This window comes from Candidatus Izimaplasma bacterium HR1, from assembly GCA_000755705.1.
Classification (GTDB): domain Bacteria; phylum Bacillota_I; class Bacilli_A; order Izemoplasmatales; family Izemoplasmataceae; genus Xianfuyuplasma.
In genome coordinates this window covers 1,095,757-1,153,427 of record CP009415.1, presented here as the reverse complement: position 1 = coordinate 1,153,427, position 57,671 = coordinate 1,095,757, and the positions used below count along the sequence as shown (strand labels likewise).

Sequence of the window (57,671 nt, the reverse complement as noted above, 5' to 3'; positions counted from 1 at the left end):
GCCATAAGCACTCGGGCCTAGAGCTATCGTTGTGTAATTTGTCAGTTGACTTAAAAGATTCATCGCCTGTTTAATTGCTTCTTCACGTTTTATATTTGTATTATCAAATAACTCATCAATTGCATTAAAACTCTGAGTAAAACTTTCACCATCTTGAAGAATAGTCTCTATATAATAATGATAACCTTTATCACTAGGTACCCTTCCACTCGAAGTGTGTGTTTTTTCAATATAACCTAATTCCTCTAAATCAGCCATTTCATTTCTGATTGTAGCTGAAGAGATTTCTAAGATTTTAGATAACGTTCTCGAACCGATTGGTTCAGCTGTTTTAATGTATTCTTCGATAATAAGTCGTAGTATAACTTCTTGGCGTTTTGATAACATAAGTCACCTCCATTAGCACTCTAACTATTTGATTGCTAACAACATTATAATACATTCTTTTAGCAGTGTCAAGAAAAGAGTGCTAAATAGTAAAAAAGACCGTATCCGGTCTTTTATTTGAATTTTCAATAAAATTATTTCAATAATCTCAAGTACTGATTTTCGTGTTTCTCATTTAGAATTGTTGTAAAATTACCATGACCTGGATATACAACTGTATTATCTCTTGTTACTTTTAAAATGAGTTTTAAAGATTCCATTAATTGCTTTTTATTTGATGTCGGTAGATCAGTTCTTCCGATAGTTCCTTTAAATAAGGTATCTCCAGAAAATAAGAATCTTTTGTATTTATAACAAACACTACCTCTTGAATGTCCTGGCGTATGTATTAAAGTGATTTGCTCTTTCCCTAATGTGATTACACTATCTTTATCTAATGTAATTACTTTATCTTTGTTCTTAAAAATAATTGGTTTATTCAGTGAACTTGAAAGATTTAAATTAGGATTAAACAGAAAATCTCTTTCATCTATAAAAATATATACCGGACAATCATATGCCTTTTGTGTTTCTTCAAGTGTGTATAAATGATCAAAGTGTCCATGTGTTAACAAGATTCCTTTGACATCATACTCATTTTCCTTTATATATGCATCAATTTCTAAAAAATGTGCTCCAGGATCAATAATCAGAACTTCTTTTTTTTGATTTATAACATAGGTGTTTTCTGTATATTCATTTATAATTGCTTTAACCATTGATAACCATCCTTGCTGCACCATAAATTCCGGCGTCGTTACCCAAAGTTGCACCAACAATTTTGGTGTTTTCTACTGAGACAAACGTAAACTTCTTGAAATATCTTCGTACTTTTTCAAATAGGAATTCTCCAGATTTAGAAACACCACCACCAATTATGATTACCTCTGGGTTAGATGCAACACTTAGAATCGCACAAGCATACCCAATATTTTTCGAAGCTTCTTCAACTACTTTCGAAGCAAGTTCATCATTATGTTTAGCTGCGCTAAAAATTGCTTTTGCTGAAGGTAATTCTAGTTTTTCCAAAGTTGAATTACCTTGAAAAGATTCTTTCATTTTATAATAAAGGTTTCTAATTCCAGTTGCACTAGCTACTGTCTCTAAACAACCCTTTTTGCCACAATTACAAGCAAATTCGTACTCCTGAGAAACATATAAATGTCCTATTTCTCCAGCAGCACCATTATAACCTTCTACAACATTACCATCAACTACAATTCCGCCACCAACACCAGTACCTAGCGTTAACATTGCAACTTGTTTTTTTCCTTTGCCAGCACCATAGAAAGCCTCACCCAAAGTAGCAACATTCGCATCATTACCAACACATATATTGTCATTTTCTAATAAGTCTTTAAATTCGTTTTTCAGATTGACATCTTTCCAACCCAGATTAACTACAACACTAACATTGTTTTTTATAACTGGTCCAGGAACACCAAAACCGTATCCGATAACTTCCTGTAAATTAGGTGTTTTCTTAATAATACTCTGATAAATATCGTTAATAACATTACGTCCGTCGTTAGTTTTGCTTGTTTTAATCTCCCATTTTTCTAATAGGGAAGTGTCTTGATTGAATAGTCCCATTTTTATTGTCGTTCCGCCAATATCAATTCCATAAACGTATTTTTTCATATTTAACACCCCTTATTAAAAAAACTTCGGTATTAGACGAAGTTTTTATTTTTTCTCTTTATGTTGTGTACTTTTTCCACACTTAGGACAGAACTTATTTGTTTCTAGTCTTTCAGGATGAAGTTTTTTGTTTTTTGCCATACGATAGTTTTCGCTTTTACATACAGTACATCTCAATGTAAATCCACTTCTCATGATAATACCTCCTAACTAAAAGTCTTTTATAATATATCATTTATTCATTATAAAATCAACACATTTGTATATTTTTCGTCATACATATTGTATAATTAAATCGGTGATAATATGATGACGAGAAAAAATACAAAATTAATTAAAGTTAGAGATGTTTTAATTGGTAATAAAAATAAAATTGTGATTCAAACAATGACAACTACCAAAACTAGTAATATCGAAGAAACTATTAGACAAATTAATACATTAGCTACTGCTGGTGCTGATATTGTCAGGTTAGCCATCTTTGATGAGAGTGACGCAGATGCTATTAAGGAAATCAAAAGACAAACAAATGTTCCGCTAGTAGCTGATATTCATTTTAATTATCGCTTTGCGCTTACTTGTATTGCTAACGGGATTGATAAAATCAGAATTAATCCTGGCAATATCGGTAGTGAGGATAGAATTAAAAGAGTTGTTGATGCATGTAAGAAGAAACAAATACCGATTAGAATCGGAATCAATGGTGGTAGTTTAGAAAAACATATTATCGAAAAATATGGTGTTACTGCTGAAGGTATGTTAGAAAGTGCTAAATACCATGTTAGTTTATTAGAGAAATATAAGTTTTATGACATTGTACTATCTTTAAAAAGTAGTCATATCGATAAGACTGTTGAAGCATACAGACTAGCTAGTAAAGAATTTGACTATCCCCTTCATTTAGGAGTTACTGAAGCAGGAACTAAATTCGGCGGAACTATCAAAAGTTCAATTGGTTTAGGAATTCTTTTATACGAAGGTATCGGTGATACAATTCGTGTTAGTTTATCGGCTGATCCTATCGAAGAAGTTAAAGTCGCAAAAGAATTATTAAGTAGTCTAGGTTTATACACCAAAGCCCGATTGATTAGTTGTCCGACTTGTGGAAGACTTCAATATAAGATGTTTGATTTAGTTAACAAAGTAGAAGCTTATCTAGAGGACAAAGAATACGACCTCACTGTTGCGGTGATGGGTTGTGCTGTCAATGGTCCCGGAGAGGCAAAAGCTGCTGATATCGGAATTGCTGGTGGTAGAAACGGTGGGTTAATATTTGTTAACGGTGAGACGAAACGTAAAGTTAACGAGGAAGATATGTATGACGAATTGATTAAGGAAATTGAAAATTATCCAAAAAAATAGAGGAAAGCTTTTTAGCTTTCCTCTTCTAATTCTATATCATACATTGCTAGGAATGTTACAGTAATTCCTAGAAAGTCTTCATCTTCAGGAACTTGATAAGCTACATTCCTAATTACAAAGATTTGATCATTATCATTTAAAGCATCAATAAAATCAATTACTAATTGTGCTTCATCTGTTGTAAAGAATACTTCAACTTCAACAAATTTATAACTTTCAGCCAACTCATAGAAGATTGATTCTTGAGCAAATACAACGTTTTGATCTACTAAAACATTTCTTTGCATATCACTTTCTTCTGTGACTCCTAAACGTTCTAAAATTGAGATTGTTTTGTATGTTAATTCTGTTCCTGAATAAACACTTGGAACTTTATCATAAAGTTCAAATAAATGACTTGTTTGAACTTCACGGTTATCCTGAACAACTTCTTCTAAAGCCGTAATTTCTTTTGCTAAATTAATGTTTGATAAACTTGTATCTTCAATTTCACCGTTAATTCGACCCATTACAACTAAATTGATTAACAGAATGATAATTGTAATTAAAGCTAATGAACCATAGAATAAATACTCACTTAATCTTCTATTCAACATGGTAATCAACTCCAATCTTGTAGATATAAGTATTAGCATCTTCACCTGATTGTTCAGCTTCACTAGTTACAACCCAATCTAAACCAAGAATTTCTGTGTTTAGCGAATTGTAATAGTATTGCGATGGGAACGATACTTCTATTGTAAACTCTTTCGTTTCTGCTCGATAACTAACAGCTTCAATAGTACCTTTATATAAATCGGACTTAATTTCTAAATCATCTAATAAACCATTAAAATCAACACGAAGTAATAACAACTCAGAGATATCTTGATCAAACTGAATTGCTGAAAGATCAATTTCATATCCTTCAAACTCAGCTTGTGTTAAAGATAACTCATGACGATAATCATAGTTTTTACTATTTAAATCTTCTAATTCAAACATTGCTGAACTATATGGTCTATATATTAAGAAGAAAGCTAATACAATAGCATATAACAATGCGATAATTACATTCATATTAAATTGTCTTGAACGTTTTACTGTTGGTAATAAATCTACATAAACAAAGTCTCCAAACCCATGTGTATCTTTTGAATAAACGTGACGTTTAGGCATTTTTAGAAAATACCTTTCGTCTCTGGCAAACTAGCAGCAAGTGGAATGTAGCACTCACGATCTATTAGAGTATCTACTATTTTACTTACTGTTTTCATATCGAAGACTTCAGCTTTTAGGTTTGAACCTTCTTCATAGAAGTAATCATGGATTTGATCATTGGTTAATTTGGTTGACATATTGAACAAGACAAGGTTTTCAATAGTTCTGTCACCAGCGTTCAAGTTATATTTATAGTAATTGGAAATTTTAGCAACTTCTTGATCTAAAACACTTAAGTATTTTTCTCCTTGAAGCTGACTAACATTCAAGTTTTGTACTAAACTGAAGATTGGAATTTCCTGATCGAAGATATACATTGAATATGTATCATCAAAAATCGCTAGGAACATGATATCAGTATCGAACTGGATATCAGAATCTTCATATTTACGATAATAATATAAACGATGTAATGATAATGGTGGAATATCTGTTCTTACCACTTGCATATTCATTTCATAGAATAAATCAATATATGACTTAAGTTCATGCTTTGGAGCATAGAACATAATAACTTCATATGAATCCTCGTTTTTCTTATGAATAATATAATCCATTTTCATATCATTGAATGGGATCATAATTGTTTTACCAATTTGCGATTCAATATAGTCACCAATTTCACTTGGTTTGTAGATAATCGGCACTTCAATCTTTCTGAACGTAAAAAGTTCCTCGTGGACAATTAGATTCACACGACGCGCTTTAATCTTGAATAACTTAAATGTATCCTTCAAAAGTTTTAGTAAACGTTCTTCTTTATAGATTATCCCATTTTCAATTGTTCCAGGAGGCAATTTAACACTAGAATATTTTAACTTTTTCATGTTATAGCCGTCTGGTTTTTCAATAAAGTTGAACTCTTTATCAGTAAAGAAACAGTTAATTGTTAGTCTTGACATTCCAACACCTTCTTCCTTAGAATATTAACCCCATATACCAATCAAGAAACATTGGTCCGTAATAATAAGCAATCATACTACCAACCGCGATAAATGGTACAAAAGGTAAATAACCTGATTTTTTTCTAAAAACAACACTATAGATCAAACCTAGAATAGCTGCGAACAGTAATGAAAGAAAAACTGTTTCAACTCCTAAGAATAATCCGATTAAAAAATACAGTTTAATATCTCCGCCACCAAGTGCCTCACGTTTAAAACGTTTTTTACCATACCAGGCAAGGAAATACATAAAGCAAAAACCAAGTACTCCTCCTAAAATTGAATAATACCAAATGATTTCTGAAGAAAACATTCTTAATCCAAAAATGACCGGAAGAAATACAAGTAAAATTATGTTCGGTACAATTTGGTAATACATATCACTAACAGTCACAATAACCATTAAAGATATAAATACCACTACTAATATATATTCTACCACATTTTCATGTAAAATTACAAATGAAACCGAAAATAAAACACCGGTTATTAGTTCCATAATCGGATACTTGACCGAAATAGGTGTTTTACAGTTTTTACACTTACCTTTTAAAACAATATAACCAATTATAGGAAACAGTTCTAGCCATCCTAATGTTTTATTACAATTTGGACAATGGCTTCTTCCTAATAACGTTTCCTTTTGGGGAACTCTGATCCCGACAACGTTATAGAATGAACCAAAGAATAAACCGATAAAAAATAAATAAATCGCCCAAGCCATAATCATAAAATCACCACTTTACTATTCTCTAATTAAAAAAACTTCGGTACCTATAAAAAAAAGAGTCTAGACTCTTTTTTTAAGGTATAAATACTTGATCTTTTGTTGATGAACTTGGAACAGCTCCAGTACCAGCACTAGCACCGAATGAATATTCTCCACCAGTTGTTGTTCCTGCAGCATTTGCAGTTAAGATTACTGTCCATTCTCCACCTGAGTAAGACGCTACTAATGTATCAGCAGTTCCATCTCCGTCAGTTTCTTCATATAAATCAGCATCAAACACTTCAACACCAGAACTTAAATCAGACCAAGTTAACCCAGCTAATTCAGTTGATGTACAAGTTTTTTGCCCACAATATAGTCTAGCAGCAGATTCAATTGCTCTAGCATCTTGAAGAACAGCTTCTTTTTCAGTATTAGTAATAATATCTCCAACCGCTGGAATAGCGAATGCACTAATAATACCTAGTACTACAATTACGATTAATAATTCAATTAAAGTTACACCTTTATTATTCATTATAAATTCCTCCTTAAGATAATATATCAAATTACTTCTGTAATTAATATAACATTTTTGTGTACCTGATGTCAATAAAATATCTGTAATTTACTTAATTAGTCAATCGGACTTTTCCACAAATTTTAGATTTGTGCAGTAAACGATAAACTAGGCAACATAATAGCTAAAAGCATTACTACTACTATACTAAATATTACAATCAGTAATAATGGTTCTAACAATTTTCTAACGCGGTCGATTTTAACAGTACTATCTTCATCATAGAAAGTTGAAAGGTTTTTAAGCATTTTCCCTAAGTCCCCTGTTCTCTCTCCAACACTGATCATTCTAGTAAATACAACTTCAACTGCATAATGATGTTCAAAAGCTTGAGACATATAGTCCCCATTATTAACATTTTTTTGCGCTTCTATTATTAAATCTTTATAGATCTTATTAGTTAAAGTATCATAAGTCGCTACTAAACATTCTTGTAATGGTACATGATTATTTAACATTTGAGATAATGTAGCAGCAATTCTTGATAAATTGTTCAATTTAACAATTTGCCCGATAATTGGCATTTTGATTGATAACCATGATAAAAACGTTTGAAACGTTTTTGACTTTCTTTTTAAATAAGTAAAAGTCAAAATAGTTAATGCAAACACGCCTACAATCATTATTGCATTGCCTTTAACGAAGTTACCAAAATCAATAAAGAATTGGGTTATCGCAGGCATTTTGGCGCCTTCAATTGTACTAAACATGTCCTCATATCCTGGCATTACAAATACGAATATAAAGATTGCTACAAAGAATGCAACTATTAAATAAATAATTGGCATCATCAATGTTTGTCTGATTGAAGTTTTAATTCGAAACTGTGTTTCAAAATATAAAACAATCTCTTCTATTGCACTTTTTAAATCCCCTGTTTTTTCACCAACTCTAATCATTGAAACTAGAATTTCAGGAAAATCTTTAGGATATTCACTATATGCATCAGCTAAAGTTGTCCCACTATTAACTTCAAAGTAGATTCCATAAAAGATTCTTCTTATTTGTTTATTAGTTTGCTGAGTTGCTAATATTTCACTTGCCTCATTTAATTTAACACCTGCGTTTAGTAATGAACCAAGTTGTCTTAAGTAAAATATTAAATCTCTTTCTTTTAAAACTGCACCAAAACTAATACGACTCACATCACCAAGCCAAGACTTTTGCGTATAAATCTCAATTGGTTTTAATCCTTGCTCCTGTAAAAACTTACTCACCATGTTTTTATTAGGTGCTTCAGTTAAACCACGAACAATTTTTCCATCTTTTAGTCTTCTTGCACGATATTTATAATCAAAAATTTTCATAAGTACACCTCTAATCTAAGCTAATTCGCATTACTTCTTCTAGCGTGGTAATACCTTCTTTAACTTTTTCTAATCCTGCTTCAATTAGAAGTTTAGTCCCGTTTGAACGAGCCTTTTCTAATAACTCATATTCTTTTGCTTCATTAGAAACCATTCTAACAATTGATTCATTAACATCTAGTATTTCAAATATAGCATGACGGCCTTTATATCCTTTATTATTACAAAGTTCACAACCGACTGCTCTTTTAATCTTCGTTACTTTAACGTTATTCTTTTCAAATACTTCTAACTCTGATTTAGTTGGCTTGTCTTCTTTAGCACAATGAGGACATACAACTCTAACGAGTCTTTGAGCAACTACTCCACTTAATGAAGAAGCAACTAAGAATGAATCAATTCCCATATCAATTAATCGGGTAATAGTTTTAACCGAACTATTCGTATGAATAGTACTTAAAACTAAATGACCTGTTAATGATGCTTTAACTGCAATTTCAGCAGTTTCCCCATCACGAATCTCCCCAACCATTATAATGTTTGGATCTTGACGTAAGATAGAACGTAAAGCATTGGCAAATGTAAAGTTTATTTCAGGATTTACATTTACTTGGTTGATACCTTCTAGTTCAATCTCTACTGGATCTTCAACAGTAATGATATTCACATCATCAGCATTTAGTTGATCTAAAGATGCATATAATGTAGTAGTTTTCCCACTACCTGTAGGCCCACTTACTAAAACGATACCATTCGGTCTGTTTATCAATCTTTCAAATATTCGACGGTCTCTATCACTTAATCCCAAGCGATCTAAACCTTTATTATCACGTGATAAATCTAAAACCCTCATAACTGCTTTTTCCCCGCGTATTGTCGGTAAAGTAGAAATACGAAGATCGATAGGACGACCTTCAATAACAGTCTTAATACGACCATCTTGAGGAGTTCTTGTATCAGTAATATCCATATGAGACATTACTTTAATACGAGAAATAAGTTTAGGTAAAATAACTTTTGGTAAAGTTCTTTCAGTCCCTAAAACACCATCAATGCGGTAACGGATTCTAAATTCAATATCAGTTGGATCAATATGAATATCTGATGCTTCTGATTTTACTGCGGTTAATAAAATTTGATTTACTAACTGAATAATTGGTGATTCATTTGCATCAGCATCTGGATCTGATAATAATTCTTCATAGAATTTCTCATCTTCACGTTTTTGCTCTTTAACTTCGATACCCAGATTCTTTAACGTTTTACTGAATCCGTAATATCTAGCAATAGCTGTATCTATATCGTTTTGCGTAGCTAAAACTGTCTCAACATTCATCCCTGTACGTAATCGTACATTTTCAATTGTCGGGAAATCTAGAGGGTCATTTGTTGCAATAACAACACGACGACCATGGATATTGATAGGCATAATTTTAGCCTTAGTAACAAACTCTTCATCGAGTAACTTTAATACTGTTTCATCAATATATAATAACTGTAAATTCACTCTTCTTATTCCCAATGAAGCTTCCATTGCATCAACAATTTGAGAATCATTACAGTAATCAAAACGAATTAATGCTTCACCGATTTTTTCGCCTTTATCGCGTTTTCTCAGTGCTTCATTAATCTGTTTTTCTGTTACTACACCTTGCTCAAATAAAACATCTCCAAGACGTTTTTGGACATTTCTTGCCATGATACCACTCCCCCTAGCTTAATGGATCAAATACTATTTCTTTAACCGGTGGATAAAATTCAAATAAAATATTTGTTTCAGCTGAAACGATATCACCTGAAAGATTATAAATAGTTCTTGTTACTTCAATGATTACTCCTTCATGTCCGTTTCGTAGTGAATCAACATTTAGAGTTCCTTCAGTAATAAAAGGTAATTCTGTTCTATTTACTTCAACAACAATTTCATATTCAAATGGTAATCCTGATAATGATAACGTTGCAGTTAGTTCGTTTATTTTAAACATATAAGCACTCGCATTAGGATTATAGAATGTAAAACTTTCATTTATAACCTCAGCTGTACGGGCATTTCTTGCATAATATGGATAGTTTTCTAATGTAAACTGCTCAAACTCAATCGTTGGTTTGTAGTGAACCTCATTAACTATAAAGTTAGTTTCTAGTACAAGCGCCAACATCGCAGACGCCAAAACTGTCATTTCAGAGTCATTCATGTTATCTCCAAATACTTCTACTACATCAAATAAACTTTCCTTTTCCACAATGATATAACCATCTGGATATTTCTCTAAAACTAAGTCGATTAAGACGTCAAGTTCAACGCTTTCTGGGATAATTAAATCAATAGAACTTAGATCATCTTCAGACACAGCTGGTTGAAGTAAATAATCCTCAACATTCTTAATTGAAAATGACTTCATTAAAGATGCATCATATAGAACATCATTAATTAATCGATCTAAATCCACATTTTCAATCACATTATCTAAAAATTCTAAATTACTAATTTGGGTAACTACACCTTCGCGGTCAGTACCCTGATAATAAATTGATATTTCGTTAATTACTCCATCATTTATCAAATGAAGTGACTCGTCGATATCAAAGAAAAATAAATTACGATTAAAAGCGTAAGTATATCCTTGGTATTCCAATTCAAAAAGAATTGTTTCATCATTATACCAATAATTTATTTTCTCATCTAAACGAGGTGTAACCTCTTCTTCAGTAAGTCCAGCGATATAAACACTACCTAGCCTTGTATCAGCACCATAGGTCCCAAGCTTGTAACCAGCAGTCATATACCAAATCACAAAAATAGTAGCTGCAACGATCAATGTAATGATTGCAACATACAATACTCTTCCGAAATTACTATTTGAGAAATTTGAATTCATAAAATCACCCTACCTCTAGTATATTCAAAAATATTATACAACATATTGACTAGTTTTACAAAAGAAAACCAAGATTTTTGCCATTTATTTGATAAATTCACCCTTAACATACTCTAAATTGACTGTTTTTGTAAATATTTTCAATTTAAATTAATTAACCATCTCAATAATCAATCAAAAGGTTTTTTTTAATGAAATCTTTATTTTTACACAAGCATTAGCTAAGTAGCCTTCACTCTTAACTATATCAAACACGCAAAGCGAGTTTTCCACATTATCCTTATGGTCAAAATATCTTGTTGACTTTTATTTGATTTTCTTCTGCTTAAGATAACAATTTCACTTAATTTTCACATTTATTTTCTAATAATAAATTATAATGAAATTAAACTGACTATAACTTTACATTTTCTTAACAGGCAAAAAAAGAATCTACATTATACTATTTAGATACTTTTCAACTACGACAATAATTAGCATTGTTATTTTCCACCTAGTCAAAATGATTATTATGTCTAATTTAATTTACTTTCGTAGTTAAAAATGGTATAATTACAACTTGATAGGATAGGAGTGTGTGCAAATGGTCAAAAATGAAAAAGGATTCACAATAATCGAATTGTTAGCAGTTGTTGTTATTTCAAGTATAATAATTGTTCCTTTGATGTTCTCATTAGTAGGTAACATTAACACCAATAAACTGCTGCATACAAGACGAAGTTCTGTCAGTCTAGCAGAAGGTGCTGTTTATGGTTTTGATAAATTATCATATCCTGACATCAATTCTTTATTAACTGCTTCTACTGATAATTATATTGAATTTGATTCAACAACATGTACACAACTAAGCGCATCAGATGATCAAACAATTTGTGATGTTATCTTTGGTTCTGAGTTTAGTAATGTTAGTTTTGATGAAAATCATTTTAAGGTATATATATATGATTATAATATGACTTCGACAATTCAATCACAACTTGTCATTGATCCAAGTATCCCTGCTGAGGTTCAGGAGGTTATTGGCCTCTTAACACCTTCTACTGATCCTAATCCAGGATTAATAAGGTTAACAGTTTGGATAAATTATAGTGATGATCCCTATAACACCATTGTTGTAAGCGGATTACTACTTGAAGGGTGGTCGGACCCAATATATGAATAAACTAAATGAAAAAGGATTCACTTTATTAGAACTTATCGTTTCCATTGCGGTTAGTAGTATCGTACTAAGCATGTTAATCCAAATGCTTGTAATGTCTGTTGCTGCACGTAATGAAATCCAAATTAATAGTAGACTACAAGATGAAGCATATTTAATTGCTGAGCAGGTAAAATGGAATATATTTGAACATCAAACCCAAAGTGTTTCTATCACAGAAACAGCAAGTGCAATTACTGTAACATTCAATCATGACTGGGATATTACGATTGATCCGGTATCTTATGTTATTACATATGAACCTTCAACAGTCCCAGCACAAACATTAGTATTTGATAAAGATAACAATCAAATTACTTATGATGGAGCTGTCTTACATGGTCCATCAGTATATTATGATGATTTAACAACATTCACAGTTACACCAGTTGATTCAACTTGTGATCCAACTACCGAAGCTTGTGAAGATGTTGTACTAACATTAACATTATATATATCAGTATATTTAGAAAATGGTGTGCTGATTGAAGTAAAAACTTTTGAAACTACAATTATAATTTAAAATCACTCTGTAGAGGAGGGACAACTATGATTATGCAAATATTAAAACTATTTAAACCAAAGAAAGTTAATAATGAAAGAGGTAGCATTTTAGCAATCGCCTTAATTATTATTACTGTTTTGACGTTTAGTGTTTCAACAATTACAGCAATGAGTATTAACTTAGCATCAAGTACAACTGCCGAGATGCAGAACTTGAATGAGGAGAGTGAAGCCAAAGCTAAAATTAGATTAGCAATTATCCAGTTTGAAGAATGGACTGCTGCTAATGGTTTTAATTTTGATTCTTATACAGCATTGTATGAAAATAACCCTACTGCTACTTATGGAGTTACTGTAACTGAAGTAACTGATACCATCGAAGGTCTTAATAACCAAACAACTGTTTACGCTAGAGCTTACCGCTTTGCGGTTACTCTAACAGATGGTCGCGATGTTGTTATGTACGATTACGTTAGTAGTGTCGGTGTTGAAACAACTGCCTTTGCACCTTTTGAATACTCAATTGGTACAAGTGGTGATTTGATTTTCAACAGTGGTGTTTATAGTAGTGATGCTGGATGGGGTGGTACAACTACTCCTTTAAAAGCATTTGGAAATAATATACTATTAAGTAGATTAGCGCCATTTATTGAAAATGGTTCAACTGATCAAAACTTAACTTCATTTAGTATTTCACGTGATCCAGTACTTACAACAGAAACTGCTGCTGAACTTCATTACAATAGTTCAATTCAGTATTGTGGTGGTTCTAACTGTTATACAACAAATGCAACAAACGATCCATTCATTATTGAAAAAGATAATTTTGCAGATTTCACAGGTTCTATACCTTCAGATCAAGGTACAACTGGTTCGGTAGTTATTCAAGATTTCTTTGGAGATTTTGATTATAATGATTATATAATTGATTTCATTGAAAATGATGCCCCTACACTTTCTAGAACTATTAATGCAACATGGGACACATTAGATAATGACATCTACGATAACTCATCTGAGTTAGAAGTCGAAGCAAGATATCATCCTCGTTGGGGTTACTTAATGGGTTATAGATATACTTGGCCAACTGATGATTTTGTTGATATAACAGCTAATGTTGATGCTGTAGATTTTTCATCAGATCTATTCCAACAAAGAAAATCATTTGTGTATTTTGGAAATGATACAAATCCAAGCTACGATGTACCTACTGCTGTTGCTGCACCGTTGGTAATAAATGATGATTTATTAATTAGAACTTCAGAATCTTTAATCGTATTTGGAGATTTATATTTAAATAGTAGTAACACTCAAGATATACACGGTGAAGTTGTAGTTACGGGTAACTTATATATTACCGGTGGAAACAAAGACTGGGAAGGTTCTATTATGGTCTTTGGTGAAACATTCATTGAACTAGATGATTATCGTCAATTCTATACTCATGGATTTAATTCAGGAATCACCTTCATGTGTAAAGATAATATTCACTTTATCTCTCATGATGAGAGTCACAGTAGTTCAGCTCAATCTGATCGATTCTATATGTTTATTTATACTGATGAATCAATTATTATTGATGCTGTAAACTCAAGAATTAATATGAGTGGAGTAATATATGCAAGGGCACTCGGAGTGAGTGGAAATAATATCTTTATGGAAGACGGCACAGATCCAATTAGAGGAATTGTTGTTAATAGTTTCTATGGATATGTTAATAATTCTGGTAACTTTGTTGATGGAAATGGTGATGATTCATACCGCTTTGAAATTAATGTAATGTCTAGTAGCTGGTATGCAGATCGATTTGAAAACTTACCTACATTTAATAGTGTCGTAGTATCAACTTCAGAAGACCCTGAATTCTTAACTACAGAATTTATGATTGAATAAAAAATAAAAGGACCAAATTTGGTCCTTTTTTAATGAAATCCTTTAATACATTCTCCAACAACTTCACTGATAGTAGGATGAGCATGAATTATGTTCTTATAATCTTCAATTGATATTTTTGTATACATTACACTTGTAACTTCATGAATCAAATCACTAGCATGTGGTCCAATAATATGGCAACCAACTAAAATACCTTTCTCATCTACTAACATCTTAATAAAGCCATCAGTTTCATTTAAACACTGTGCTTTAGCATTAGTCTTAAACATAAATTTATTCTTTTGGTAATTGGTACCTTCGAGTTCTTCTTCAATAACTCCGACAGTAGCAATTTCCGGTAGTGTAAAGACAACACTAGGTACTTGATTGAAATTAATATTCATATCTTTACCCAATATGTGTGCGACTGTTTTATATCCATCGTATGTTGCTTTATGAGCAAGCATAAGAATCCCAGTTACATCACCTATTGCATAAACATTAGGAACATTAGTAGCGAAGTTTTCATCAACTTCAATCCCAAGGTCTGTATAATCAATCCCAAGTTTATCTAAATCAAGATTACCAAAATTAGGTTTTCGTCCAGTCGAAACTAAGACAAAATCAGTTTCAATTTCTATTTGCTTTCCTTTAGACTCAACAATGGCATAAAACTTATCATCTTTTTTGATAACTTCAATTAAACTACTATTTGTGTAAATATCTATCCCACTTCTTTTGTATAGATTACGAGCACGTTTTTTAATTTCTTTATCTAATGGTGGAAGGATCTCATCTTGATATTCAACAAGTGAGACTTCACAATCAAACTGATTAAAGATAGAAGCCATTTCAGAACCAATAACACCAGCTCCAATAACAACCATTTTTTTAGGAAATAATTCTAAGGCTAAAATATCTTTAGATTTTTTAACAACGTCTAAGTCATTACCAGGAAAGTTTAATTTCTTAGGAGATGATCCAGTCGCAATAATAATATTTTTAGTTTTTATTTCTTCACCATTAACTAAAACAGTATTATTATCAAGAATTGTAGCTTCGCCTTCAATTAAATCAATTTTCAGTTTCTTGATTGTTGTTAAAATATTTTTTATTTGATTAGAAACAATAGTTTCTTTTCTAGTTCTTATTACATCATAATCAACAGAGAAATTTTCAACATTGATCCCAAATACTTCAAGAGATTTGAGTTCTTTTAGTTTCTTTGCGTTATGATATAGTGCTTTTGTGGGGATACAGCCGTAATTCAGACAAGTCCCACCTAGTTTATGCTTTTCTATTAAAACGACGTCTAAGCCCATTTCTTTAGCGTATATAGCGGTATCAAAACCACCAGGTCCAGCCCCAATTATAATTAAGTCTCTCATTTTAGTAAATCTCGATACTTAACAATTGGTTTTCTTGCAGCTTGAGCTTCATCAAGACGTTTAACAACTGTGTTATATGGTGCACCTTTTACTAAATCAGGATTCTCTTTAGCTTCGATAGCAACTTTTCTCATAACTTCAATAAAGTTATCAACAGCAACTTTACTTTCAGTCTCAGTAGGTTCTATCATAATTGCCTCTTTTACAACAAGAGGGAAATAAATTGTTGGGGGATGAACATCATAATCTAATAATCTTTTTGCGATATCTAAAGTAGTAACATGATCACTTTTATCAATTAAACCATCAAAAACAAACTCGTGTTTACAAACACCTTTAATTGGTAACAAGTATAAATCTCTTAATGATTCTTTGATATAGTTAGCATTTAAAACACTTAACTTTCCAACATTGCTAAAGTTTTCTTTACCGATTGATAACAGATATGTATACGCTTTAATAACAACACCAAAATTACCATAGAAATGGCTAATTTGACCTAATGTAGTTTCATTGTCTTCTTCTAGATAGAATCCATCTTTACCTTTTTTAACAACTGGTTTAGGTAAATATTTAACAAGATGATCAACAACACCAACAGGTCCACTACCAGGCCCTCCTCCTCCATGAGGAGTTGAGAATGTTTTATGGAGATTAATATGCATAATATCAAATCCCATATCACCAGGACGAGCTATTCCTAAAATCGGGTTTAAATTCGCTCCATCATAATATAGTAATCCTCCTGCATCATGGACTAATTCTGAAATCTCATAAATATCTTTTTCAAAGATACCTACAGTATTTGGATTAGTTAACATGATTCCGGCAATCTCATCGTTTAGAACTGACTTTAAATCTTCTAAATTTACAGTACCATCTTCATTAGATTTTACTTCTACTGTGTCAAATCCAGCAACAGTTGCACTTGCAGGATTTGTTCCGTGAGCACTGTCTGGAACAATTATTTTATTACGTTTTGTGTCATTGCGATCTTCATGATATCTTTTCATAATCATTAATCCAACTAGTTCACCATGTGCTCCAGCGTAAGGATTTAATGTAAATGTATCTAAACCACTTAGTTCAGATAATATTCTTTGTGTTTCATAATATACTTCTAATGCACCTTGAATTGTGCTTAGTGGTTGGTATGGATGAAGATTAAATCCAGGAAGACTAGCAATATCTTGATTAATCTTTGGATTATATTTCATTGTACAAGACCCAAGCGGATAGAAACCTTTTTCAACACCAAAGTTTTTAAAACTTACATTGGTATAATGTCTTACTGCTTCTAGTTCGCTTACTTCAGGTAAAATTGCTTCTTCACTTCTTAATAGTTCTTTAGGAATACCATATTGCTTAATTCCGTAATTGGGTAAACTATATCCTTTACGGTCTTTTTGAGAAATTTCAAATATTAGATTATCGTAATACATTATAATTCCTCCAATACATTTACTAATAAATCAATTTCGTCTTTAGTTCTCTTTTCAGTAGCACTAAATAATAATTGATTTTGCTTAGTATTATCATATTTTCCTAAGTGAAGCGGTCCCAAAAATCCTTTTTCTAATAATTTTTCATTTATCAATTCGACGTCTAATTTTGTTTCAATGACACAATCTTTAAAGAAAGGTTGCTCATATACAGCACTAAAATTAGGTAATGCAGTTATTTGATCATATAAGTAATGAGTAGCATTGTACGAGTTTTGTTGGACTTCTTTGAGTCCTTTTTTCCCCATTACAGCAGCATATATTGTAACAAATAAAGCTAATAAACTTTGATTCGAACAGATATTTGAATTAGCTTTTTCTCTTCTAATATGTTGTTCTCTTGCTTGTAAAGTTAAGACAAATGCACGTTTTCCATCAGTATCTGTCGTAACTCCACAAATTCTACCAGGCATTTTTCTCATTAGTTTTGAAGTAGTCGCTAAATATCCGATATATGGCCCACCAAATGACATTGGTACACCTAATGCTTGACAATCACCAACGGCGATGTCAGCACCAAACTCTTTTGGAGATTTTAATAGTGCTAGAGTACTAATATCACTATTAACAATAAGTAATCCTTTTGTTTCATCAAGAACTTCTCGATATCCAGATAGATCTTCAATGATTCCGTAGAAGTTCGGACTTTGGACTATAACCCCTGCATATTCTTTAGAGTTTTTGTTTTTAAAGTCTTCTATATCTGTAACACCATTAACTTCATTAATGTAATCTACGGTAAACTCACGGTATTTAGCATATGTTTCAACAACACTTATAATGTTTGGGTTCATTGTTTTAGAAATAAGGATTTTATTTCTTTTTTTACTGTTAGTAGCCATAAACATAGCTTCAGCAGTTGCAGTTGCACCATCATACATTGAAGCATTTGAAACATCTAAACCAGTTAATTCAGTAATTATACTTTGATACTCGAAAATATATTGTAAAGTACCTTGTGAAATTTCTGGTTGATATGGTGTATATGCAGTTAAGAACTCTTGCCTTTCAATTAAATGTCTAATTACGGTTGGTGTATAGTGATCATAACTTCCCGCTCCAACAAATGGAATCAAGACTTTATTCTTATTTGCCAAATTATTGAAATGCTTAAAAATCTCTAATTCGCTATGCGAGTTAGGGACGTTTAAATCTAAGTTTTTTAATTCCTCAGGAATCTCAAGAAATAAGTCATCAATACTTTTAACACCGATAACTTGTAACATTTCTTTTATATCTTGCTCTGTATGTGGGAGATATTTAAACATATTATTTACTCCTACTCACAAATTTCTTTATATTCTATAGCATTTAATAATTTATTTAGTTCACTCTCGTTTTCCATGTCAACTTTAACGATCCAGTTTTCATATGAGTCCTCATTAAGAAGTTCTGGACTATCTTCAAGTTCATCATTTACGACAACGATTGTTCCAGTAATAGGAGAACTAATATCACTTGCTGCTTTAACACTTTCGATAGTTCCTAATTCTTCCCCAGCTTCGATTGCGTTTTCTTCTTCTGGTAATTCAACAAATACGATTTCCCCTAGACTTTCTTGAGCATAATCAGTAATCCCGATATACGCAAATCCATCTTCCACTCTTACCCACTCATGAGTATTAGTATAATATAACCCTTCGACAACTTTGCTCATAACTTTTCCTCCTCTATTTCTTATAATTTTTATTATAAAACTTTTTTGTTCTTACAACAACATTTTTCATTTTACCTCTTACTTCAACAGTTAGTTCCGTTCCAAGTTTATCATATGGACGATCAACCATCGCTAAAGCAACAGTTTCACCTGTACTAGGTGATTTATATCCAGTAGTAACTTCTCCTACTAATTTATTCTCATGGAATACTTGATATCCATGTCTAATAACCCCTTTATCTAGTAATTTTATACCACAAACTCTTCTTGTAGTTTTTTGCTCTTTTTGCTTAACTAAAACATCTTTTCCTATAAAATCTCCAGAATTTAATCTAACTGCAAATCCTAATCCTGCTTCTAATGGTGTAATATCTTTTGAAAGTTCATTACCATAAAGTGGTAATGCTACTTCAAAACGAAGTGTATCTCGAGCTCCAAGACCGATTGGTGAGATATTGTCTTTACCTTTTTCGATAAGTTGATTCCAAATATCGACAATATCACTATGTGTTCCATATATTTCAAATCCGTCTTCACCAGTATATCCAGTTCTAGAAACTAGAACTAAAGCACCATTAACATTTATATTTTTACATGTAAAGAATGTAATTTCACTTAGATTAAAACTAGTTAATTCCTGTAGTAACGTTTGTGCGTAAGGTCCTTGTAGAGCAACTTCAGCGAAATGTTCTGACTCGTTAGACACTTTACAATCGAAAGTATTATTCTCTAAAACCCAAGCATAATCTTTATCTACATTTGAAGCATTTACAACTAATAAGAAATGTTTGTCATTGAACTTATAAACTAATAAATCATCAACAACTCCTCCTGTTGGATAACACATCATTCCATATAGTACTTGATTGTCATGCATTGAAAGTACATCGTTTGTAAAGATATGATCAACAAACTGTGCAGCTTCATCTCCTCGAACACATATTTCCCCCATATGTGATACATCGAATATTCCACATTTATTTCTTACATAGTTATGTTCTTCCGTTATTGATGTATATGAAATTGGCATTTCATATCCTGCGAAATCAACTATCTTTGCTCCTAATTTAACGTGAGCGTCATACAATGCTGTTCTTTTCATATTATTCTCCTTTAAACTGTTTATATGCCTGATAACTACTTCGAACCATTGGTCCAGCAGCTATATATCTAAATCCTAATTCTTTTCCTTTTGCCTTATATAATTCATAGTCTTCTAAACTAATATAATCAACAACTTCAACATGTTCTTTAGAAGGCTGGAGATATTGGCCAATTGTCATAATATTGCAATCAATATCGCGTAATTCTTTCATCAAACTATAGACTTCTTCTTTTGTTTCTCCGATTCCAACCATAATACCTGTTTTTGTTAGAATCTTAGGGTCTAATTCTTTAACAGTTTTTAAGACTTTTAAACTTCTATCTAAATCTGCGTTATCTCTAAAACCTTTATATAGTCTTCTTATCGTTTCCAGATTATGATTAATAACATCTGGTTTAGCTTTAACAACTCGCTTAATTGCATCGAAATCACCCATAAAATCAGGAATTAATACTTCGATTGTTGTATTAGGTACTTCTTGTTTTAACTTTGTGATTACATCAACAAAATGTTTACTACCATAATCTAGTAAATCATCTCTTGTCACGGATGTAATAACTATATGTTTTAAGCCCATAACTTTCACTGCTTTTACTAAGTTATCAGGTTCGTTTTTATCAGGTGCCATTGGTTTACCATGTTCAACATCACAAAATCGACAATTTCTGGTACATCTTGTCCCTAAAATCATAAATGTAGCCGTCTTGTTGCTAAAGCATTCTAATTGATTTGGACAACTTGCTTCTTGACAAACCGTATGTAGATGATTCTGATTTAATAAAGTTCTAATCTCTTTAGTCTTCTTATTTAAATCCGCTAAATTTATCTTAAGAAAATCAGGCTTTTTAGACCGCTTTTTTTCAACTTCACCAAAAAATAATTCTAAGAATTCTCTAGTTTTCAATTTATAGATATATTCCCTTACCTTAGAGCTTTTAGTGACTTCCAAAAAACTTTTTCTTGTAAATTCAATACCAATAAAAGCGTTTTCAAATTCTTGAATTTTTTTGAGACTAAAATAGTCTCCGGTTATTCTTATATTTTTTACTTTATTATTCTTAATATCAACATCAACTGTAACATTTCCTGAAGGAAATTTAAGTTTATTATGATATTCAAATTTTGGATTTTTACCATAATTCCATTCTTTTGTTAAGAATTTTTGTGTATATGTTTCAATTTTTTTATGATCAAGTTCTTCTAAAGGAATTTCGATTGATTTTATTTCATTCACTAAATAATTATAGAACTTATCTATATCCATATCAATCATAGACCCAATGTTTACAACACGTGATTTCACACTTGAAATTGCATGTTTTGTTAGCTTAGATTTATCAGGAGTTAAAGAGCCAATTAAATGATCTAAATTACTATCAAATAATATCGTTCCATGGATTACCATTTTATCTTTATGTATATATTCAGCATTACCACTAAATTTACGACCATTAACTAAAATGTCATTTCTTCCAGTAAATTTCGCCTCTAAGCCAAGTTTATTAATAGCTGCAATAATCTCGTTAACGTGAGAACCAAATATATCCTCATGATACTTTTTATCTGTGATAAAACTAAATTGTAAGCACCCATGATCTGTATAAACAGCACCACCACCACTATTTCGTCGAATGATTTCAATATTGTTTTCATTAACATATTTTTGATCTATTTCAACTGTAGTTATTTGGTGTCTACCGATCATTACAGTAGGATTAACACTCCATAATAAAAAGATGTCATCATCGCCCTTATAATCCTTGATTAAATATTCTTCTAACCCAAAGTAGTATGAGCAAGAGTGATGATTGGTGGTATTGGTATTAATAAAGAGCATGTCATCACCATCTTTCTACCATTATGATAACATATTTTTTTTGGAATACAACCATTTTTTCCAACAAAAAAAAGGTGGTAAAATTCCACCTTTTAATGGTTGTTCATTTTGTCTTTTATTTCTTCATCAAAACGTAATCTAACTTGATGATGAGCAGGAACAACAATCTTCTCATTAGTTTGAGGGTTAACGGCTTCTTTAGCCGGCATTTCTATAGTTGTAAAGAATCCAATTCCTTCTAATTCAACATCATCTCTACTCGCTAATTGTTGCTTAACAACTTCGGCAAAGAATTTAAGGAATTTGTTAGCTTTGTTTTTGCTTAAATCTGTAGTTTCATCCATCATTTCAATGATTTGTTTTTTAGTCTTAACAGCTGGTTTTGGTTTTACAGGTTTTGGAGGTGCAACAGATTCATCTTTTTTCTCTTCAACCTTTGTTTCTTCTTTAACAACTGCGACTACTTCTGGTTTTGGTTCTTCCTTAGGTTCCACTACTACAGGTTCTTCTTTAACTTCTTCAACAACCTTTGGTTTCGGTTCCGCTTTAGGTTCCTCTATTACAGGCTCTTCTTTAACTTCTTTGACAACCTTTGGTTTCGGCTCCACTTTAGGTTCCACTACTACAGGTTCTTCTTTAACTTCTTTGACAACCTTAGGTTTCGGTTCCACTTTAGGTTCCACTACTACAGGTTCTTCTTTAACTTCTTTGACAACCTTAGGTTTCGGTTCCACTTTAGGTTCCACTACTACAGGTTCTTCTTTAACTTCTTTGACAACCTTAGGCTTTGGTTCTTCTTTAACAGGTTCAGGTTCTATAACTTCTTCAACTTCAACACCTTCATTAAGACGTTGCAAGAATGGTTTGTAAGCTATAAAATCAACTGTATTATGTTCCTCTATTTGAATTTCAATTTTAGTTTTAGGATCAATCTCTTTGTGTGCCTTTATATGCACTTTTGCAAAACGTCCAAATTTGGCAAGTTTTACTTCTTCACCTTCAATAACACTATCTTTTACTACTTCAAGGAATGAATTAACAAACAATCTTGAGTTATTTTGTGTCAACTCGGTATTCTTGCTTAATAGGAGTATAAGAGCAGTTTTATTAAGTTTTGTTCTCGCTCTTTCGAGTTTGACTTTCTCAATTCTTTGTTCTTCTTCTTTATTAGCAATTACCTCAGCAGCTTTGTTTTCAGCAGAATGCTTTGCTCTGTTTTCTTTAGCTTCTTTAAGTTTCGTACTGATATTATTAAAGAAACCAGAAATAGAGGCTGAGAGTCTTTTAAAAAATGGCTCTTTGTGAACACGTTGTTTTCGATTCCCACGTCGTAATTTCTCATATAAGTCTTCTCGAGAAACAACATCATCAGATTCTTGTTCTTCCTCAATTGATTTCTTATAATCACTAACACTAAGTAAGTCTGATTCTTTATGCGCTAACTTAAAGAATATGAAACCAGCAAGTATGAATACTAGGGTAACAATAATTAGTGGCAGTAATGTGATTTTGTAGAAAGGATATGCCTCGCCAATTCCACAAGTTCCTGAAGAGCAACTAAATGCTCCAGTCATCATTGCGGCAGAAAAGTCAATCAATGCTAAGACAAAAAATATGCCTCCAAAAATGTAAGCAATTCTCATTAATTTTTCATATATTAATTGTAATTTGGACATCAAATCACCCCTTAGAGATATTGTATAACAATTTCACTACAAATACAAGAAAAAATGGTCAATGATTGACCATTTTTTTATTTCTCCAAGGCTCAAAACGGTTTTTTAGATAGTAAAAGTGTCTATTTTTGACGCATCAGCATGTGTTTCATATAGTTCTTTTGCGTACGATAATTCACCACTTAAATCCTTAGTTCCACTAAAAGAAACTATGAACAAAAGTATCCTCTTTGTCTTTGAAGTAATCATTGTTCTTTCGGTGTCACTTGTGCCACTACCAAAAGGTCCTAGGTCATCCTCATATAAAGGAACATTTTCTATGTTAATTTTACCTCTTCCTATTCCATAATAATCATCATTGATTTTTCCAAGACGAATTAACACATCACCTTGAATTTTATCATAGTCTAATACTGCAATACTCTTTCTAGTTCTAATTGATAATATATTCCCTAAGTCAACTAAATTGTTGATTCGGTACAGTTTATTTCCTTTTGCGAGTCTTCTAATCAAACTCTCAGTAGCTAATCGATATCTACTAGGATCTTTACCGTACTTCTTATAAGCATCACGACCATCTTTGATAATTGGTAAATTCACCACATCTTTTATATCAATTGATTCCGATATCTCTTTTTCTATTGATATAATCAAATCATTAATTCGATTATCCTCTTTTACTTTTACATCAGCTATCATTATCCCTAGATTAAAATTGGGAGTAATTGATTTTAAATTGCTTGAAATTACTATTTTCATAAAGTCACCTCACAAATGATTATAACAAACAAAAAAGGAAAGGTGAAGTTCCTTTCCTTTTATTATTGTGTATGAGTTAATTTCCTAGTCTTAAAGTATCTCTAGCAATCATAACTTCTTCATTTGTTGGTAATAAATATACTTTTATTTTAGAGTCCTCTGAAGAAATTAATCTTTCCTCACCTCTAATTTGATTTTTCTCTTCATCTAGCAAAACTCCGAGAGGTGCTAATCTTTTTGCAACTAATTGTCTAGTAAAAATTGCATTTTCACCCACTCCAGCCGTAAAACATATTGCATCTACTCTACCCATTGTTAATGCATAAGCAGCAACATAATCACAAATCATCTTAACTTGTTTCTTCACAGCTAATAAACTAAGTTTGTCGCCTTTATGTGCGGCATTCCATAGATCTCTTGAATCACTAGAATTTTGACTTAAACCTAAATATCCAGATTTCTTATTTAAGTCATTTATAACTTCTTTTATTGTTTTTGATTCTTTGTCTGCTATAAACTCAACTATTGCAGGATCTATATCACCACTACGAGTACCCATAAGGATCCCTGCAAGAGGTGTGAACCCCATTGTTGTATCAACACTTCTACCACCTTGAACAGCACAAATACTTGCCCCGTTTCCTAAGTGTAAAACGATTGTATTTATATCTTTCAAGTCTTTATCCATTAGTTTAGCAACACGTTCAGCTACATAACGATGACTTGTCCCATGGAACCCATATTTTCTTACAGCATATTTTGTATACCATTCATAAGGTACTCCGTAAAGATAAGTTTCTTCATTCATTGTTTGGTGAAACGCTGTATCAAAAACAGCTACACCTTTAATATTTGGCAATGCCTTTTGAAAAGCTCTAATTCCAGTTAAGTTGGCTGGGTTATGTAATGGAGCTAAGTCACTTACATCTTCAATTGCTTTGATTACATCTTCAGTAATAACTACACTATCACTAAATTTTTCTCCACCATGAACAACTCGGTGTCCAACACCATTAATTTCATTTAGGGATTTAACTGCTTTTAAATCTAGCAATTTTTTCAATAATAACTCAACTGCTACACTATGATCAGAACATACAAATCTTTCAACGATTTTATCGCCATTTAGTTTTATTTTTATCTCTGAATAATCCATCCCTATTCTATCAATCACTCCACTCACTAAAACATCTTCTTGTGGCATTTTTAGTAATTGAAACTTTAAAGATGAACTACCTGCATTAACCGCTAAAATTTTCATACTCATTCTCCTTAATATACTGTTACTTTATTTTTTCCTGTTTGCTTGGAGTTATACATTGCCTTATCAGCACGGTTGACAAGACTTTCTAAACTTTCACCAACATTAAATAATGTGCTACCAATTGAAACTGTAATTTTAACTAATTCATTATTGGTTATGATCGAAGATTTCTCTATAAGAATTCTAAGTTTCTCAGAAACCAAAGATAACTCTTCAGGTTTTGAGCATTTTACCACAACGATAAATTCTTCTCCACCATATCTCCCCAATACATCTTCACCTCTTATATTTGAATTTAAAGTTCTTGAGACTAGTTTTAAAACTTCATCTCCAACAACATGTCCATAAGTATCATTAACTTTTTTGAAATTATCTATATCCATATATAATAAACCAAATGCTTGTTCAAAATCGCTATAAGAGTTAATTAGGGATTTAATTTGAAAATCAATATATCTTCGATTATATATTCTTGTTAATGGATCCTTAGTAGATAAATCTTGAAGTCTTCTATTCTGAGTATATAAGTCTTGTTTATATCTTGAATCTGTAAAGATTTCTAAAGAACCTACTACAACGTTATCCTTATCATAAATAGGAGATGTCCTAACAATGACTGGAATACGATGTCCATTTTTATGATGCAAGAATACACTTGACTCTTGTTTAACACCAGTTTCCAAAGTGGCTTTCAATGGACAACCATCTAAACAGAGTTCTTTACCGGTATGATCCACATGACGTAAAATATTGTTAAAACAAAATGAATTAACTACTTCATCTTTGGAATACCCCGTTATTTTTGTAGCACCATCATTCCAATACAAAATTTGTCTTTGATCATCAACCACATACGCACCTTCAAATAAATCATCTAATACATCTTTTAATACATCTGTTATCATAATTCACCTCGCAAAATACAACTGTTTTAATTATACCATAATCTAAAAGAATTACTCGAAATTTATTTCCTCTTTATATTGTCATTGTGTCAATGTTTATAATACAGAAAGTGGTGAGGCTGAGATAGAATATTTATCCAAGGCAATTATATTGTATTTAAAAAGAGAGCACTAAAATAAAGTGTTCTCTTTTTTGTAGGATTTTGCTTCCTTTTAGTTTAAAACTTGGTACCAGTAGTCGGGGTCGAACCGACACGACGTTACCTCCACAAGATTTTGAATCTTGCGTGTCTACCAATTCCACAATTACCGCCTTATCAAGACGTTTATACGAGCATATCCACGGGCAAATCCGTAAGATTAATTCCTTGATAACAGTGTAATCTATCGGCCTATATTTGTCAATCCCCAATTTAAATGATAGGACAACAATATATTACTCTTTATCTCTTTTGAGTTTCACACTTTGCTCTAATTTTCCTTCTTTTATATCCAAGAAAAAAGACTGTGAATACTGTTCATCTTCATAGAAGTAATTTAAAACGAAATCATATTTTATTGTAGGTGAATCTTTAATGTCTATTAGCAAATAAAAATATACTTCTTCGTTAACCTTCATTAGTTGTGGAACAATATTACTACTCACTACATCAATGTCATTTGTAACAATTAGCGGGTAAAATGCATCAAGAGCTACATTACCAACATTAACAATCTTGAAAATACTCAAATGCTTTGATTTTTCTTTTAATACTGCACTTTTTTCATCTCTCACAACCTCATAATCTTGGAGATATTTAGATATTTCATTTATAGGGTTGGTTGAATACTTCACTTTTGTTTTGTTCAATGTTATATAGTTTTTTCGAGCGGTTAAGGGAATTTTATCTTCTATAACTATTATTGGTTCTTGGCTTAACATAGCTTGAGGATGTAAATTTGCATAATACCTTACTAGATCAAATGAAAGCTTTGGTTTCTCATTATTCCCTATCATTTTATATTCGTTATAATTTATGGCATTAATTTGATTATTTATCAATTCTATTGTTGTCTCATGATTTTGAATTTTAACTTCAAGTTTAGTATTTTGGTTAATTATCTTTTTTGAAAAGTTAAAAGCAATGTTAATAGTTACAAAAAAACTAACTACTAAGGATAAAGCTAAGGATATTTCAAAAGCGACCTCTGGGATTGATTTTAACAAGTCATCAAATATCGTCCCTAAATATGATACAATACTCCACAAATATGCTAGCAACTTCTTCTTGTTTTTGTTCCAAACATCTAAGAAAACTTCAATTATATACTTTTTCATTAGTTTACCTTCCTTTTTTTCAGTGTGTTATGCGATGATACCTTATGTTCTTCTTATCACTCATATGACACCAGCAATTTTCAATATAACTTATTTGTATTATATCATAATTTTTACAAATAAAAACAAACATTAAGTCAAATCTCACATTTTAGTTTCTCTTTTTTGCACATATCTAAATGGATCATATTATAGTCTTGAAATGAATTAAACAGACCTATAATTCATAAGATATAACGACTAACTCAGAACCAAAGCAAAATAGAATATCCCAATTATGATTTAATTAACTATAAGTATCGATTCCTACTTCTTATCTTTCGGTATATGAATCACTGTACTCGCAGACATTGGATTCTCAAAATCATGTATCCTCGTCTTTGTAAAGTCATAAACAAAATGATTGTCTACTACATAATTTTCTAAGTTCTCCAAAGTAGTTCTACAGAATCTATTTACAACCTCCGAGTTTGAGCTTTTATCATAGTGCAATATAATTCCATCAAGTTCAGTTTTCCCCTTAAGAAAATCAATGAATCTGATATCATTTAATACATTGACAGCCCTCATTGAATAGACTTCATTGAGTATAAAACTTGGAAAAAGAATATCACATTGTATAAAGAATATAGTTCTATATTCAACTTTCGTTCCAAAATAAGTATGCAAATTATTGATGTATTGAGGAATCTTCACATAATGCTTATCAAGGCTCCTCACAGTATTGTTTAATAAATTATCAAATGTCAAACTGGTCATAATACTTTCTGTTTCTAAAGCAAAACCTTTCGTTGAGGAAACTGCTTTATCTGTCAAAATATCAAATTGTTTCTCTCTTACTCTCTCATTATATTCTTGAAGGTATGTACTTCCACCCCTATCACTTTCTGATGCATCCACTCTAAAATGTTCAATACAATAAACTATATCTTTGAATTTAAGATACAAGTCCGGACTTTCAGAGAAAACAATATCCTCAGCTTCCGCAAATGCATGTGCAAAATCTTGTACAAAGGATAACTCGCTATTAAAACTTATACTAATCGTATTTCCTATAAGACTGTCACATATATATTTCGAGTCATCAATTTTCATTCTACCCCTCCTATTTTGGTATCAAGGTACTTTTACTATATTTCTATTTTACCATACCTATTTTATAAACTATAAAACATATTATATCTCGTATGAATTCATTCCTATTGCTCACATTATGTAAGCTATCTGCTGTGAGCCCAAATATCTGAAAGTATTATAGATTTAGTTTCATAAACTACAGTATTACCACTTCAAAATACACTCAAGGGTCTTTAATTAGACGTTACCCTCGGTTTCATCATGTTCGTTTAATCTTATTATTCTTCTGACTTTTCTTTCCTTAGATACGATTGTAGAACATAGCTATAATTACTCATTACATTGCATTTAAGTATGCCCCCCTCCCCTCGGGGGCCCACTCCCCACAATGCTCTACATCTAGTGGTTTCAAAATATGGATATAAAATTTTATAACCCAAAGTGTCTATAATTCCACAAACAAATAAACTTACATTCCTCTCTTCACAATACTACTCAGTATAAGTAGAACCATTTAACAGCTTACCCATTAGAAAGTGCAGTATTTGCACCTTAATAAACAGTATCCAACCGTATAACCGTTATTACCGTTAATAACCGTTAATGGGGCTATATGAAATAATCTCAATTATATATATAATTGTTAGTAACTATAAAAATGATTGTCGTACAAAAAAAGGCAAGCCGATTGGCCCACCTTATATATACTTATTTCTTCTTAGTTGTTTTCTTCTTCTTATCTGCTTCCTCACGTCGAGCTTTTTCTACTCTGACATGATAGAACCATTGTGTACGGGAGATTCCAGTTTCAGCGATCAACTGTTTAGCAGTCGCTTCTCTACGGAAGTATCGTTCTATTGCTGCGTCTACCTCTTCAGCATTTTTACGAGGAGCTCCAAATTTAACTCCCTTAGCTTGAGCCGCTGCCATTCCCTCTCTAACTCTTGACGAAGTTATAGCACGTTCATACTGAGCTAAACCGGCCATTATGGTAAAGATAAAGTCTCCCATTGGGCCTTGAGTATTTAACCATGTATCATTTATAGAAACGAAGCCTACGCCTCTTTTCTTGAAGTCATTAACCATGTGGATTAAATCTTGAGTAGAACGAGACATACGATCGATTTCCGTTGTAACAACCATGTCTCCTTCTTTTAACATCTTAATCATTTGCTTATATTGAGGGCGGTTCTGTTTCTTCTTACCACTTACTTTTTCCTCAAATATAATGTCGCAACCATAATCCTTAAGAGCTATTTGTTGACGATCTAATTTTTGTTCTAATGTTGAAACCCTTGCGTATCCTATTATGCGGTTCTTCTTTGCCATAAAATGTTTCTCCTTTATATTCTCATATACCTTGAGAAAATACTCTATGAACACTTTATCATACAAATAAAGAAAACGAGCATTTATATATTTAATAGAAGTTTATATTGAATCTATTTTGAGTTGTATTACTATCCTAATTGATTGACAATTTGTCTTTATAACTTCTTTTATTTCTGAATAAATTCTTCTTTGTTGTAGTCCGGACAATCAGTTGTCACCCAATATCTGAAAATTAATAATTTACAATTATTTTTTAGTTTATATTTGATTTTGTACCCAAACTTAAAAGGTTATGATTTGTATCCTCTAATTTTTTGCATTAATTCCTTATATATAAAGTAATCTTGATTAAAATTCGCTGACATCATACTGTTCACATTACTTCGAGCACTATATTGAATATCTTTGTCAATTTTTGCTTTTATTAATTCGTTGTATTCATACCCTTTTGTAGATATCATTTTCTCTTTATAAACCCTACTTAAATTACTGTAATATTTGTAGATTGATTCTATGGTTTTTTGAGACTGAAATACATATCTAAATGAATCAACAAAGTTCTCATTTTCATGTCTAAATTCACTTCCTAAGAAACCAACGACATAGTACGATATTGGAGTTCTTTTGTCTTCACTTGCCTTTTTAGCTTTTTCACATTTTAAATATAACAAATACAGATATAAAAGATCTTTTCTTGTGAGCTGTCCTTCTTCTATATACTCTATAATCGACATATTGATACTATCTTCAAATTTAAGCACTCTGTTCTTTTTAGTAAAAGCATCATACCCACCCTTACTAAAAGCTAAAATAACTTGAAGTAATTTTTCCAATGAAATCATTATACTTTCAAGATTATTAAACTCAAGCCCAAATAGTTTTCCAACTTCTGTGACTTTAGGTCTGAAGTCATTAAAGTTTTTATTCTGTTTAAACTGGAATTTATCCGATTGTTTAGTAAGTAATAAAAATCCAAGCTTTTCAAAATCTCTTTGTAAATTTGTATATAATCCTTTGCTTGCTTCGAAATTCTTTTCATCTATTTTATTTTGAGAATTATTATATCTAACAATATCCTTATAAAGTTGTTTGTCTTCTTCTTGTTTGGCATTTAAAACTAGCAATTTAACCATAACATATGTATCCTTAAATTTTTCTTCTAGGTCCTCTTCTGGAATCTTAGATAAAACATTATTTATAGTGTTTACAGTCTGACACCCGTTTACAATTTGAGGATTGTAAACTTTAAATATTTTGTTATATTTTGAATTTCTGATTGAATCATTATTTGCAATCTTTTTACAGATAATAGTTATTCCATTATTATAATAGAAAAAGTTGTTCCTATCATTTTCATCATTTAGAGTATTAATGATTTTAGCATTTACTCCTTTATTTCCAAGATATTCTCTAATGTTTTCTTCAAATAAACCGTACCCTTTTTCATTTGCTTCTTCAACAATTCTATGAATTTGAGTTACTGGAGTGAAAATATATTTTGCATCAATCATGCCTGGCAATTTATAACTTTCACTATTTATATTCAAAACAGTTCCTTTATTGATTGTCATTAAATCACAATTAAAATTCTTTTTTTCAATAATTCTATCATTAAAATAAAGATTTCGAATATCTTCTAAGTAATATATTTGAGCTTCAACAATACAATTTAATCCATCAATACCTTGATATTTTTTAATTATGTTCATAGTAGACTGGTCTCTTAGATCATTAGTAATATATAGCCTCAAAAATATTTTAAACTCGCAGTTATCCTTATTTTTATTAAAAATTGTCTGAAGTTTTTTAGATCTTGTGTATTTATCATTAAGCAAAGTACTTATAGGTTTATGAAGGAAATCATTTTGCACATACCTGTAGTCTAACTTATTATCTTTACCATGAAATTTATTTTGAATAATATATAATTCTTTCAAGTCTTCAAAATACACATAACAATCAACGCCATCATCTCTGTATTCTGTTATAGAAGAATCTATAACTTCCTCATCAATATTATACAATCGTGATAGGACCCAATAGTTAAAGGCAAAATCACTTTTCTCAAGTTTCGGCTCATTTAACACATACTCACTCTGAATAAATTCAATATCTTCATTAATTTGATTTTTAAAACTCATAATACACCTCTTTCTATTTGTTAATTGAGTCAATTATAAACTCAATTCCATTTGAATTATCCTCAATAAATTTTAACACTCCAAATATATTCGGTAATCTTCTCTTTATGGTTTCCAAAGCAAGAAAATCTATCTCCTTAGAAACACTGACATCTTCAAAATATGCCTTTACTAAAATATATCTAAAAAAACTTGAAGTAATGATTGTATTAGTAAGAACAAGATCAATAATTGAGTATTCGTTTTCAGAGATCAATTTACCTAAGTTTGTTAAATAAGATTTATGAGGTCTTGTACCCCTATCAATAAATATCAAACCAAACATTTCAGCAGTTTTAGCATGATTTTCACCATATTTCTTATATGCCAACTGCTTGTGATCATCATCTAAATAAATCTCACCTATTTCGTCATATGTAAATCCATAACAAAAGTCTAGTTTTGCTAACCTATGTACTAGGTCAAAACCGCAATGTTTTAATTTACTAAACTGAGGAATATCCCCACTTTTAATTTCTCCATAATCACTATTATTTTTAGAAGCCTTTGCCATTTTTCTTATTAGTTGAATTGGTTCAACTGTTATAATCAAATTTAATTCCTCTTTACTTAAGTCTCCATTACTCTTCTTATACTTTGAAAAATACTTGCTAGATCTGTCTATTAAGTTATTTTCGATCCTACTCACAATATCCCCCCTTATTAATATTTGATTAAATCCTCATACCTAATATCGAAGTACTTTTTTGCAATTTTCGGATATTCATTCTCGAACTTCCTTAATACATTCAACGTAGAGCAAAAAGTAGATTCATTTTTATGATATTTTTGGTTAGCATCTGCAAATTGTCTAAAAGACATTTTCTTAAAAAATCTCGGTTGATTGCACCATCTAGCCAATTGAATATACATTCCTTTAAATTCACTATTGTGGTATTCCTCATATCTCATAATATATGGTAAGCACCCAAATTTCATTAATATCTTTATTCTCTCAAATACACTAATAATATCCTTGAGATCTTGAGAGTCATATGCACATAGAACGTAAAGTTTAGTTGTTTTTCTGGCATATTTTTTCCATATAGTTAGTTTTTTTGATATTATTTCCTTATCTTCGATATGATCAAATGCAAATATATAATCACCATGATACCTTGATTTAGCAAGTAATCTTGCTTTTTTATCATTCATTAGCCTAATATCAAGTCCTTGACGAAATTGAAAAGGCTTTTTAGTCTCATTAAGTTTATACAAAATTTCCTCCCAATCTTTATATGCCAGGAAATTATCGTCCCAAAGATAGATGTATGGCTTTACTGGATCTATGAACTCAGTAATTGGAGAGTGACACAGTACTCTATCATATTTTTTATTAACACAAAACTCACATTTTCTAAAGCATCCTCTTGTTGTAAATCCTATAGAATAATCTAAATAATCACTATATTTTGCTCGTTTATATCCTTGATCAATCTTTGCCTTAACAAAACTAAGATATAAATCATAATCTGGTCTGTGATGCTCAATCTCTAATTCTAAATCTTTATCAAATTCTGGGAGTCCAGTCCCACCAAGTACTAAATTATTATAATCATCAAATTTTATTGGTATTCTTGTAAAACTAAAAACTTTTGATATGTATACTAAATCATAATCATGTAAATTCGAATATTCTTCAAGTAAAATAGTTTTATGACCTTTACTTTTATGCCATGCAGATATTTTCATAAGTGCAAGATTTGGATGCCTAGTTCCACTATCTAGTAAGTCAGCATCTATTAGTCCGATATTCATAACAAATCTCCTATTCTTCCTATTAAATTTAAATTGAGTGGTAAACCTTCAATTGTTTTTTTTCAATATAAAAACAGCTCTCGCAAGCTGCTGTACTTCTTACACCTTACATGTGTTCTCTCTCTTATTTATAATTATATACAAATTAGTAATGATTGTAAACTAAAATTTTAGACAAAATCGATATATAAAAGAGCAATAAACCGCTTTCTAATTAGTCTACCCTTGAAATGTTTTAAGCCTTCTGAAAAACATTGATTTACTGATTCCAGTCTTTTCAATGATTTCCCTTGTAGTAAGTCCACCTTCCTTGTATAACTCCAACGCCCTCTTTACCCCAACATCCTTCTTCTTTGGTCTCCCCAGTTTAACTCCTCTTGCTTTAGCAGCAGCGAGTCCCTCATTTACGCGTACCGTAATCATATCACGTTCGAACTCATATAATACTGCTAGCATTCCAAAAAGCATACGCCCACTTGGAGTATTCGTATCTATGCTTTCTTTAAGAGATACAAGTTCTATGTTACGTTCTCTGAATAATATTGATAAGTCAATGAGGTCTTTTGTAGAACGCCCCAGACGTGAGAGACTACTGACAACAATAGTATCTCCTTCGTGACAATCAAGTAACATTGTTTCTAGTTCTGGACGTTGTAAACTCTTCCCACTTATCTTATCCTTGTATATCATTTTACAACCATAGTCTTTTAAGGCAATCAATTGTCTTTCCAGATTTTGGTCCGTTGTCGACACTCTTGCATAGCCTACAATAGTTCCCATTTATAACACACTCCCAGTCATGCTAAATCGCTCCACATTGCTGTTTAAAGACTCTAATGGATTAAACCTAGCGAATGTCTTAGAGACGTCCTCAGAGCCTATTTGGAGGTATCTATTAACCATTGATAAATCACTATGCCCTAGTAATCTTTGTAATGTAAAAGGGTCTCCTCCACTAGTAATCCAAAGCGTTGCAAAAGTGTGTCTAAACTTATGAAGACCTCTTGAGTATACACCTCTTGAAAAGTTGTACTTCTTAATTTCTTTTCCGAGAGAATCCACTGCTAGCTCGGTTCCATATATAGTTGGAAATAGTAAATCCTCAGCATTGCCATGTCTAAACGATATATACAATTTCAGTGTTTTAATCAATGCTTTTGATAATGGTATATTCTGCTGTTTACCGTTCTTAGTATGTCGGTATAACACCCAACCCGATTGCAAGTTTAAATCACCTATACGCATTTTTGTTAAGGTTCTTGCTCTACAACCAGTTCCTAGAAAGAACGTACATATAGACCAATTCCGAAGCTCTGCGAATGTACATGATTTTGTATCCGGTTTCTTTAATAGTTTCTTCAACTCAACTTCAGAGTATACTTCCTTAATTGGTTTTCCGCTTTTAGGTATAATAACTTTAAACGGATTCACCCAACCCTTCTCCATATAGTAATACAATACAACTCTTAAACTTCGGATATTAGTTGCTCTTGTCACGTCATTACCCTTGTAGTTATCCTTAAGATATACAAGGTATCCTTCTACTGTATCAACTGTAATACTTAAAGTATCGATTACGTCATTTCCTAAGTACCTTACGAATATCTTCCAGTACTGCTTATAACTTGTTATTGTCCAAGGACTAAGCGTTTTATATTCACACCTTGACATAAAACTCTCAAATGCTTCACCGATATTATGGTGCTTACTACTGTTCATTGTAAATACTTTGCTTCGTTGCATAAAAAAAACCTCCTATTTTTAGGAAGTTAATCTTACGGCCTATTTGCGCTAAATCTAGCGGTGCAAATCGAGTGCAATTGCCGTTAAATAGCCTTATTGGTACCAGTAGCCGGAGTCGAACCGGCACGACGTTACCGCCACAAGATTTTGAATCTTGCGTGTCTACCAATTCCACCATACTGGCAACAGCAATATAATTATACTACATATTTCATAAAAAAAGAGAAAAATTTTCTCTTTTTTATATTTCTATAGTTGAACCTGTTTTAAGTCGTCTCAGTTTCGAACGCATTGCTTGTTTTAATTCGAAGAATGCATCATCTCCGGTGCAATGGCAAGCATATACATTTATATCTTTTTCGTTAGCAAATTTATCGCCAATTTTTTGAAGATAATCCGTTTGTTGAAGATTGAATGAGTCATAATGTGAAAAATGCAATCCGCCAATTATATGAGATACAAATTTCTTGCTATTATTCTCAACTGATTCAACAATATTGCCAATCCCTTTATGAGAACACCCACTAAAGAGAATGTTATTCTCACCTTCAGTAACTATCAAGTATATTTCATGATGAAAATGGTCTTCAATATATTGCCCATCCTCATATATCATAAGATTTCTATCACCAATAGGTGGTTTTTGATAATCTACCAAATCACAAATTCTGATGTTAGGAGTAATTGAAAATGTCTCACGGTAAATGTAATTGATACGATCGTTTTTTGGAGCTTTCCCCAGTCCAATATCCTCGTATTGTCTTCCTTCACTTTTCACATGATCTTCAAACGCTCTTTTAGAAATAAAAACTTGAGCTTTCTTGTTCATTTTTAAGAACTTTTTGATTCCTGTTCCGTGATCGTAATGGCCATGAGAAATAACTAAATAATCAACTTCACTTAGATCTACACCTAGTTTTTTCGCATTCTTTTGATAGTAATTGTTAGGACCTAAATCAAAAAGTATTTTCTTATTTCCAGTTTCTATATACAAACTTAACCCATGAGCTGAACTCAAAGTATTGTTATCATTCTTATTATCTAATAATGTAACTACCTTCATCTAATCTCCCCTATACTATTCCTCGTTTTTAAGTCTCTTAATAATCATTTCATATCCACCAGGGCCAAACGAAAATGATTTAGATATTTTGCTGATAGTAGCGGCACTGATTCCTGTAATTTTTTCAATTTCTTGGTAAGTCATTTTACTTTGCAACATTTTAGCAACTTCTAGCCTTTGCCCAAATGCTTCTAGTTCATTGACAGTACATAAGTCATCAAAAAAACGATAGCACTCTTCAATGCTTTCTAATTTTAGAATTGCATTAAATAATTTATCGATTTCTTCATTTTGAATTTTATATCTATAGTTCATAATATCACCTCAATATACCATATTTTAATTATATCATAGTTTTATAGACAAAAAATAAAATAATTTTAAATAACTACCAATAAAAATTACTACTCCTTTGTTATATTAGTGTAGTAACTTTTTCAAAATACACAATCCCTCGTGTACAGAAGGAGGATTCTCCTCCTTCTACCCCTTTCTGCTTTACTTGCGGACTTTTTAAACATATAATATATTACGAGGTGGTTTGTATGAATAGTAAAGAATTAAATAAACTGGTATCCCAGTTGCAAAATGGTGATTTGGCTGTTTTTGATTTTATTTATCATGAAACAAAAAGTGTTGTTTATTACACAATTCTTGGCATTGTTAAGGACAAATCTTTAGCCGAAGATATTATGCAAGACACCTATTTAAAGAGTTTAGAAAAGATTCATTCATTTAAACCCAGGTTTGGTTTTAAATCGTGGATTGTAACAATTGCTAGGAACTTGTCAATAAATGAATACAACAGGAGAAAACGGGAACTGAGTTTTGATCCTTCGGTTGATGAATATATATTTGGACAAGAAGAAAGCACCTCAGAAAAAGAATTGATAGTTAGAGATGTATTAGAATATTTAGACGAAACAGAACGCGAAGTTATAATAATGCATGTTCTTGGTGACTTAAAACATAGGGAAATTGCAGATTTGTTAAAGAAACCAATTGGTACAATTACCTGGATTTATAACAAAGCAATAAAAAAAGCAAAAGAAAAATTTAGAGAGTAGGTGAAATGATGGATGATAAAAGAATAGAAAAGAAACTAAAAGATACTTTCAATACAGAAGTACCTGATGTTTTAACTAAAATCAAAGCAAGTCCTGAATTTCGTGTACCTTTAAAAGAAAAAGGATTTAGCTTGAGGAACATATTAAATAAACGATTAATAGTTTCGTTATCAAGTTTGTTTGTAGTTGTTATACTTCTATTTGCCGTTATTGGAAGATCTAATTATATTGTTGCTAGTACAGTCACATTAGAATTAAACCCATCGATAGAAATATATTTAAACAAGAATGATTACGTCATAAAAGTAGTTGCTCTCAATGATGATGGTGAAGAAGTTATCGAAAAAGATATTAAGTATCGTGGTTTATCAATAGATGATGCACTTGTAATCATTGTTGAAAGACTAAATGAACTTGGTTATGTTGTTGATACAACAGATGAGAATAATATAATCTTGGTTTCTGTCAACAGTGATAATGAGGCCATTAAAGCAAGACTACAAAATAAATTTGCCACTCAATTACAAATGGAATTAAGTAAATATAACAATTCACATTGGGTATTTAATAGTGATGATTTCCAATTAACTGATGAGCAGTTAAGATTTGTAAAGAATAACGACTTACTATCAAAATACTCATTTGCTAAAATCGCACTTGCTTATCGTATAAATAGTTTAGAACCAGATTACACTTTAGCTACATTATCAAGAATGAGTATTAGAAATCTTTATGATTTATATATTGCATTGGAAAATCCTGATAATTTACCTCAAAAGAACCAAATGCCACCATCACGAAACAACAATCAAAATGAATCGTATAGTGGTGGAGATTTAAACATCGGATTTTAAAAAATAAAAAGAGCCACTTTAGATAAAGTGGCTCTTTCTTTTTACATTGTTTTTGATTCTTCAATTTTTTCAGAAAGAAACTGATTAGTATATAACTGATAGTATCTTCCTTCTTTTTTAATTAATTCTTTATGTGTTCCTGACTCAGTAATTTTACCATGTTCAAGGACTAAGATTCGATCACTTGTAGTGATTGTAGATAAACGATGTGCTACTACAAAACTTGTTCTGTTCTTAAGGACTACCTCGATAGCTCTTTGAACACATTTTTCTGTTTTAGTATCAACACTTGATGTTGCTTCATCTAAGATTAAGATGCGTGGATTTGCGATTAAAGCTCTAGCAAAACTAACAAGTTGCTTTTGCCCTACACTTAAACGAGCTCCACCTTCTCCAACTTTGGTATCATAACCTTCTTCAAATTCCATAATGAAGTCATGTGCTTCAACTAGTTTAGCTGCTTCAATAACTTCTTCGAAAGTTACATCTTGATTAGCATACTTAATATTATCTAAGATTGTTCCACTAAATAGATGTGGTGATTGTAATACATATCCTAAATTATCATGTAGCCAACCTAATGATCTTTCTTTATAGTCTTTACCATCGATCAAGATTTGTCCTTCAGTTGGTTCGTAGAAACGACAGATTAAGTTTACAATTGTACTTTTACCAGCACCTGTGTGCCCGACAAGAGCAATACTTTCTCCTTGTTTTACTTTAAGGTTGAAGTCACTTAGTACTTGTTCACCTTTATTGTATTTAAAAGTTACACCTTTAAATTCTATATCACCGTGTAATGTTTCCCAGTTCTCTTTTTTGAAATTTATTGCATCTCCGTATTTTTCAATAACTTCGTCAGTATCCCATATCTCAGGTTCACTTTCGATTAATGCCATGATTCTTTCAGCTGATGCTTGTGCTTGTTGGAAACGAGCAAGAACACTAGCTAATTGCATGATTGGATCAAAGAATTGTCCAATGTATGCTACGAATACATATAGTATTGATACATCGATTACTGTCAATAATACTTTGTTACCACCATAGTATAAAACTAGTGCTGTAGCAATTGACGCAATGAATAAAATTGTAGGAAAATATAATCCAGCAAACATTGCTGCTTTAATTGAATGTTTCTTCATCGACATAGTTTTTCTATCAAAATCAGCAAAATTTGTTTCTTCTAGAACTAATGTCTTTGTCGTTTTTGCACCTGTAATACCTTCATTGAATGCTCCAGTAATTTTTGAGTTTTGCTTTCTTATTTTACGGTAAGAAAATAACATTCTCTTACGGAAAAAGTAACTTAAATATACTAGAATTGGAATAACTCCGATAGCGATTAAAGCTAATTGCCAATCTGTAATAAACATAGCAATTGTAATAAAGATCATCATTAGTGAACCCCAAGTCATATCAATTAGACTCCAACTTAGAATATCACTTAAATTTCTTGAATCACTTGTCATACGTGCCATTATCCAACCAACTGGAGTTTTATCATAATATGAGAAAGGTAATTTTTGTAGTTTCTCAAATGCTTTTTTTCGTAGAGAATATGCCAATTTTCTTTGCACAGCTCCCGCTTGCATAATGAATGTATAAACCATTGCACCGATAAAGATTACAACAACTGCATAAATACCGATAAATAGTGGTAGTTTTGATATATCACCATTTTCTGCTAAGACAATTGCGTATCGATTTATCTGTGGATAAATTGTATCTGTTAAAGCAAGTAATGCTGCGGCAATTAAACCGATTATCAAATGATGTTTAAATGGTGCCATCATTTTAAAGATTTTTTTCCATACGGCAAGATCAAACTTGGAGTCAGTGTACTCTTCTTCTTCGAAGTAGTTCATATTATTTCACTCCTTTCACTGTTTGCTTATAGTCGTATTCGACATTTGTTTGGATATCCCATAATTCACTATAAAGACCATCTTGGTTTAGTAATTCTTTATGAGTTCCCATTTCAACGATATCACCTTTATCTAAGACAATAATTTTGTCTGCTTCCATCGCCGTTGTAATACGATGAGTTATGATAAAGACTGTTGTATCTTTCCAGTAATCACTTAATGCTCTTCTGATTTGAATATCAGTTTCAGTATCTACTGCACTTAAACTATCATCAAAGATTAATACTGGTTTTGAATCTAATAACATTCTAGCAATAGCGACGCGTTGTTTTTGTCCACCTGATAGTGTTACCCCACGTTCACCTACTATTGTTTTATATCCACCTTCAAAGCCAAGAATATCTTCATGTAAAGCAGCGATTGTTGCAGCTTTATAGACTTTCTCTTCTGAAGCATTTTGATCCATAATTCCTATGTTATCGTAAAGCGTTCTACTATATAAGAATGGCTCTTGCATAATGATACCAACGTTTTCACGTAAATGTTTTTTATTGATATCTTTTATATCTACACCATCAAATAGGATACTTCCTTCTTGATTATCTAATAAACGAATCATTAAGTTAATTAATGTTGATTTTCCACTTCCTGTTTTACCAACTATTGCCAGACTTTCACCAGGTTCTACCTTGAATGAGATACCTTTTAATAATGGTTTGTTATCATCTTCAAATTGGAATCCAACATTTCTAAATTCAACTCCACCTTTTATTGGTGGGTGGTTTTCACTATCACCATCGTGTTCAGATTCTTTTAACATAATTTCATCTAAACGGTCTAGTGCTACTGTTGTTTTACCAAAGTCTTGAACGATTCGTCCTAATTGACGTAATGGCCAAACTATCATCCCGATATAAGATAAGAAGGCAATGTATTCCCCAGTAGTTAAGTCTTGCGTTGAAGCTAAGACGATACCTGCTGCAATTGTAATTGCATATTGGAAGAATGTAATAACATCAGTTCCACCCCAATAAATAGCCATAAGCTTCAATAAGTGGAAGTCTTCTTTCATATAATCTTTTGAATCAGCATCAAATTTTTCAATTTCATATTTTTCTTTGGCAAATGCTTTTACAACTCTAATACCTGTAACACTTTCTTGAAGTGTTGTAGTCATTTTGGCTTCAGCTTCTTCTACTCTTTTGAATATTTTTTTTACCCATTTAAAATAGATGAAAGCGGTAAGGAATATAACAGGTGTAATTAGTACACTATATATTGTCATAACTCCATTAAGTTTCGCCATTTGGTAGATTGTTAATGCGATTAGGAATACTAATCTAAATATTTCGATTAATTGTTCTCCTACAAAGACACGATATGTTTCAACATCTGTTGTACATCTTTGAATTAAATCTCCTGTTTCAGCGTGTGTATGATATGAGAAACTTAAATCTTGTAATTTTTTATATAAAGTGTTTCGCATATGGTATGCAACACTTTCAGTGAAGAATGCATTTATCATTCTTCTACCAAACATAATAACTACTCTAAATAATGTAAATGATACATATACTAAGGCAATTATAGCAAGGCGTTCTTTTACTGTGTCTCCCGTAAAAAGGCTTGTCATAAATGTTGGTAAAGGTGATTTTAAACCATCAAGTTCAGCATCAATAATATGTGCGATGAACAATGGTGAGAGTGTTCTAAAATATTGCAGGGCAATAAGAAGAATAGTTGAGATTAAGAAAATTAATTTGTATCCTTTGATCCATTTAAGAAATTGATTTATTCGTTTAACGCTTTTAACACGTTTAACTTTTTTAACATGTTCCATGTTTACACCTCTTCTCTTTCGCTCTCTTCTAACAAGTCTATATAATCATGTTCGATCCTATGTAAATCTTGTTCAAGTAAGTCGATCTGTTTGTTTAAATCATTCATTTTTTTACCATTAGTATAGTTTTCTTCTTTAAAGGTATCTTCCTTTAAACCATCTATCTTAAGAGATAATTTTTCAATACTCTTTTCTAATAATGATAATTCTTTTGGATAATTTATCTTTTTAGTTTTGTTTTTCTTAGTTTTAGTTTTAATTTTCTTTTGCTTAATTTCTTGATCCTTAAATTCATCGTACGTTCCTTCAAATTCTATAGCTTCATCTGTAGAAAGATGAACTAGTTTGTTCGCAATTTTATTAATAAAATAACGATCATGTGAGACAAAGATGATTGGTCCTGTAAATTCATTAAGGACATCTTCAATAATGTCTTTCGTTTCAATATCTAAGTGGTTTGTTGGTTCATCTAGAATTAACAATTCTGGTTCTTCTAGCATAAGTAATAACAATACTAAACGAACTTTTTCACCACCACTTAAAATACTAATTGGTTTATCTAAATCTTCCGCAAAGAATAAGAATCTGGCTGCAACAGATCTAACATCTTTATTGGTAAACATTGGATAGTTATCATGAATTTCTTCATAGATTGATTTACTATAATGTAATGTTTCTTGATTTTGATCAAAATACCCAATTTTATATTCTCTAAGGAACTCTACTCTTCCTTTTAGAGGTAATAATTTTTTTTCAATTGCTTTTAATAACGTTGTCTTTCCAGTTCCATTAGGTCCAACAATCGCTAGTTTATCAAACCCACGCATACTGAAATCAATATTTTCAATTAGGGGTTTATCATAACCTATTGAAAGGTTTTTAGCTTTTAAGATAACTTCAACTGTAGCTCTTTTTTGCTCTAGATTCATTTTAACTTTTCGTTTTGATAAATGTGGTTTATCTATTTTATCAATTCGATCTATCTTTTTTTGTCTGTCTTTAGCAAGACTGGCTTTTTTAGAGTTATATCGAAAACGATCAATGAAACTTTGTAAATGTGCTATTTCTTTTTGTTGTCTGGAATAGCTCCTGATCAGTATTTCATATCTTCTGATTCTTTCATCTTCATATTCATCAAATGTTCCGTAATACGTCTCAATTGTGTGATTTTCTATTTCAATTATCTTCTTACAGACTTTAGAGATGAAATACTTATCATGAGTAACGATTAGCAAAGCGCCTTCATACTTGTTTAAATAGTCTTCTAGCCAATCAATTATCTCAATATCTAAATGATTTGTTGGTTCATCTAGAATAAGTAATTCTGGTTTTAGTAATAGTAGTTTAGAAAAAGCTACTCTAGTTTTCTCTCCACCACTAAAGGTGTTTATCTTTCTAATATATTCATCTTTAGTAAAACCAAATCTACTTAAAATCATATTAATTTGATAAGGATAATCATATCCTCCTAAGACATTATAACTGTGTTCCATTTTCGCATATGTATTTATTAAGTCCTCATCATGAGGATTACTTTCTAACTGTGCAGTTATACTGTTTAATCTTTCCTCTAACTTGATTACGTCTTTAAAGACTTCCAGCATCTCTTCATAAAGTGTATTAGCTGAGTTCTTGATAACACTTTGCGATAAGTATCCAACTCGTGCTCTTTGGTTTTTATGGATTTCACCACTATCAATACTTTCTTCACCAGTAATCATTTTTAGTAATGTTGATTTACCTGTTCCGTTTTTACCAATAATGGCAATTTTATCTTTACTATTTATATCAAAAGAAATGTTTCTGAATAAAACTTCTCCACTGAATTCCTTTTGTAATTTTGAAATACTTAATATATTCATTTTAGTCACCTACTCTATATATATAAAAAAATGTCTTTCATCACATGATGAAAGACATATTTAGTTTATTGAAAAATATCTAAATTTCTAATTTATATAAAATTAGTGTCAAGTCTTCAGTGATGGTTCGGGCATAACAAAAAACGCGTGATTTAATACGTTATATGTTCTGTTTGTAGTTTGTTTTATTAACATTACCATCACCTCTTTCTGTTTTTATTTGGCCTTAACCTCTAATAGTTTAGCATAGAAACTTTTTAATGTAAAGGCTATTATAGACTTTTGTTAAATTTCATCATCAATGATTATTTGTGTAGGTTTTTCCCTTAAAACACTAGGACTTTCCATAATCTTTGTTGCCATTTTAATTGCTTGTGAGAAATAATATCCATCAACAATTCTTTCATCGACAACCACTTTTAAATCTTGTGACTTTCTTTTATCAATTGTATTATCTCCATTTAACTCGTGTTGCTTTCTTCTTGTACCAAATGCAATAAATATTGAAGTTGTACCGAAGTTATATAAATGATGATAAACAGGTTTAATTCCTAGTGAACCTAAATCAGTTACAAAGAAACTTGTGTGAAATGGACTTAAACTACGAATGAACTTAGGTAAAAGTCCACGACGATCTAAGAACTTCAAAAATCCAACAACTCCCCCATAGATAAATCCAGGTACTTTGCTCATTACTTTTACAAACTTATCTGTATCATTTTTCTCTTCTACTATTTTACTCGCATCAATAGCTTTATTCATTTTATCGATTACTTCGTAAATAGTATCATCAGGATCAAATTTTATTGTTATTGTTGTTTCTTCTGCCTCTTCGCTCATTTCTTTTTTTACGGCAAGAGCAACTACAATTTCATTTCTTGCATATGCTTTTTTACCACAAATAAAACGATTAATTTTTGGTTTTTGAGAAATAACTCTTACCATAGTAGCAATAGCTACTTGTAAGAATCCAACTTTATAGCCTTCTCTTCTTATTTCACGAATGAACTTCAAAGTCTCTTCTAAATCGATATTCTCAGAAAAGAAAACTTGTGCATCGTTTCTTTCTTTCATAATGTGAGGAATTATTTTAAAAAACGGATCGACTTTCCTCAAACGCCAACCGTCCGAACGGTCCCCTAATCTTCTTTTCATACTATCATCTCCAACAATTATTATATCGTAATATTTGAATTAAATAAAGATAAAAAAAAAGAAGAGGAATTATTCCTCTTCTAATACTAAATCCTTAAACTGTGTTGTGTATAGGTCATAGTAGAATCCTTTTTCATGAAGCAATTTGTTATGATCACCATTTTCAATTAACTCGCCGTCTTTAATTACCAAAATGTTATTTGCATTTCTGATTGTTTGTAAACGATGAGCAATTACGAAACTTGTGCGACCTTTCATTAGTGTATTCATGCTTTCTTGAATTTTAAATTCTGTACGGGTATCGACATTAGAAGTTGCTTCATCAAGGATTAGAACATCCGGATCACTTAAGATTGTTCTTGCGATTGAGATTAACTGTCTTTCTCCTTGTGAGAAGTTTTCTCCACCTTCATATACTTCACTTTCATAACCATGAGGTAAACGAATGATGAAGTCATGTGCGTTTGCGAGAACGGCTGCGTGTTCAACTTCTTCTTTTGTTGCATCTAAGTTCCCATATGCAATATTATCATAAACTGTACCTATAAATAGTTTTGTATCTTGAAGAACAACTCCGATATTTCTTCTTAAATCATCTTTTTTATATTCTCTTATATCAACATTATCAATTTTGATACTTCCTGAATCTACTTCGTAGAAACGGTTGATTAAATTAATAATTGTTGTTTTCCCACTTCCAGTAGGTCCAACAATCGCAACTGTTTTTCCTTCTTCAGCGTTAAAAGTAATATCTTTTAAGACAACTTTATCAAGTTCATATCCAAAAGTTACATTACTAAATTCAACATGTCCTTTTAAATCTTCAACAGATTCTTCTCCATCGTAAACATATTCACTTGGTATATCAACTAAAGTAAATACTCTTTCAGCTCCTGCAAGACCTTGTTGTAATGTGTTAAATAATTGAGCTAAGTTAGATATTGGTTGGACAAACATTCTAGCATATTGTGTAATAGCAATGATTGAGAAGACCATGTTTTCATTACCACTTCTAATAGCCAAGTAACCACCAAGAACAGTAATTACAACATAGATTAAGTTATTCATAAAGTTAATTACTGGCATAATTAATCCTGCTTTTGATTGTGCGCTATAACTTGCTTCTCGTAATTGCTCATTTTTTTCTTTAAACTCATCAACAACTTCATTCTGAGAATTGTATAATTTAATATTTTTGATTCCAGAAATGCTTTCTTCAACAATTCCATTTAGGTTTCCTAAATGCTTTTGTTGCGCTGTAAATCCTTTTCTAGTGTATTTTCCTATTTTACCAGTAAATAATACCATTACCGGTACAAATAGTAATACAACAAGAGCTAGCAACCAGTTAACAACAAACATCGCAATCAATGAACCTATTAATGTTATAGCTGATGATATTAACTCCATTATAACTTGAGCTAACATATTACTAATTAAATCTACGTCATTAGTAATCCTTGAAACAATATCTCCAGATTGATTTTGATCATAATAGCTAACAGGTAATACTTGTAAGTTATCAAAGGCATCTTTTCTTATTTTTGCTACAGTTTTCTGAGCGATTACCGTCATTACGTAACGCCCGGTAAAACGAACAATTGAAATAAATAATGCTAAAGCTAAAATGATAAGTCCGTATGTTTTTGCGGCAGTATAATTAAATGCAATTAAGTACTCAGATAAAGCTTTTGCAAATAGTACTGGTAGGATAACTCCTAGAACTGCTTGGATAAATATTGCTACTGCAATACCTACTAATGCAGGCTTATAATTACCTAAGTATCTCCACAAACGAAGTATTGTACCTTTTCTATCTTGAGCGTTGCTTCCAAGATAAACTCTATGCCCATGACCACCAATTACTTTATTTAATTGTTTTGAGTAGTCTTTGTTTGCCTCATTTCTAATTTTAACATCGTGTTTATTTAAAACTGTTTCTTGATGATTAATATTTTTATATGGATCTTCTTTCTTAGGTGGAATCACGTGTGCTTGTTTCATTTTTTTAGGCATTCAGACCACCTCCTACTCCAAGTTGAGAAAGTGCAATTTCTTGATATACCTCAGACTTCTTAAGCAAGTTCTCATGAGTATCAAATCCATCTATCTTTCCTTTATTATTAAGTACTATTATTTTATCTAGATTTTTAATAGTTGAAATTTTTTGTGAAATAATCAAAGTTGTCATCGATTTTGTAAGTTTACCAATTTCAGTTAATATCAATTCTTCACTTTGAGCATCAACTGCGCTTGTTGAATCATCTAGAATCATAACTTTGGGTTTCCTTAGAAAGGCTCTAGCTAAACTAATTCTTTGTTTTTGTCCACCACTAAGATTTGTCCCTTTTTGTTGTATTTCATGATTATATAAATCATCGTAATCTTCAATAAACTCTAGAGCTTGAGCGCTTTTTACAGCTTCATTCAACTCATTAATGTCAGCATCATTTTTACCTTGAAGTAAATTTGTACCGATACTACCACTAAATAGTGTTGCTGTCTGTGTAACTACACTGATTTGTTCTCTCAATCTGTTTAATTGTAATTGCTTAACATTTACATCATCAAATAAAATTTCTCCTGATGAAACATCGTATAATCTAGGAATTAAATTTATAAGCGTAGTTTTTCCACTACCTGTACTACCAATAATTCCAACACGTTCTCCAGATTTAACTTTGAAACTTATATCATTCAATACGTTATTTCCATCTTTTTCATATGAGAAGCAAACATTTTTGAATTCAATATTTCCTTTTAGTTCAAAATCTTCTAAACAGTCTTCACAATCGATGAAATCAGATTTTTCTTCAAGTACTTCTTGAATTCTGTTTGCGCTAGCTAAAGCACGCGATACAAATATAAGGACCATTGCGAACATCATTAAACCAAATAATATTTGCATCATATAACTGTAAAACGCTGTCATCACACCAATTGAAGGCATCAATTCACCATAAACCAAATGTACTAAACTACCTTGTTCAACATAGTATGAACCAAGTAGAACAATCCCAGCTACAGTTGCATTGAATATCAACATAATTATCGGTTCAGCAAACACCATTACTTTTTCTGCTGCTACATTAGTTTTCCTGAACAGTTCATTCGCATCATTGAATCTTTTATTCTCATGTTTAGTTCTAACAAATGATTTTATAACTCGTGGTGAATTAGCTGTTTCTAATGATACTTTGTTTAATCCATCTATTGTTTTTTGAACTTTTGAGAATCTTGGGAATGCAATAATAACTATAATAACGATTGTTATCAATAACAATGGTATTGAAATAATCAGTAAGTTTGATAGTTCTTTTGATGTCTCAATTGCCATATACAAACCAATACCAACCATGATTGGTGCTCTTACAATAATTCTTAACATCATTTGAAAGAATTGTTGCACTCTTAACACATCGCTTGTTGCTGTAGTTACCAATCTACTTGTCTTGAATTTATCAATATTTTTTGTTGTTAAAGATTGAATCTTAACAAATAAATCATTTCTTAAATCCATTGTTGCACTTGTTGCAACTTTTTGGGATGTAAAAGTATTAACAACACCTGCTAATAGTGATATAAAAGCAACTGCTATCATAATAATACCTGTTTCCTGTAATAATGATAGGTCATTAAAAGGTAATGCATCATCCAAAATAATTTTCATATATGATGGTATTAAAAATCCTCCAATAACTTGTACTAACATAGCAGTAATGCTAATTAGCACTGCACCTCTATACTTTAAGGTGTATTTAATTAATTTTCCTAAACTCTTCATGTTATTCCTCCTTAAGTAGTCCATGTTTTAGGATGTCCAGATGCCAATCTAACTCTTTTCTCGCTGCTTCAAAAGTCAGATTCTTCATTAAGGCTCCTTGAATTACACTTCTCTTTATATGTTGTAAAAATTCATACAGTCTTACTAACTCATCTATTTCATTACCTATTCTTATATCAGATAAATCCATACGATTCAGTATTGTTATAATATAATCTTTTCTACGATTGTGATGGTGTTCTATAAATTCCATATTAGAACCTATGCTCTTAAATACATTTTTCATAAATCGATGTCTTTTTTGATTTGCATAAGCATTATAATCAACATCAAATGTTAATCTTATATACTCAAATAAATCATTAGTCATTTCTGAATGTTTATAACCCTCGGTAAATATCTCATCAAACGTCAAATCAATAACAAAATAATAAAGATCATCTATATCTTCAAAATATTGGTAGAAACTACCTCTTGGGATTCCCGCTTCTTTAATTATATTTGATACACGAGCTTTATGAAGTTCATTCTCCGTAAACTCTTTAATCGCGGCATCAATAATGATATTCTTTTTATTTTCATCTAGATTACTAAATGTTTCTTTTGGCATAATAATCCTCCTTTGTGACGAAGTGTCACTTTATTATATATGACGAGTTGTCATATGTCAACATTTAGACATTAAAAAAGTTCCTGGGGGAAGGAACTTTTTCTTTTAGAGTTTTTGTTATTAAATCTAGAGGATGTTGAAAAGAATTTTACTCTCTCATTATACAAAATTCTTATGTAGAGAGTATGAAGGAGTTATGAAAGAGTTGTGAAAAAAAAGACAATGAAAAATCATCGTCTTTAATTTAAATTCTTTTTGTGATATTTTACTTTTTCAATGCTTTAATAAGTTCTGCTTTTTTGAGTTTTGTATATCCAGTAATACCCTTTGCCTTAGCAAGTTCTTTTAGTTCTACAACTTTCATAGCATTATAATTAACTTTTGGTTTAGGTGCTACTTTTGGTTCAGGAGCTACTTCTGGTTCAGGTGCTACTTCTGGTTCAGGTGCTACTTCTGGTTCAGGGGTAACCTCTTCAACTACTTCTTCAACAACTGGCTCCTCCATAACAGGTTCAACTACCTTTACCGCTTCTTTTACTTCTACTTTTTTATTTTTCCCAAATAATTTACTCCAAAATGACATATCATTTCCACCTTTCTATATAATATTTTATTCCCTTTAGTTACTACTCTATAATTATAAGTTATCCAGAAAACTATTTCAAATGATATTCGATGAAAACATTTTCCTAAATGTAAAACGCTTTTATTAGTGTTTGATATAAATTATATAATTATATAGTGTACAATATAATCGAGGTGAAGAATATGGAAAAAAGTAAAGTTGTTGTTGTTGGAACCGGGTTTGTAGGAATGAGTTATGCTTATGCATTAGTTAATCAAGGAGCAGCTGAAGAGTTAGTATTAATTGATATTGATCACGAAAAAGCTGTTGGGGAAGCTATGGATTTAAATCATGGTATGGCTTTTGCGCCAAGAAAAATGAATATTAGTGCGGGAACTTATGATAATTGCAAAGATGCAGGATTGGTGGTTATTACCGCTGGAGTAAACCAAAAGGATGGTGAAACTCGTATTCAATTGTTAAATCGTAATGCCACAATTGTTAAATCCGTTGTAAGAAGTGTTATGGCAAGTGGTTTTGATGGAATCTTATTAGTTGCTAGTAATCCTGTTGATATTTTAGCTTATGTAGCTTGGAAAGAATCAGGATTAGATAAATCAAGAGTTATCGGGAGTGGTACTAGTTTAGATACTGCTAGATTGCGATATGAAATCTCTAGCTATGTAAATATCGATCCAAGAAATGTACATGCGTATATTTTAGGTGAGCATGGCGACAGTGAATTTGTTGTTTGGTCTAATGCAAACATTGGAGGTAAACCAATCTTTGATGTAATCAATTCAATGGATGAGATAAATTTTGAAAACCTAGAACATATTTACGAGAATGTAAGAGACGCTGCGTATGAGATTATAAAACGCAAACGAGCTACTTATTGGGGTATAGGTATGGCATTAGTTAGAATCACCCGAGCAATCTTTAATAATGAAAACCGTATAATGCCAATTAGTGTATTGAACGATGGTGTGTATTCTATAGAAAAAGATGTTTATATCGGATTACCAGCTGTTTTAAACAGAGAAGGGGTTCATCATGTAGTTCATTTTGCTCTTTCTCCTAAGGAAAAAGACAAGTTAGCTGCATCTGCAAAAATATTAAAAGATAATTTAACAAACATAGGGTACTAAAAAAGCTGCTAAAGCAGCTTTTTTTATTTGGAATACTTAACTCAAGTTCTAATACTTTTCTGATATATCGAGTGCTGCTAATTTCCCTGTAGCAAAGGCGATAGTTATATTGTATCCGCCTATTGGTCCGTGGATATTGACAGTTTCACCGATAAAGTAGAGACCTCCTACTTTTTTAGTTTCTAAAGAATTTGGATTTAATTCATTTAAAAGAATTCCTCCCTTATTCACATAAGATTTATCTCTATCTTCTACTTTTGATACTTCAATTGAAAACCTTAGAACTGTGTCTTTTATTCTATCAAGATCCTTTTTCGATATTTCACTAATTCGTCTATTTTCAAAGCTCAATATTTCTAATATTTTTCTAGCTAATCTTTTACTAACTAGTTGTTCCAATGCTTTTAGAATTAATAACTTGCCATCATTAAACAATTCGTCCACTTCATGATTGGTTTTCGAAGTGAGTGAGAATTCTAAAATTACTGGTTCATTTGCTGATTCATAGATAAATTCTGATAAATGATAAATAACTGGACCACTCAAACCAAAATGAGTAAATAATAAATCTCCTTGATGTTTAATTTTAGAGTTTTTTATCTTAACAAGAGTATTCTTTATTGTAGTACCTTGTAAATCCTTAAAGTTATTTACGATTTGCTTTGAGTAAATATGTGTCTCAGCTGGACTGAAATCTTTAAACTTAATATCGAATGAGTTTGCTATTTGCAGTCCAAAACCAGTTGAACCTGTCATTGGAAAACTCTTAGAACCTGTGGCAACAATTAGGTTATCTGTTTTGTAAATCTTATTCTCCGTTTTAACTATAAATAATTTTTCAACTTTAGTAATTCTTTTTACTTCAGTCTCTAGTTTTATATTATCCTTGTTTATATTCTTCAATAGAACATCTATAATACTTTGGCTTCTATTAGTAATTGGGAAGTACTTAAAGTTGTTTTCTAGAACAAGTTTAAGATCATTGTCATTAAAAAACCTTATTACATCAGTAGGTCCAAATGTATATAGTGAAGGATATAAGAATTTTTTGTTTTTTAAAGTAAGATTATTGATGAATTCATCAATATCTAAGTTATTAGTTACATTACATCTCTTACCACCAGAAATGAAAAGTTTTTTTGCAACTTTCTCTTTCTTTTCTAGCAATAAGTAATTAATATTCTGTTTCTCAAATTCAATTGCTGCCATTAGTCCTGCAGGACCAGCACCAATGATAATTGCCTGATAGTTCATTCTTATTCTCCTCTCGAGAAAAATAAGCACCAATGGTGCTTATTAAATACTGATTTTTCTTTTTCCCTCTTTTTTTGATTTATAGAGCAATTTATCTGCTTGGTCGTAGTAGTCTGAAAATCTTCTTCTCTTATCGTTGATTTTCATAACTTTTATCCCTGCACTAAAACTAACATTGATTGATTTAGTATATGGATAATCTTCGACTTCTTTTTGCATTTTTTTAAGTTTTTCTATTACTTCGTCCTCAGTATTTTTGATGAATATTAATGCAAATTCATCTCCACCAATACGATAAATAAATATATTTTCATCTTTATTATTCATAAATATTGATGCAACATTTTTGAGAACTTGATCTCCATAACTGTGGCCATATATATCATTGGCTGGTTTAAAGTCATCCAAGTCTAACATTACTAAATATGCATCACTACCTGTTTTGACATGTGGTAAAACAATCTCATTATATTCTCTTACCATCATTCGGCGGTTTCCTAATTTTGTTAGTTCATCTACTAGAGATAAGGCTTCTAGTTTACGCTCTGTTTTTATTTTTTCAGTTACATCAGAAATAATATATAAATCTGCACCTTGGTTATTATACTCAATTGCTTCAGTTACAAATTTAACAAAGAAATCTTCAGTATAGCCGTATAAAACAAAGTACCCCTCTTCTTCGACTAAGATTTGATCAAAAAAGACTTTGCAATCGATATTACGTTTACCAAATATTGCTTTATTCCCCAAGCTGTTTGTAAAGATTACCTCTCCTTGTTTATCCGTTATCAAAATAATCTCTGATGTTAAATTGGCGAATTTACGATATAACTTTTCATCTTCTTGAACAATTATTTGTGATTTTCTTATTGTCTGTGATAAATAAGCAAATATTATAAAGCTAAATAGTGCTATAAAAATGTAACTGGGTATTTTGATAGTGAGCATTAATTGATAGTTTGATTCAGTGTAATTATCAATAATATCGTTGTATTTACTTTCTGAAACATTTGAACCAACTATTATTTCCCATTCACTGATGACTTGTAAGTACCCTATGTAATCCTCCACTTCATCTTCACTATTATATAGTTCTAAATCTAAGAACCCATTTGATTTTGTTTCAGTATATTCTGTGACTTTATCTATGAATGTTTTTAATACTTGATCCTCTGTTGTGGTATTCAGCCCAATATATTCAGGATTAATATGGTATAGAATAGTTCCATCGAAATCCATAATAAAAAGATTTGATGTAATCGAAGAATACTTTTGATCAAAACTTCTTAATCTGTTCATTTTCTTTTCTAATGAATAAGTTTCCATATTTACTACATTAGAAATTATCAAATCTGTTCCTTCAATTATTTCACCGTGTAATACAAATTTCACTACTCTTTCATCTACAATATTATAGTACTCTACAGAGAATTTATCATCTTGATCAAATCCTTGAATAAACTCCTCAATATATTTTGTACCAAAATAGTCTTCTTCTGCAATCATAGAAGACGAATCAAAAGAATCAGTTTCACCGTTATAATGAATGTTTCCAGATAAGTCATAAACAAAGTAGTTATGAAGATTATCCAAAGCACTGTATTCCGAAGTTATTTCTGAAATACCATCAATAATTTCCGAATCGGTGTATGTTGGATTCATTAATAAAAATGTGTTTGATGCAAAAAATAATCCTTCAGTATTTTTTTCTGTATGAAGAAGTAAATCATCATGAAGGTTATCTATTACATAATTAAAATCATCAGCTATCAATTGAACATTATTCTCAGTTTCATTATGAATATCGCGATTTAACTCGTCAATAATCATATTTGTCTCTTGTTTAAAGACAAATACTTCTCGTAAAACATCTTGTCCGACAATAGCTATAAAAAAGATTATAAACATAATTGACACAATGCGCCAACGTCGATTAAGAAGTTGATTATTACTCATAGAGTCACCGCTTTCCTATTTCATAATTTCACTTAAATACATTATAACAAATATAACGTTATTTTTGTAGGCAATACTCGCCTTATCCACTAAATTAGTCTATCTTTATGGATTTTGCTTAAAAAAAACGACATTATTTAATGTCGTTTTTTGATTGGTCTTGGTACTGTATTCTGTATAGATTGTAATAATGTCCACGTTCTTTTAAAAGTTCTTGGTGATTACCACTTTCAATGATTTCACCTTTACTTAGAACGATTATCTTATCTACATGTTGAATAGTAGATAGACGATGAGCAACAATCAGCATTGTTCCTATAGACATCATTTTATATAGCGATTCTTGAATTAGTTGTTCTGTTTCGGTATCAATATTTGAAGTAGCTTCATCTAAAATCATTACTTTGGGACTGTGAACTATCGTTCTTGCGAAAGATAACAATTGTCTTTGTCCTGAACTAAAGTTATTTCCTCTTTCACGCACTTCTTCATCAAATGTATTGTCTAGTTTGTTTATGAAATGAGTTGCATTAACATACTCACAAGCTTTGATCATTTCTTCATCGGTTATCTCTTCATTTCGTAATTTAATATTGGAGCGGATTGTCCCACTAAACATAAAGACGTCTTGAAGCATTTGTCCTATGTACTTACGAAGTGTTTTTTTAGAAACAGCAGTTATATCAATTCCATCTATAAGGATTTGTCCCTGTTGAATATCATAGTTTCTCGTAATAAGTCCTAAGATGGTTGTTTTCCCTGCTCCTGTTGCTCCAACAAAGGCCACTGATTCTTTTGCTTTTACTTTGAATGAAACATTTTTTAAAACCCATTCATCTTCAACATATTTAAACCACACATTTCTAAATTCGATTTCACCTTTCATATCTGTTAAATCGATTGCATTTTCTTTGTCTGCTACTGTTGGTTTAGAATCTAAGATACCAAAGATTCTTTCACTTGATGCAAAAGCTGATTGAAGAATATTGAATTGCTCTGCTAATTGTTGAATTGGTTCAAAGAAGCGACCAATAAATTGATAGAATGTTAGTAATACTCCTATCGTGATCACATTATTTAATACACTCTCACTACCAAAGTAAAAAACGATAATAGTTGCTATCATAAATAATAGGTACATTGTTGGACGGTAAATACCAAAGATAGTAATTTGCTTATAATATGATCTTTTAAGTTTTGCATTTCTTTCATCAAATTGCTTAAACTTAACTGCTTCCTTATTGAATATTTGAATAATCTTCATGCCTGATAAATGTTCTGCTAAAAAAGCATTTACTTTAGATAAATTACTTCTTACCTCGCGATAAGCTCTTCTTGATAAAATTCTGAAGAGAAATGAGAATAAGATAATAAATGGAATTACAATTAATACATAAAGAGTAAGCGTTGCATCAATCACAAACATTGCGATTAATATACCAATAATCATCATTACGTTTTTGAATACAGAAATGATTACACTTGTATACATTTCATTGAGGGTATTGGTGTCATTAGTAACTCTGGTTACTAATGACCCTGTTGGACGGCTATTGATATAAGCTATATCGTGATGCTCAAGATGGGTAAAAATCTCCTCACGAATATTGTATATAACACCTTGTCCAATTGTATTTAGCATGATTGTTTGGATGTAGTTAAAGACATTACCGACTATAATAATTCCAACAAGAATTGATAAGTATTTTAATAAATTATCTAGGTCAAAATCATAAACAATAATATCAATACTTTTACCTAATAAAATCGGTTCAAAGATACCAAACATTACAGTAGCAATCATAAAGATGAAAACAATAACAAATTGTCTTGTGAATGGAATAGCGTATTTCAATAGTCTTTTAATGATGTCGCCATCTTTCATTGTGTTCAAGCGTTTATCATCAGAATCTCCTATTTTTCTAGGCATTTATTCCACCCCCATTTCGTCTTCGAGTTTTTGTCGATCAACCATGTCTTTATAGAATTCACAACGAGTTAAAAGTACATCATGTGAACCGATATCAATGATTTCACCATTATCAACGATAATAATTTTATCAGCGTTCTTAATAGTGCTGATTCGGTGGGCAATAATAAGGGTTGTTTTTCCTTTTCTAACAGTCTCTAGATTTGTTAGAATAGTTTCCTCGGTTTTAGTGTCAACAGCACTTACACTGTCATCTAAGACCATTATGGGTGAATTCCTGATAAGCGCACGAGCTATCGCTACTCTTTGTCTTTGTCCACCAGATAAAGTAACACCTCTTTCACCAATTACAGTGTCATATCCTTCAGTAAATTCAATGATGTTATCATGAACATCACTTAGTCTAGCTGCTGATTTTACTGAATCTAAAGCTTCACTTTTTCCGAATGATAAAGATATATTGTTTTGAATAGAATCACTAAATAAGAATCCATCTTGTGGGACATAACCTATTGCATTTCTAACGTCATATACTGGTAACTTCATAACGTCAACACCATCGATAAAGATTGTGTCTGCCTTTACATTA

Annotated in this window: 51 protein-coding genes and 2 tRNA genes (2 of these 53 only partly in view); 7 read left to right on the top strand and 46 right to left on the bottom strand. The window is 31.2% G+C overall.

The window, feature by feature from the left end:
- The 4 genes from hrcA to rpmG form a co-directional block, all read right to left on the bottom strand.
- Positions 1–387: the beginning of a heat-inducible transcriptional repressor HrcA gene (gene hrcA, locus KQ51_RS05585; RefSeq protein ID WP_038469954.1), read on the bottom strand. It extends 633 nt beyond the left edge of the window; the window shows 387 of its 1,020 coding nt (coding positions 1–387); it begins with the start codon at positions 385–387; its stop codon lies off the left edge, out of view.
- Between the two features lie 134 nt (positions 388–521).
- The gene (locus KQ51_RS05580; RefSeq protein WP_052609251.1) at positions 522–1,145 is read right to left on the bottom strand and encodes an MBL fold metallo-hydrolase; all 624 of its coding nucleotides are present in this window, start codon (positions 1,143–1,145) and stop codon (positions 522–524) included.
- Complete coding sequence (locus KQ51_RS05575) at positions 1,138–2,067, bottom strand: ROK family glucokinase (protein ID WP_038469948.1); 930 nt, start codon at positions 2,065–2,067, stop codon at positions 1,138–1,140. Before KQ51_RS05575 ends, KQ51_RS05580 begins: the two co-directional genes overlap by 8 nt.
- 45 nt (positions 2,068–2,112) lie before the next feature.
- On the bottom strand, positions 2,113–2,262 hold the full coding sequence (gene rpmG / locus KQ51_RS05570) for a 50S ribosomal protein L33 (protein WP_437178347.1): 150 nt from the start codon (positions 2,260–2,262) through the stop codon (positions 2,113–2,115).
- 114 nt (positions 2,263–2,376) lie between these two features.
- Here rpmG and ispG point away from each other — a divergent pair, with 114 nt between their 5' ends.
- Positions 2,377–3,429 (top strand): flavodoxin-dependent (E)-4-hydroxy-3-methylbut-2-enyl-diphosphate synthase, encoded by a 1,053-nt coding sequence (ispG, locus tag KQ51_RS05565; RefSeq protein WP_081909966.1) that lies wholly within the window; start codon positions 2,377–2,379, stop codon positions 3,427–3,429.
- Between the two features lie 11 nt (positions 3,430–3,440).
- On the opposite strand, the gene KQ51_RS05560 is transcribed toward ispG, so the two are convergent.
- From KQ51_RS05560 to KQ51_RS05525, 8 genes are all read right to left on the bottom strand, one after another.
- The gene (locus tag KQ51_RS05560; RefSeq protein WP_038469940.1) at positions 3,441–4,025 is read right to left on the bottom strand and encodes a hypothetical protein; all 585 of its coding nucleotides are present in this window, start codon (positions 4,023–4,025) and stop codon (positions 3,441–3,443) included.
- Positions 4,015–4,587, bottom strand: a complete 573-nt coding sequence (locus KQ51_RS05555) for a hypothetical protein (RefSeq protein WP_038469937.1) — start codon at positions 4,585–4,587, stop codon at positions 4,015–4,017. The genes KQ51_RS05560 and KQ51_RS05555 overlap by 11 nt, the downstream gene beginning before the upstream one ends.
- Before the next feature lie 2 nt (positions 4,588–4,589).
- The gene (pilM, locus tag KQ51_RS05550; protein WP_038469934.1) at positions 4,590–5,531 is read right to left on the bottom strand and encodes a type IV pilus biogenesis protein PilM; all 942 of its coding nucleotides are present in this window, start codon (positions 5,529–5,531) and stop codon (positions 4,590–4,592) included.
- A gap of 16 nt (positions 5,532–5,547) precedes the next feature.
- The gene (locus KQ51_RS05545; protein ID WP_038469931.1) at positions 5,548–6,303 is read right to left on the bottom strand and encodes a prepilin peptidase; all 756 of its coding nucleotides are present in this window, start codon (positions 6,301–6,303) and stop codon (positions 5,548–5,550) included.
- Positions 6,304–6,376: 73 nt separating this feature from the next.
- The gene (locus KQ51_RS05540) at positions 6,377–6,820 is read right to left on the bottom strand and encodes a type II secretion system protein (protein WP_038469928.1); all 444 of its coding nucleotides are present in this window, start codon (positions 6,818–6,820) and stop codon (positions 6,377–6,379) included.
- A gap of 125 nt (positions 6,821–6,945) precedes the next feature.
- The gene (locus KQ51_RS05535) at positions 6,946–8,169 is read right to left on the bottom strand and encodes a type II secretion system F family protein (RefSeq protein WP_038469925.1); all 1,224 of its coding nucleotides are present in this window, start codon (positions 8,167–8,169) and stop codon (positions 6,946–6,948) included.
- Positions 8,170–8,179: 10 nt separating this feature from the next.
- Positions 8,180–9,868 carry a GspE/PulE family protein gene (locus KQ51_RS05530; protein ID WP_038469922.1) on the bottom strand — a complete coding sequence of 563 codons (1,689 nt, stop codon included), beginning with the start codon at positions 9,866–9,868 and terminating at the stop codon, positions 8,180–8,182.
- Positions 9,869–9,881: 13 nt separating this feature from the next.
- Positions 9,882–11,048: a hypothetical protein gene (locus tag KQ51_RS05525; RefSeq protein WP_038469919.1), complete on the bottom strand. Its 1,167-nt coding sequence runs from the start codon at positions 11,046–11,048 to the stop codon at positions 9,882–9,884.
- Positions 11,049–11,631: 583 nt separating this feature from the next.
- Between KQ51_RS05525 and KQ51_RS05520 the strand changes: the two genes are divergently transcribed.
- From KQ51_RS05520 to KQ51_RS05510, 3 genes are read left to right on the top strand one after another with little or no spacing between them, the layout of a single operon-like run.
- The gene (locus KQ51_RS05520) at positions 11,632–12,210 is read left to right on the top strand and encodes a prepilin-type N-terminal cleavage/methylation domain-containing protein (protein ID WP_038469916.1); all 579 of its coding nucleotides are present in this window, start codon (positions 11,632–11,634) and stop codon (positions 12,208–12,210) included.
- The gene (locus tag KQ51_RS05515; RefSeq protein WP_038469913.1) at positions 12,203–12,769 is read left to right on the top strand and encodes a prepilin-type N-terminal cleavage/methylation domain-containing protein; all 567 of its coding nucleotides are present in this window, start codon (positions 12,203–12,205) and stop codon (positions 12,767–12,769) included. Before KQ51_RS05520 ends, KQ51_RS05515 begins: the two co-directional genes overlap by 8 nt.
- Positions 12,770–12,795: 26 nt before the next feature.
- Entirely contained in the window at positions 12,796–14,643 is a 1,848-nt protein-coding gene (locus tag KQ51_RS05510) for a hypothetical protein (RefSeq protein WP_038469911.1), read from the top strand.
- Positions 14,644–14,672: 29 nt separating this feature from the next.
- Here KQ51_RS05510 and lpdA read toward each other — a convergent pair whose 3' ends face one another.
- The 22 genes from lpdA to KQ51_RS05395 form a co-directional block, all read right to left on the bottom strand.
- On the bottom strand, positions 14,673–16,013 hold the full coding sequence (gene lpdA / locus KQ51_RS05505; RefSeq protein WP_038469908.1) for a dihydrolipoyl dehydrogenase: 1,341 nt from the start codon (positions 16,011–16,013) through the stop codon (positions 14,673–14,675).
- Positions 16,010–17,461 (bottom strand): aminomethyl-transferring glycine dehydrogenase subunit GcvPB, encoded by a 1,452-nt coding sequence (gene gcvPB, locus KQ51_RS05500; RefSeq protein WP_437178355.1) that lies wholly within the window; start codon positions 17,459–17,461, stop codon positions 16,010–16,012. The genes lpdA and gcvPB overlap by 4 nt, the downstream gene beginning before the upstream one ends.
- The gene (gene gcvPA / locus KQ51_RS05495; RefSeq protein ID WP_038469902.1) at positions 17,455–18,783 is read right to left on the bottom strand and encodes an aminomethyl-transferring glycine dehydrogenase subunit GcvPA; all 1,329 of its coding nucleotides are present in this window, start codon (positions 18,781–18,783) and stop codon (positions 17,455–17,457) included. The genes gcvPB and gcvPA overlap by 7 nt, the downstream gene beginning before the upstream one ends.
- Positions 18,784–18,794: 11 nt before the next feature.
- A complete protein-coding gene (gene gcvH / locus KQ51_RS05490; protein WP_038469899.1) occupies positions 18,795–19,172 on the bottom strand; it encodes a glycine cleavage system protein GcvH in 378 nt (125 codons plus the stop codon).
- Positions 19,173–19,185: 13 nt separating this feature from the next.
- Positions 19,186–20,274: a glycine cleavage system aminomethyltransferase GcvT gene (gcvT, locus tag KQ51_RS05485; RefSeq protein ID WP_038469896.1), complete on the bottom strand. Its 1,089-nt coding sequence runs from the start codon at positions 20,272–20,274 to the stop codon at positions 19,186–19,188.
- A 1-nt stretch (position 20,275) separates the two neighbouring features.
- The gene (gene lipA, locus KQ51_RS09660) at positions 20,276–22,114 is read right to left on the bottom strand and encodes a lipoyl synthase (protein ID WP_081909922.1); all 1,839 of its coding nucleotides are present in this window, start codon (positions 22,112–22,114) and stop codon (positions 20,276–20,278) included.
- A gap of 92 nt (positions 22,115–22,206) precedes the next feature.
- A complete protein-coding gene (locus tag KQ51_RS09430) occupies positions 22,207–23,790 on the bottom strand; it encodes an HU family DNA-binding protein (RefSeq protein WP_052609248.1) in 1,584 nt (527 codons plus the stop codon).
- Positions 23,791–23,895: 105 nt separating this feature from the next.
- Positions 23,896–24,549 carry a B3/B4 domain-containing protein gene (locus KQ51_RS05465; protein WP_038469892.1) on the bottom strand — a complete coding sequence of 218 codons (654 nt, stop codon included), beginning with the start codon at positions 24,547–24,549 and terminating at the stop codon, positions 23,896–23,898.
- Positions 24,550–24,625: 76 nt separating this feature from the next.
- Entirely contained in the window at positions 24,626–25,810 is a 1,185-nt protein-coding gene (locus KQ51_RS05460) for an acetate/propionate family kinase (protein ID WP_038469889.1), read from the bottom strand.
- A gap of 11 nt (positions 25,811–25,821) precedes the next feature.
- Positions 25,822–26,718 (bottom strand): sensor domain-containing diguanylate cyclase, encoded by an 897-nt coding sequence (locus tag KQ51_RS05455; RefSeq protein WP_038469886.1) that lies wholly within the window; start codon positions 26,716–26,718, stop codon positions 25,822–25,824.
- A 226-nt stretch (positions 26,719–26,944) separates the two neighbouring features.
- A tRNA-Leu gene (locus KQ51_RS05450) sits at positions 26,945–27,032 on the bottom strand.
- Between the two features lie 122 nt (positions 27,033–27,154).
- Complete coding sequence (locus KQ51_RS05445; RefSeq protein WP_038469883.1) at positions 27,155–28,036, bottom strand: hypothetical protein; 882 nt, start codon at positions 28,034–28,036, stop codon at positions 27,155–27,157.
- Between the two features lie 306 nt (positions 28,037–28,342).
- Positions 28,343–29,131: a hypothetical protein gene (locus KQ51_RS05440; protein ID WP_038469880.1), complete on the bottom strand. Its 789-nt coding sequence runs from the start codon at positions 29,129–29,131 to the stop codon at positions 28,343–28,345.
- A 690-nt stretch (positions 29,132–29,821) separates the two neighbouring features.
- Positions 29,822–30,442 carry a recombinase family protein gene (locus KQ51_RS05435; RefSeq protein ID WP_052609244.1) on the bottom strand — a complete coding sequence of 207 codons (621 nt, stop codon included), beginning with the start codon at positions 30,440–30,442 and terminating at the stop codon, positions 29,822–29,824.
- 293 nt (positions 30,443–30,735) lie between these two features.
- Entirely contained in the window at positions 30,736–32,586 is a 1,851-nt protein-coding gene (locus KQ51_RS05430; protein ID WP_038469877.1) for an AIPR family protein, read from the bottom strand.
- 13 nt (positions 32,587–32,599) lie between these two features.
- Positions 32,600–33,274 (bottom strand): hypothetical protein, encoded by a 675-nt coding sequence (locus tag KQ51_RS05425; protein ID WP_038469874.1) that lies wholly within the window; start codon positions 33,272–33,274, stop codon positions 32,600–32,602.
- Between the two features lie 14 nt (positions 33,275–33,288).
- Entirely contained in the window at positions 33,289–34,383 is a 1,095-nt protein-coding gene (locus tag KQ51_RS05420) for a hypothetical protein (protein ID WP_052609242.1), read from the bottom strand.
- 219 nt (positions 34,384–34,602) lie between these two features.
- Positions 34,603–35,163, bottom strand: coding sequence for a recombinase family protein (locus KQ51_RS05415; protein ID WP_038469857.1), 561 nt, complete (start codon positions 35,161–35,163; stop codon positions 34,603–34,605).
- Complete coding sequence (locus KQ51_RS05410; protein ID WP_038469856.1) at positions 35,164–36,126, bottom strand: tyrosine-type recombinase/integrase; 963 nt, start codon at positions 36,124–36,126, stop codon at positions 35,164–35,166. It lies immediately after the preceding gene.
- Between the two features lie 97 nt (positions 36,127–36,223).
- Positions 36,224–36,310 (bottom strand) — tRNA-Leu (locus KQ51_RS05405).
- 57 nt (positions 36,311–36,367) lie between these two features.
- Positions 36,368–37,189 (bottom strand): MBL fold metallo-hydrolase, encoded by an 822-nt coding sequence (locus KQ51_RS05400; protein ID WP_038469854.1) that lies wholly within the window; start codon positions 37,187–37,189, stop codon positions 36,368–36,370.
- 15 nt (positions 37,190–37,204) lie between these two features.
- Positions 37,205–37,504: a YerC/YecD family TrpR-related protein gene (locus KQ51_RS05395; protein WP_038469852.1), complete on the bottom strand. Its 300-nt coding sequence runs from the start codon at positions 37,502–37,504 to the stop codon at positions 37,205–37,207.
- Positions 37,505–37,734: 230 nt separating this feature from the next.
- Between KQ51_RS05395 and KQ51_RS05390 the strand changes: the two genes are divergently transcribed.
- Positions 37,735–38,256, top strand: coding sequence for an RNA polymerase sigma factor (locus tag KQ51_RS05390; protein ID WP_038469849.1), 522 nt, complete (start codon positions 37,735–37,737; stop codon positions 38,254–38,256).
- A gap of 8 nt (positions 38,257–38,264) precedes the next feature.
- Positions 38,265–39,110, top strand: a complete 846-nt coding sequence (locus tag KQ51_RS05385; protein WP_038469847.1) for an anti-sigma-I factor RsgI family protein — start codon at positions 38,265–38,267, stop codon at positions 39,108–39,110.
- Between the two features lie 41 nt (positions 39,111–39,151).
- On the opposite strand, the gene KQ51_RS05380 is transcribed toward KQ51_RS05385, so the two are convergent.
- The 8 genes from KQ51_RS05380 to KQ51_RS09835 form a co-directional block, all read right to left on the bottom strand.
- Positions 39,152–40,978: an ABC transporter ATP-binding protein gene (locus tag KQ51_RS05380; protein WP_038469844.1), complete on the bottom strand. Its 1,827-nt coding sequence runs from the start codon at positions 40,976–40,978 to the stop codon at positions 39,152–39,154.
- A 1-nt stretch (position 40,979) separates the two neighbouring features.
- Complete coding sequence (locus tag KQ51_RS05375; protein ID WP_052609240.1) at positions 40,980–42,818, bottom strand: ABC transporter ATP-binding protein; 1,839 nt, start codon at positions 42,816–42,818, stop codon at positions 40,980–40,982.
- 2 nt (positions 42,819–42,820) lie between these two features.
- Positions 42,821–44,680, bottom strand: coding sequence for an ABC-F family ATP-binding cassette domain-containing protein (locus tag KQ51_RS05370; protein WP_052609239.1), 1,860 nt, complete (start codon positions 44,678–44,680; stop codon positions 42,821–42,823).
- 285 nt (positions 44,681–44,965) lie between these two features.
- A complete protein-coding gene (locus KQ51_RS05365) occupies positions 44,966–45,835 on the bottom strand; it encodes a hypothetical protein (RefSeq protein ID WP_052609237.1) in 870 nt (289 codons plus the stop codon).
- A gap of 69 nt (positions 45,836–45,904) precedes the next feature.
- On the bottom strand, positions 45,905–47,851 hold the full coding sequence (locus KQ51_RS05360) for an ABC transporter ATP-binding protein (RefSeq protein ID WP_052609235.1): 1,947 nt from the start codon (positions 47,849–47,851) through the stop codon (positions 45,905–45,907).
- Positions 47,844–49,619 carry an ABC transporter ATP-binding protein gene (locus tag KQ51_RS05355; protein ID WP_038469838.1) on the bottom strand — a complete coding sequence of 592 codons (1,776 nt, stop codon included), beginning with the start codon at positions 49,617–49,619 and terminating at the stop codon, positions 47,844–47,846. Before KQ51_RS05355 ends, KQ51_RS05360 begins: the two co-directional genes overlap by 8 nt.
- Before the next feature lies 1 nt (position 49,620).
- Positions 49,621–50,229: a TetR/AcrR family transcriptional regulator gene (locus KQ51_RS09425; protein WP_052609233.1), complete on the bottom strand. Its 609-nt coding sequence runs from the start codon at positions 50,227–50,229 to the stop codon at positions 49,621–49,623.
- A gap of 265 nt (positions 50,230–50,494) precedes the next feature.
- Entirely contained in the window at positions 50,495–50,812 is a 318-nt protein-coding gene (locus KQ51_RS09835; RefSeq protein ID WP_038469835.1) for a Rho termination factor N-terminal domain-containing protein, read from the bottom strand.
- Positions 50,813–50,997: 185 nt separating this feature from the next.
- Between KQ51_RS09835 and KQ51_RS05340 the strand changes: the two genes are divergently transcribed.
- Positions 50,998–51,942: an L-lactate dehydrogenase gene (locus KQ51_RS05340; RefSeq protein ID WP_038469832.1), complete on the top strand. Its 945-nt coding sequence runs from the start codon at positions 50,998–51,000 to the stop codon at positions 51,940–51,942.
- A gap of 48 nt (positions 51,943–51,990) precedes the next feature.
- Here the strand turns inward: KQ51_RS05340 and KQ51_RS05335 are convergent, their stop codons facing one another.
- From KQ51_RS05335 to KQ51_RS05320, 4 genes are all read right to left on the bottom strand, one after another.
- Positions 51,991–53,196: an NAD(P)/FAD-dependent oxidoreductase gene (locus KQ51_RS05335; protein WP_038469828.1), complete on the bottom strand. Its 1,206-nt coding sequence runs from the start codon at positions 53,194–53,196 to the stop codon at positions 51,991–51,993.
- Between the two features lie 42 nt (positions 53,197–53,238).
- Positions 53,239–55,152, bottom strand: coding sequence for a sensor domain-containing diguanylate cyclase (locus KQ51_RS05330; protein ID WP_038469825.1), 1,914 nt, complete (start codon positions 55,150–55,152; stop codon positions 53,239–53,241).
- Between the two features lie 133 nt (positions 55,153–55,285).
- Positions 55,286–57,082: an ABC transporter ATP-binding protein gene (locus tag KQ51_RS05325; protein WP_232958000.1), complete on the bottom strand. Its 1,797-nt coding sequence runs from the start codon at positions 57,080–57,082 to the stop codon at positions 55,286–55,288.
- Positions 57,083–57,671, bottom strand: the 3' portion of a protein-coding gene (locus KQ51_RS05320) for an ABC transporter ATP-binding protein (RefSeq protein WP_038469822.1). It continues 1,181 nt past the right edge of the window; only the last 589 of its 1,770 coding nucleotides appear in the window; its start codon lies beyond the right edge, outside the window; its stop codon occupies positions 57,083–57,085.

Excerpts from the sequence above, each read along its gene's own strand:
- KQ51_RS05580 (WP_052609251.1), bottom strand. The coding sequence starts at position 1,145 with ATGGTTAAAGCAATTATAAATGAATATACAGAAAACACCTATGTTATA.
- KQ51_RS05575 (WP_038469948.1), bottom strand. The coding sequence starts at position 2,067 with ATGAAAAAATACGTTTATGGAATTGATATTGGCGGAACGACAATAAAA.
- rpmG (WP_437178347.1), bottom strand. The coding sequence starts at position 2,262 with ATGAGAAGTGGATTTACATTGAGATGTACTGTATGTAAAAGCGAAAAC.
- ispG (WP_081909966.1), top strand. The coding sequence starts at position 2,377 with ATGACGAGAAAAAATACAAAATTAATTAAAGTTAGAGATGTTTTAATT.
- KQ51_RS05560 (WP_038469940.1), bottom strand. The coding sequence starts at position 4,025 with ATGTTGAATAGAAGATTAAGTGAGTATTTATTCTATGGTTCATTAGCT.
- KQ51_RS05555 (WP_038469937.1), bottom strand. The coding sequence starts at position 4,587 with ATGCCTAAACGTCACGTTTATTCAAAAGATACACATGGGTTTGGAGAC.
- pilM (WP_038469934.1), bottom strand. The coding sequence starts at position 5,531 with ATGTCAAGACTAACAATTAACTGTTTCTTTACTGATAAAGAGTTCAAC.
- KQ51_RS05545 (WP_038469931.1), bottom strand. The coding sequence starts at position 6,303 with ATGATTATGGCTTGGGCGATTTATTTATTTTTTATCGGTTTATTCTTT.
- KQ51_RS05540 (WP_038469928.1), bottom strand. The coding sequence starts at position 6,820 with ATGAATAATAAAGGTGTAACTTTAATTGAATTATTAATCGTAATTGTA.
- KQ51_RS05535 (WP_038469925.1), bottom strand. The coding sequence starts at position 8,169 with ATGAAAATTTTTGATTATAAATATCGTGCAAGAAGACTAAAAGATGGA.
- KQ51_RS05530 (WP_038469922.1), bottom strand. The coding sequence starts at position 9,868 with ATGGCAAGAAATGTCCAAAAACGTCTTGGAGATGTTTTATTTGAGCAA.
- KQ51_RS05525 (WP_038469919.1), bottom strand. The coding sequence starts at position 11,048 with ATGAATTCAAATTTCTCAAATAGTAATTTCGGAAGAGTATTGTATGTT.
- KQ51_RS05520 (WP_038469916.1), top strand. The coding sequence starts at position 11,632 with ATGGTCAAAAATGAAAAAGGATTCACAATAATCGAATTGTTAGCAGTT.
- KQ51_RS05515 (WP_038469913.1), top strand. The coding sequence starts at position 12,203 with ATGAATAAACTAAATGAAAAAGGATTCACTTTATTAGAACTTATCGTT.
- KQ51_RS05510 (WP_038469911.1), top strand. The coding sequence starts at position 12,796 with ATGATTATGCAAATATTAAAACTATTTAAACCAAAGAAAGTTAATAAT.
- lpdA (WP_038469908.1), bottom strand. The coding sequence starts at position 16,013 with ATGAGAGACTTAATTATAATTGGGGCTGGACCTGGTGGTTTTGATACC.
- gcvPA (WP_038469902.1), bottom strand. The coding sequence starts at position 18,783 with ATGTTTAAATATCTCCCACATACAGAGCAAGATATAAAAGAAATGTTA.
- gcvH (WP_038469899.1), bottom strand. The coding sequence starts at position 19,172 with ATGAGCAAAGTTGTCGAAGGGTTATATTATACTAATACTCATGAGTGG.
- gcvT (WP_038469896.1), bottom strand. The coding sequence starts at position 20,274 with ATGAAAAGAACAGCATTGTATGACGCTCACGTTAAATTAGGAGCAAAG.
- lipA (WP_081909922.1), bottom strand. The coding sequence starts at position 22,114 with ATGCTCTTTATTAATACCAATACCACCAATCATCACTCTTGCTCATAC.
- KQ51_RS09430 (WP_052609248.1), bottom strand. The coding sequence starts at position 23,790 with ATGTCCAAATTACAATTAATATATGAAAAATTAATGAGAATTGCTTAC.
- KQ51_RS05465 (WP_038469892.1), bottom strand. The coding sequence starts at position 24,549 with ATGAAAATAGTAATTTCAAGCAATTTAAAATCAATTACTCCCAATTTT.
- KQ51_RS05460 (WP_038469889.1), bottom strand. The coding sequence starts at position 25,810 with ATGAAAATTTTAGCGGTTAATGCAGGTAGTTCATCTTTAAAGTTTCAA.
- KQ51_RS05455 (WP_038469886.1), bottom strand. The coding sequence starts at position 26,718 with ATGATAACAGATGTATTAAAAGATGTATTAGATGATTTATTTGAAGGT.
- KQ51_RS05445 (WP_038469883.1), bottom strand. The coding sequence starts at position 28,036 with ATGAAAAAGTATATAATTGAAGTTTTCTTAGATGTTTGGAACAAAAAC.
- KQ51_RS05440 (WP_038469880.1), bottom strand. The coding sequence starts at position 29,131 with ATGAAAATTGATGACTCGAAATATATATGTGACAGTCTTATAGGAAAT.
- KQ51_RS05435 (WP_052609244.1), bottom strand. The coding sequence starts at position 30,442 with ATGGCAAAGAAGAACCGCATAATAGGATACGCAAGGGTTTCAACATTA.
- KQ51_RS05430 (WP_038469877.1), bottom strand. The coding sequence starts at position 32,586 with ATGAGTTTTAAAAATCAAATTAATGAAGATATTGAATTTATTCAGAGT.
- KQ51_RS05420 (WP_052609242.1), bottom strand. The coding sequence starts at position 34,383 with ATGAATATCGGACTAATAGATGCTGACTTACTAGATAGTGGAACTAGG.
- KQ51_RS05415 (WP_038469857.1), bottom strand. The coding sequence starts at position 35,163 with ATGGGAACTATTGTAGGCTATGCAAGAGTGTCGACAACGGACCAAAAT.
- KQ51_RS05410 (WP_038469856.1), bottom strand. The coding sequence starts at position 36,126 with ATGCAACGAAGCAAAGTATTTACAATGAACAGTAGTAAGCACCATAAT.
- KQ51_RS05400 (WP_038469854.1), bottom strand. The coding sequence starts at position 37,189 with ATGAAGGTAGTTACATTATTAGATAATAAGAATGATAACAATACTTTG.
- KQ51_RS05395 (WP_038469852.1), bottom strand. The coding sequence starts at position 37,504 with ATGAACTATAGATATAAAATTCAAAATGAAGAAATCGATAAATTATTT.
- KQ51_RS05390 (WP_038469849.1), top strand. The coding sequence starts at position 37,735 with ATGAATAGTAAAGAATTAAATAAACTGGTATCCCAGTTGCAAAATGGT.
- KQ51_RS05385 (WP_038469847.1), top strand. The coding sequence starts at position 38,265 with ATGGATGATAAAAGAATAGAAAAGAAACTAAAAGATACTTTCAATACA.
- KQ51_RS05380 (WP_038469844.1), bottom strand. The coding sequence starts at position 40,978 with ATGAACTACTTCGAAGAAGAAGAGTACACTGACTCCAAGTTTGATCTT.
- KQ51_RS05375 (WP_052609240.1), bottom strand. The coding sequence starts at position 42,818 with ATGGAACATGTTAAAAAAGTTAAACGTGTTAAAAGCGTTAAACGAATA.
- KQ51_RS05370 (WP_052609239.1), bottom strand. The coding sequence starts at position 44,680 with ATGAATATATTAAGTATTTCAAAATTACAAAAGGAATTCAGTGGAGAA.
- KQ51_RS05365 (WP_052609237.1), bottom strand. The coding sequence starts at position 45,835 with ATGAAAAGAAGATTAGGGGACCGTTCGGACGGTTGGCGTTTGAGGAAA.
- KQ51_RS05360 (WP_052609235.1), bottom strand. The coding sequence starts at position 47,851 with ATGCCTAAAAAAATGAAACAAGCACACGTGATTCCACCTAAGAAAGAA.
- KQ51_RS05355 (WP_038469838.1), bottom strand. The coding sequence starts at position 49,619 with ATGAAGAGTTTAGGAAAATTAATTAAATACACCTTAAAGTATAGAGGT.
- KQ51_RS09425 (WP_052609233.1), bottom strand. The coding sequence starts at position 50,229 with ATGCCAAAAGAAACATTTAGTAATCTAGATGAAAATAAAAAGAATATC.
- KQ51_RS09835 (WP_038469835.1), bottom strand. The coding sequence starts at position 50,812 with ATGTCATTTTGGAGTAAATTATTTGGGAAAAATAAAAAAGTAGAAGTA.
- KQ51_RS05340 (WP_038469832.1), top strand. The coding sequence starts at position 50,998 with ATGGAAAAAAGTAAAGTTGTTGTTGTTGGAACCGGGTTTGTAGGAATG.
- KQ51_RS05335 (WP_038469828.1), bottom strand. The coding sequence starts at position 53,196 with ATGAACTATCAGGCAATTATCATTGGTGCTGGTCCTGCAGGACTAATG.
- KQ51_RS05330 (WP_038469825.1), bottom strand. The coding sequence starts at position 55,152 with ATGAGTAATAATCAACTTCTTAATCGACGTTGGCGCATTGTGTCAATT.
- KQ51_RS05325 (WP_232958000.1), bottom strand. The coding sequence starts at position 57,082 with ATGCCTAGAAAAATAGGAGATTCTGATGATAAACGCTTGAACACAATG.